Raw genomic sequence first — 55,452 nt, 5'->3', positions numbered from 1 at the left:
GCCCGTGCGGCGGGGGTTCATGCCCACCGCCTGCAGGCGCAGTTCCGAGCCCGGGACGATGCTGGCCGCCACGAGGAAGAACGCCGCCGACGAAAAATCGGCCGGCACGTTGACGTCGGTGGCACGCAGCACGCCGCAACCGGAGAGCCGGGCGAAGCCGGGCGAGAACGTGATCGGCCAGCCGAACGCCGCCAGCATCCGCTCGGTGTAGTCGCGGGTGGGATGCGGCTCGTGGACGATGGTGTCGCCGTTGGCGTACAGGCCGGCGAGCAGCAGCGCGGACTTCACCTGCGCGCTCGCCACGGGCAGCGTGTAGTCGATGCCCTGCAACGCCTGGCCGCCGTGGATGCGCAGCGGCGGCAACCCGCCCTCCTCCGCGTCGATGCGCGCGCCCATCCGCGCCAGCGGATCGATCACCCGCCGCATCGGCCGCTTCGACAGCGATGCGTCACCCACCAGCACGCTGTCGAACGCCTGCCCCGCCAGCACGCCGGCCAGCAGGCGCATGCCGGTGCCGGCATTGCCGCAGTCCAGCGGCGTGGCGCTGGCGCGCAGGCCGCGCAGGCCGACGCCGTGGACGATGCGTTCGCTCGCGCTGGGCGTTTCGATGCGCACGCCGAGTTGTTCGAACACCCGCGCCGTGGCGCGCGTGTCCTCGCCTTCCAGGAAACCGCTGACGCGCGCGACGCCTTCGGCCAGCGCGCCGAGCATGATCGCGCGGTGCGACACGGACTTGTCGCCCGGCACGCGCACGGTCCCGCGCAGCGGCTGCCCGGGGCGTGCAATCCAGTGCTGGGTCGAGCCGCTCATGCGCGCACCTCGTCGATGGCGGCGAGCAGCCGTCGGTTTTCGTCGGCATCGCCGACGGTGACGCGCAGGCATTCGGGCAGGCCGTACCCGCTCATCGGACGCAGCACGACGCCGCGCGCGGTGAGGTCGGCCTCGATCCGCACCGTCTCCGGCCCGAAGCGCACCAGCACGAAATTCGTCTGCGAGGGATACGTGCGCAGGCCGCGTTGCGCGAACGCTTCGGCCAGCGCGGCGCGTTGTGCGGCATTGCGCTCGCGCGCCGACAGCAGGTGTGGCTGGTCGCCCAGCGCCGCTTCGCAGGCGGCCAGTGCGGGGCCGTTGACGTTGAAGCTCTCGCGCAGGCGCTCCATCACCGCGACGAGTCCCGGCGCGCCGATGAGGTAACCCACGCGCAAGCCCGCCAGCCCGTACGCCTTGCTGAAAGTACGCGTCAGCGCGAGGTTGGAATGCGCAGCCAGCAGCGGCAGTGCGGTGGCGACATCGGCCTCCGCGTCGGCCATCTCCGCGTACGCCTCGTCCATCACCACGATCACGTGCGCGGGCACCTTCGCCATGAACGCCGCGAAGGCTTCGCGGCCGAACCAGGTGCCGGTCGGGTTGTTCGGATTGGCGAGGTAGACCAGCTTGGTGCGCGGCGTGATCGCAGCGGCGATCGCGTCCAGGTCGTGCCCCAGCGGCATCGCCGGATGGTCTTCCGGCAGCGCTTCGACGACCACGCGCTGCGCGCCGGCCGCCTGCGTGGCAAGTGCGAATACGGCGAAACCGTAACGCGAGAACACCACTTCATCGCCCGGTCCGGTGAACACCTGCGCCAGCTGCATCAGCAGTTCGTGCGAACCGTTGCCGAGCAGGATCCGCGCGACGTCCACGCCGTGTGTCTTCGCCAGCGCGCGCTTGAGGTCCGCGCCCAGCGGATCGGGATAACGGTGCAGCGAGCCCAACTGGTCCACGATCGCCGCGCGTGCGGCCGGCGACGGGCCGTAGGGGTTCTCGTTGGAACCCAGCTCGACGAGGTTTTCCTCGCCGGCCGCTCCCGGCATCCTGCCTCCCGCGGCACTTGCACGTCCCTGTGCGGCGAACCTGCGCCGCAACGCGACCAGGTCGTGCCCCGGATCGTAGGCCTTCAAACCCTGCACGCCGCGCGAGGCGCGCGCGGCGAACCAGGCTTCGTCGCGGACCGGTTGCCCCGCGTCGTCGTCGCGCACGGCATTCATGCGATGGCCACCGGGTAGGAACCCAGCACCTTCACTTCCTGAGCGTAATCGGCCAGTCCGTCGAGCGCGCGGCGCATGGCGTCTTCGTGCACGTGGCCGCTGATGTCGATGAAGAAACCGTACTGCCACAACCCGGTGTGGCCGGGACGGGATTCGATTCGGTTCATGCTCAGGCCGTGCTTCGCGAACGGCTCCAGGACGTGGTACAGCGCGCCGGGCTGGTCCTTGATGAACACCAGCAGCGAGGTGCGGTCGTTGCCCGACGGCGGGAACAACTCGCGGCCGATGACGAGGAAGCGCGTCGTGTTGTCCGGACGATCCTCGATAGGCCCGGCGATCGACTTCAGCCCGTACACGCTGGCCGCGCTGATGCCGGCGATGGCCGCCGCGTCGTCGGCACTGCGCGCGCGGCGCGCGGCTTCGGCGTTGCTGGCGACGGCGATCTTCTCCGCCTTGGGCAGGTACTGGCGCAGCCACGCCTTGCACTGCGCGAACGACTGCGGGTGCGAGTACACGCGCTCGATGTCTTCCAGGCGACCGGCGCGCGACAGCAGGTGCTGGTGCACGCGCAGCTCGACTTCGCCGCAGATCTTCAGCTGGGAGGTCAGGAACATGTCCAGCGTGGACTGGATCGTGCCCTGCGTGGAGTTCTCCACCGGTACGACGCCGAAGTCGGCGTGACCGGCCTCCACTTCCTGGAACACCTCTTCGATGCTCGACAGCGGCAGGCCGTGGATCGAATGGCCGAAATGCTTGTAGACCGCCTGCTGCGAGTGCGTGCCTTCCGGGCCCAGGTAACCGATCTTCAGCGGCTCCTGCTGCGCAAGGCAGGCGGACATGATCTCGCGGAACAGGCGCACCAGCACTTCGTCGTTGAGCGGACCGTCGTTGCGGTCGACCACGCGGCGCAACACCTGCGCCTCGCGTTCGGGGCGGTAATAGTCGACGGCGGCGGCGAGCTTGCCCTTGGCCTTGCCGACCTGGTTGGCGAACTGCGCGCGCTCGCCGATCAGTTCCTGGATGTGCCGGTCGATGCCGTCGATGCGCTCGCGCAGCATCGCCAGGTCGAGGGGTGCGACATCGGGTTTGGACGCCGGGGCGGCGGCCTTCTTCGACGCGGGCTTACGCGCGACCGCGGGGGCAGTCTTCTTCGGGGTCTTGTCGTTCTTCTTGCTCATGGGGCCTACCTGTCCTGTTTCGCAGCCCGGATAAGGCCGAAGGCCGAATCCGGGGATCGCGCGCATCGGCGCGCCCGTCCCGGGTGCGCTGCGCTTACCCGGGCTACGTGTGGATCATCCGTATCGCGTCTGGAAGTCGCGCATGAAATCGGCCAGCGCCTGCACGCCCGCCTCCGGCATCGCGTTGTAGATCGAGGCGCGCATGCCGCCGAGCACGCGATGCCCCTTCAGTGCGATCAGGCCCCCGGTCGCCGCCTCCTTGAGGAACGTCGCGTCCAGCGCCGGATCGTGCAGGAAGAACGGCACGTTCATGCGCGAGCGCGCGGCGGGCGCGACCTCGTTCCGATAGAACCCGCCGGAGCCGTCGATCGCGCCGTACAGCAGCGCCGACTTGCGCGCGTTGCGGCGCGCGAACTCGGCCACGCCGCCTTCGGCCAGCATCCACTTGAACACCAGGCCGGCGAGGTACCAGTTCCAGGTCGGCGGCGTGTTGAGCATCGAGTCGTTCGCCGCGTGCGACTTGTAGTTGAAGATGTCGGCGCGCGGCTGGCCGGCGCGTTCGAGCAGGTCGCGACGCACGATCACCACCGTCACGCCGACCGGGCCCAGGTTCTTCTGCGCACCGGCGTAGATCACGCCGAAACGCGAGACGTCCACGGGTTCGGCGGCGATCGAGGAGCTGAAGTCGGCGAACAGCGGCGCATCGCCGACGTCGGGAATGTCGCGGAACTCCACGCCGTGGATGGTCTCGTTGGCGGTGTAATGCACGTACGCCGCGCCGGGCGTGAGGCGCCAGTCGTGGCGCGGCGGGATGTCGCGGAAACCGCCGGCCTCGCCGTCGGCCGCGACGCGTGCATCGACATACGGCCGCGCCTGCTTGATCGCCGTCTTGCCCCAATGGCCGGTGACGACGTAATCGACCGCCTCGCCCGGCTCGGCGAAGTTGAGCGGCAGCAGCGCCTGCTGCGTGGTCGCGCCCCCGGCCAGGAAGAGCACGGCGTAGTCGTCGGGAATCGACATCAGCGTGCGCAGGTCGGCCTCGGCTTCGCGGGCGACTTGCATGAACTCCGGCCCACGGTGGCTGATCTCGACGATCGACGCGCCCACGCCGTTCCATTCGAGCATCTCCGCCTGCGCCTGGCGCAGCACCGGCTCGGGCAGGGTCGCGGGGCCGGCACTGAAGTTGTAGGCGCGTGACATGAAAGCTCCGGTCAGCAAGGCGAAGAAGGGGTGAGCGGCCAAGTATGCCGCACTGCAGCAGCCTGCGGATTCATGGTTTCCACGGCAACTTTTTGCACATTCGGCCCCTCTATAGTGCAAGCGTCGGCGCCCACCGCCCGACCGCCCTCCCCCAAGGGTCTCCAACGCGAAAACCGGAACGACCATGTCACTGCGCGATGCCCTGAAGATTCCCGCCGCCGAAATCACGGACGAATCGGTCTACCGCGAACGCCGCCGACTGCTCGCGGCCTTCGTCACCGCGCCCGCGCTCGGCCTGTCGGGCTGCGTGGACGCCGAACCGCCGCCTCCGCCGAAGGTCGCGATCACGCCGGCGCAGGCGCGCTCGGGCTTCCGCACCGACGAGACGCTCACGCGCCTGGAGGACATCACCACCTACAACAACTTCTACGAGTTCGGCACCGGCAAGGCCGATCCGTCCAAGGCGCCGCGCACGCTGCGCACGACGCCGTGGACGGTCGCCGTCGGCGGTCATTGCGCCAAACCCGGCAAGGTTTCGATGGAGGACCTGCTCAAGGGTTTCACGCCGGAGGAACGCGTCTACCGCCTGCGCTGCGTGGAAGGCTGGTCGATGGTGATCCCGTGGCTGGGCGTGCCGCTGGGCAGCGTACTCAAGCGCTTCGAACCGACTTCGCAGGCCAAGTACGTCGCCTTCACCACGCTGGCCGACCCGCGCCAGATGCCGGGCGTCGCCTGGCCTTCGCTGGACTGGCCGTACAAGGAAGGCCTGCGTATCGACGAGGCCATGCATCCGCTGACGCTGCTGGCGACGGGCCTGTACGGCAAGCCGCTGCCGCAGCAGAACGGCGCGCCGCTGCGTCTGGTGGTGCCTTGGAAATACGGCTTCAAATCCATCAAGTCGATCGTCGCCATCGATTTTGTCGAGAAGATGCCCGAGACCGCCTGGCACGAGGCGCAGCCCAGCGAGTACGGGTTCTTCTCCAACGTCAATCCGAACGTCGACCACCCGCGCTGGAGCCAGAAGACCGAACGCCGCATCGCCGGCACGGCGAGCAAGCTGTTCGCCGAGCGCATTCCCACGCGCATGTTCAACGGGTACGCAGACCAGGTCGCAGGCCTCTACAGCGGACTCGACCTGAAGAAGTGGTTCTGAGCTTGCGTCGCCGTCACGCCCTTCATTTCGTCATCCCCGCGCAGGCGGGGATCCAACTCCAAGCCCGATCACGCTATCCGCACAGCGTGATGCGTCGGATAGTTGGATTCCCGCCTTCGCGGGAATGACGGCTCACCCAAACGTCATCACCATCGCCATCGAAGAATGCCGCTCCCATCCCGCGCTCTTACTGTCGCCAAAACCCTCGTCCACGCGCTGGCACTGACGCCGGCGGCGATCCTGGCGTGGCAGATCCGCGAGGAATTCCTGACCGGCAGCGGCGGACTGGGCGCCGATCCGGTGGCGGAGATCGAACACCGCCTGGGCCTGTGGGCGCTGCGGTTCCTGATGCTCACCCTGGCGATCACCCCGCTGCGGCAGATCACGGGCCAGCCGGTGCTGCTGCGCTTCCGCCGCATGCTGGGGCTGTACGCCTTCGCCTATGCGACGCTGCATTTCGGCGCGTACCTGGTGCTGGACCTGCGCGGCTACTGGACGCAGATCTTCGAGGAGATCGTGAAGCGCCCCTACATCACCGTCGGCTTCACGGCGTGGCTGATGCTCCTGCCGCTGGCGTTGACCTCCACGCAGGCGGCGATCCGCCGGCTGGGCCGCAACTGGGCGAAGCTGCACCGGCTGGTCTATGCCATCGCCGTGCTGGCGGTGCTGCACTTCTGGTGGCTGGTGAAATCCGACGTGCGCGAACCGGCGCTGTACGCCGGCATCCTCGCGCTGTTGCTGGGCTGGCGCGTATGGAACAGGGTTCGTAGAAGCCGGCTTCAGCGCGCGCCGTAAAGCAGCAGCAGGCTGAGCGCGGCCGACAGCAGGATCGCCGCCAGCAGCAACCACGGAATGCGGCGCGCGGAAGACTTCACCGTCTGCGGCGCGCGCGTGGGCTCGACCTCCGCCTCGCGCGGCTTCGGGGCCGGCGCGGCGGCATCGGGTGCGACGGTGCGCTGCATCGGCGCTTCGACCACGAACCGGTGCTGGCTGCCGAACACGATCTGGTCGCCGGGCTGCAGCAATGCGTGCCGCACCGGCCTGCCGTTGACCAGGCTGCCTTCGACCGAGCCCATGTCGCGCAGGATCACGCCATCGGCGTGGGCCTCCAGGCGTGCATGGCGTTCAGCGAAGCTGGGATCGTTGACGCGGATGTCGCTCTCGCCGGCGCGTCCGACCAGGCGCGGCGTTTCCAGGGTGAAGCTGCGTCCGTGGTGCGGGCCGCCCACGCCGCGCAGGAGCATGCGCGTGTCGGTGCCGCCGCTGAAACCGTAGTCGGCCGGAGCCGGCAGCGGATCGCCCGCAAGCAGCAGCAGTTCCATGCCGTCGACGAAGATCGCATCGCCCACGCGCAGCATCGCCATGCGTCGCACGGGACGGCCGTTGACGTGCAGGCCCGGCGCGCCATCGCGCACCTGCAACCACACGCCGCGACGATCCACGCACACCTGCGCGACGGCATCGTCGACCGGAACTTCCGCGAGCGCACCCTGCCGGTCGTAGCCAATGGCATGCACACCCGGGCTGAGAGCCAGGTCGGCATGTTCACGGTTCTGGAAGCGCAGGCGGAGGGCAGTCACGTCCGCGCAATCTAGCATGCGATCCACACTTGGATGGAGGGGTGGCCGCGCGCACAATACCGGCCACTTCGGGAGAGCCTACATGTCGAACATCGATATCCGCCACGCGCACTCGCTGTCGCCCGACCAGGCGCGCCAGGCCGTGCAGGAAGTGGCCGCAAAGCTGGCCGACCGCTTCGGCATGACCTACGACTGGAGCGGCGACACGCTCAACTTCAATCGCAGCGGCGTGGACGGCCACATCGCCGTGGCGCCGCAGGAACTGCACGTCACCGCCAAGCTGGGTTTCCTGCTCAGCACGATGAAAGGGCCGATCGAGGCGGAGATCCGTCGCGTGCTCGACGAACGCTTCACCTGAGGCTTACCTCATCGCCCCGTCGAACGGATCGGGGTCGTCGTCGAACAGGCGGCGCGAGATCTCGCGTTCGTCCTGCTCGATCTCTTCGATGAAGCGCCGCGCGTCGCCGAGGCGATCGAACGCGGCATAGCCGCGCTCCAGGAACCCCTGCAGTTCCGAAAATCCCGCCGCACGCGCCGGCGCGCGCGACAGGCGCAGCAACATCGCCACGCCCGGCAGCCCCAGCGCATGACTCAGGCCCAGGCCGACGCGGGCGATCAGGTCGATCTGGTAGGCGCGCAGGCGCGGCAGGCCGGCGGCACGGTAGGCGCGTGCATACAACCCCGCATCCAGGCGCCGGCGCGGGCCGCCCATGGCCTGCAGCACCTGCGCCATGCGCAGGTCCAGCGCGTGCGTGAGCAGGCCCAGTTCGATCGCGTCGGCCACCGTGTCCAGCAGGTTGGCCGGCAGCAGCCGCTGCATCATCGGCAGGACGCGGGCGATGTCGGCGTCGCGCTGGGCGAAGTCGTGTTCGTTGTAGACGTCGGTCAGGAAGAACTGCGCGGCCGGGCGACGCCGGGGATCGCGCAGGAAGCGGTCGAAGCTGGCCTCCAGCCGGCGGGTCTGCCAGCGGCGCAGTTCGGGCAGCCAGGGCAGCTCGTTGCGCGGTTCCAGGGCCGGGTCGTGCAGGGCCTGGTGCTCGCGCAGCAACCGGTCCAAGCGCTCCCGCAGCGGGCGGTCCTGCGGTCGACGGCGGGCTTGGCTCGGGCGCGGCGGCATCGCGGCCGATGATCGGCGGCCGGCGACGGCCCCGCAAGCGCCCTGCGACACGGCCCTCGCGCCGGACGGCTACACTCGGGCGAATTCCGTCGAACGTGCCCGCATGCTGTCACTTCATTCCGCCCGGCAACGGGCGCGCGCCCCCTCGGAGCGCCCGGCCCGCATCGGGCTGGCGATCGCCGGCGGTGGGCCCATCGGCGGCATGTACGAGCTCGGGGCGTTGCGCGCGCTGGACGAGGCCCTGGACGGCCTGGACCTCACGCGCCTGGACAGCTACGTGGGCGTGAGCAGCGGCGCCTTCCTCGCCGCGGGCCTGGCCAACCGCATCGGCACCGACGAGATGTGCCGGATCTTCATCACCGGCGACAGCACCGACGTGCAGTTCCGGCCCGAGACCTTCCTGCGCCCGGCGATCTTCGAGTACCTGCGCCGCGCCGCCAGCCTGCCGCGCCTGGCGACGCAGTGGTGGCAGGAGCTGCTGTTCTCGCGCAACGAGTCGCGCTGGTCGGACCTGCTCATGCATTTCGGCGCGCTGGTGCCGACGGGCCTGTTCGACAACGCGCAGGTCGAGCGCTTCCTGCAGGACGTGTTCTCGCGCCGCGGCCGCAGCAACGACTTCCGCGAACTGGGCGTGGACCTGTGCGTGGTCGCGGTGGACCTGGACAGTGGCGAGGCGGTGAAGTTCGGCACGAAAGGCCTGGACGACGTGCCGATCTCGGTCGCCGTGCAGGCCAGCGCCGCCCTGCCCGGCCTGTACCCGCCGGTGCAGATCGGCGGCCGGCATTTCGTCGATGGCGCACTGCGCCGGACGATGCACGCCTCGGTGCTGCTGGATCGCGGCGTGGACCTGATGATCGGGCTCAACCCGCTGGTGCCTTTCACGCAGGACGGCACGGGCCTGCCGGTGAGCCACGAGCGCAGCCTCGCCGCCGGCGGCCTGCCGGCGGTGCTGTCGCAGACGTTCCGCACGCTGCTGCAGTCGCGCATGCAGGTGGGCCTGGCGCGTTACGCGCAGCAGTACCCCGACATCGACCAGCTGATCTTCGAGCCCAATGCCGAAGACGCGGAGCTGTTCTTCACCAACGCCTTCAGTTTCTCGGCGCGGCGGCGCATTTGCGAGATCGCCCACCGCAACACCATGGCCGACCTGCGCCGCCGCGCGGCGGAGCTCACGCCCGTGCTGGCGGCCAATGGGATCGCCCTGCGCATGGACGTGGTGAACGACGAAACACGCTCGGTGCTCGACGGCCTGGCACGGCCGCCGCTGGACAACGACGCCACCGCGCGCCTGCGCCGCGCACTCGACGACGTCGACCATCTGGTCGAGGAACGTCGGCCCAAGCCCCGCGCGAAGCCGCGCCGCACGCGACCGCGGGCCCACGTGCCGCCGCGCCACGCCCCGTAACGTCGCCTGCACGCCCGCGATGGTGCGATGCAGTCCCGTGCATCGCGACGAGGCATCATGCGCGAATTGTTCATCGGTTGCGCCGGCTGGTCACTGCCGTCGGCGTCCCGGCCGCTGTTCGGAGCGGGCGACTCGATGCTCGCTCGCTACGCGACCCGTTTCAACGCGGTGGAGATCAACACGTCCTTCTATCGGCCACACCGGCGCGAAACCTATGCGCGCTGGGCGGCGAGCGTGCCGACGGGTTTCCGCTTCTCGGCCAAGCTTCCGCGCACGATCACGCACGATGCACGCCTGCGAGGCGTGACGCGCGAGTTGGACCGCTTCGCCGGTGAAGTCGACGGCCTCGGCCGCAAGCTCGCCCTGGTGTTGGTGCAGTTGCCGCCGAGCCTCGCCTTCGAAGCGCGTCCGGCGGCGACGTTCTTCGCGATGCTGCGACGACGCTTCGATGCCGGGATCGCATGCGAGGCGCGGCACGCGTCGTGGTTCTCGCCGCGCGTGGAGGCGCTGTGGCGCCGTCACCGCGTCGCGAGGGTGGCGGCCGACCCGCCTGTTCCGAGCGAAGCCGCGCACGTGCCCGGCGGCGATCCGCGATGGCGCTACTGGCGCTGGCACGGTTCGCCGCGCGTGTACTACAGCGCCTATGACGAGGCGCGGCTGCGCGGCTTCGCCGACGCGCTGCGCAACGCGCGCGGCCGGTGCTGGGCGATCTTCGACAACACCGCCCACGGCCATGCGGTGACCGATGCGGCGAAACTCCAGGCGATGCTTGCCGCTTCGCCCATGCGATCGCGGAAGCCGGCATGAACGCCGTGCTCGACTGCATCGTCGTCGGCGGAGGCCCCGGCGGGCTGACCGCCGCGACCTATCTGGCGCGCTACCGGCGCAGCGTGCGCGTGTTCGACACCGGCTGCACGCGCGCGGCCTGGATTCCCAAGAGCCGCAACTGCCCGGGTTTCCCGCATGGCGTCGGCGGACCGGAACTGCTGGAGCGCATGCGCGAACAGGCGCGCACGTTCGGCGTGGAGACGGTCGAGTCCGAGATCACCGCGTTGCATCGCGATGCGGAAGGCTTCCTCGTCCGCCACGACGATCGCGAGCTGCGCGCGCGCTACGTCATCCTCGCCACCGGCTGCGAGGACGTGGCGCCGGACTTCGACGGCCTCGAAGCGGCGGTGGACTGCGGCGCGGTGCGCATGTGCCCGATCTGCGACGCCTTCGAAGCCATCGACGCCTCCATCGCCGTGCACGGTCCGGCCGACACGGCGGCCGCGCACGCGCGCTTCCTGCGCACGTATTCGTCGAAGGTCACGCTGGTGCCTTCGACGCCGGACATCGCCGACGAGGTGCGCGCGGAACTGGCGCGCGACGGCATCGAGCTCACCACTGTCCCCGCCACGCTCTCGTTCGACGGCAAGCGTTGTGCGTTCGAACTGGACGGGCGTGCGCGCGCGTTCGACGTGCTCTATCCGATGATGGGCATCATCTCGCGCTCGTCGCTGGCCGTCGGCGCGGGCGCGGACTGCGACGACGAGGGTGCGCTGATCGTCGATCGTCACCAGATGACGTCGGTGGACGGGCTCTACGCCATCGGCGATGTGGTGAGTGCGTTGAACCAGATTTCGGTGGCGACGGGGCATGCGGCGATCGCGGCGACGCATGTGCACAATCGGTTGGGGGCGAACTTCGCCTGAGGTCCTGAGCCCCTCTCCCGCTTGCGGGAGAGGGGCTGGGGTGAGGGCAAGCGAGCGGACTCGCACCCGGCGAAGAGCACACCCTCATCCGCTCCTCTAAACGTCCAGAATCCCCCGCTTCAGCGCGATCGTCACCGCATGCGTGCGGTCGTTCGCGTCGAGTTTGGCGAGGATCGACTTCATGTGGGTTTTCACCGTTTCCTCGGAGATGCCCATCTGCGCCGCGATCACCTTGTTGGAGCGCCCGCCGGCCACCTGCCCCAGCACTTCGACCTCGCGCGAACTCAACGCATCGTCGGCGACGTGGGTGGCGATCTCGTTGGCGATCTCCGGTGGAATGCTGCGCCGGCCCGCGTGGACCTGGCGGATCGTGTCGAGCAGGTCCTTGCGCAGCATGCTCTTGAGCAGATAGCCCATCGCGCCGGCCTTGAGCGCGCGCAGCGCCTGCACGTCGCCGCGGTAGGTGGTGAGCACGATGATGCGCGCCTGCGGGAACTCGCCGGTGATCGCGCGGATCGCTTCGACACCGCCGACGCCCGGCATCTGCAGGTCCATCAGCGTGATGTCGGGCTGCCATTGGCGGAACTGCGCGATGGCCTGCTCGCCGTCGGTCGCCTCGGCGATCAACTGCATGTCGCTTTGGCGCGCGACGACGGAGGCCACGCCTTCGCGCAACAACGGGTGGTCGTCGACGAGCATGATGCGGATGCGCGAATCAGGGGTCATGACGCGGCTCTCTCGACGCCGGGACGGACGCCGGTTCGCGGTGCGCGACGGGCATCCGCGTGGGGCGCGGGCGCATAGGCTAACCCGGCCCGCGCCGTGGACTCGATGCCCGGGCCCGAACCGGCCCGCTCCGGCAAGACATCCCCTCTCCCCTTGCGGGAGAGGGACAGGCCGCCGAAGGCGGCCAGGGAGAGGGGTGGGACGCACAAGCACGCGCTACGTGCGCGCCCTCTTCCGGCGCTTCGCGCCCCCTTCTCCCCCGAGGGGAGAAGGGAAAGGCAAACATCGCACTCCGTTTGCGGCGGCGCCCTGCCCCCCGCGACCCTCGCCTGCGCGGGTCGCGGGCGCGCACGGCGGCGCCATCCCCCGAAGGAGGGAGCCGCGATCCACCACGCTGCGGTTATCCACGGTCCGACGGCGGGGTTAGCGTGTCCGGCGTGCAACGTCTCTACTCCATGTTTCCCCAGGGATGGCCGGGCGTGGGCCTGTTGCTGCTTCGCGCCGCGGTCGCCACCGGGCTGCCGGCGCAGGGACTGGTCGCCTCCACGGCGTCCGAATCACCGCTGGCGCAGATCGCCGCGTGGACGATCGGTGCGATGCTGCTGCTGGGCGTGCTGACGCCGTGGGCCTGCGTGTCCTACATCGCCATGGTCATCCTCGCGCTGTCCCATGCCAACACCGGGACGGCCGCGCCCGTGGTCCTCAGCGGGCTCTGCGCGGCCGCACTGGCACTGCTGGGACCGGGCGCGTACTCGATCGATGCCTGGATGTTCGGACGGCGCGAACTCCGGCTTCCGGGCGAACGCGACTGACCGCACGCGGCGGCGGCACACCTTCGCCCGCGCGCCGCCGCGCCACACCCCCCGATGGAGGGATCGCCTTCACGCTCCATCCGGGGTTCCGTGGCGAAGATACCGGTAACACCATGGACGGGACACGACGCTCAGTCCCGCGCCATGCCCTCCGTGGCGCGGGGCACCCGACCCCACCGGAGTGCGCCATGGAACACCTTGCCAACGATCGTGCCGTGTCCTGCGAGACCGGACGCGGTGCCCTTGAATTCACCAGCGCCTTCCTCTCCCCGGCGCAACCGGCCGCGCAGCCACCGTTGCGGCCGCCGTTGCGCACCGGATCGGGCACGGGGCTGAGCGACAAGGCGCTGGAACGCACGATCGCCTACATCCACGCCAACCTGTTCGACAACCTCTCGCTCGGCGACCTGGCACGCATCGCCTGCGTGAGCCGGTTTCATTTCGCCCGCATGTTCCGCCTGCGCACCGGCTTCAGCCCGATGAAATACGTGCAGAGCCAGCGCATCGAACGGGCCAAGCACCTGCTGCGCCACGACGACGCGAACATCTCCACGATCGCCGCCGCACTGGGCTTCTTCGACCAGAGCCATTTCAGCCGTGTGTTCCGCAAGGTCACCGGCGTATCGCCCGGCCGCTACGCGCAGCGCGACACGCGTGCGCGCCAGGCGACGGGCTGAACCCGAGCACGAGGCGGGACCGACAGCCTCCCCTCCCCCGGCGGATCCAAGCCGCTGTCGGTCCCGCCGTCTTGCGTGCCTTCGTGGCGATTCGACGAACGTCCAAGGCGAGTCCGCACGATCCTGCAAGAGCAACACGCACCGCTTTGCGACGCTGCGACCACGATGCGCCCGGCGTGTCGTCGCGATGTCGTCCTTCCATCCGTCATCCAGGAGAACGTCATGCCGTCCTCACCGATCGATCCGTCGATCGATGCGCCGATCGAGACTGCGATCGGAAAGCCGATCGACGAGGCGCGAAGAAGGTTGCTGATTGCCGGCACCGTGATGGCCGCCGGCGCCACGCTTTCGCTGTCGGCGTGCAGTTCGTCGGAAGCACCCACCGCCACCGCGCCGCAAGCCTCCACGCCTTCCCCCACCCCCGGAGTGATTCAATCCATGAGCACCTTCACCACCAAAGACGGCGTCGAGATCTACTACAAGGACTGGGGCACCGGCCCGGTCGTCGTCTTCAGCCACGGCTGGCCGCTCGATGCCGACAGCTGGGAATCGCAGATGTTCCACCTGGCCAGCAACGGTTTCCGCTGCATCGCCCACGACCGCCGCGGCCACGGCCGCTCGAGCCAGCCGTGGGACGGCAACGACATGGATCATTACGCCGACGACCTCGCGCAGCTGCTCGACAAGCTCGACGTGAAGGACGCCACGCTGATCGGCTTCTCCACCGGCGGTGGTGAAGTCGCGCGTTACATCGGCCGCCACGGCACCGCGCGGGTGAAGAAGGCGGCGCTCGTGTCCGCCGTGCCGCCGCTGATGGTGAAGACCGATGCGAACCCGGGCGGCCTGCCGATCTCGGTGTTCGACGACATCCGCAAGGCCTTCCTCGCCAACCGCTCGCAATTGTTCCTCGACATTCCGTCGGGACCGTTCTTCGGCTACAACCGGCCGGGCGCGAAGCCATCGCAGGGCGTAATCCAGGCGTGGTGGATGCAGGGCATGCTCGGCGGCCACAAGAACACCTACGACAGCATCAAGGCGTTCTCCGAAACCGACTTCACCGAAGACCTGAAGAAGTTCAACGTGCCCACGCTGATCATCCACGGCGACGACGACCAGATCGTGCCGATCGACGCCGCGGGACGCGCTTCGGCCAAGCTGATCAAGGACAGCAAGCTGATCGTCTACGAGAAGGCCCCGCACGGCATCACCGACACGCACAAGGACCGTCTCAACGAGGATCTGCTGGCGTTCGTGAAGTCCTGACGTCCCGGGCTTCGTAATCGCAGTGCCTGGCGCCGCGCGGAAACGCGCGGCGCTTTGCGTTCCGGCCATGCCGTCGCGTGCGGCGCCGCGCTGTCCCCCAGTGGCCACCGGCGGCGTTGGACCCCAGGCAGGGGATCGCCGGCGACGTCGGCGATGCACCAACGCAGCGCCCTTGCACACCACGATCCGGCCAGCGAAGGCCGGACGCGACCGCAAGGGACCTGCGCCATGGAGGCACTCACCGCGAGGGAGCGCGAAGTCCTGCGGCTGACCGCGCACCATCTGCGCGTTCGCGACATCGCCGGGGTGATGAAGATCAGTCCGTTCACCGTGCGCAAGCATCGGATGAACCTGTGCGCCAAGCTCGGCCTGACCGGCACCGCGCAACTCGCGGCCTATGCGCTGCGACAGACGGCCGGCGTCCTGCCGGCATGGAACTTTCCGGATGCCCGTGCCGGCGCTGACCCTGCGTGAGCGCGAAGTCGCCGACGCGGTGGCGCGCGGGCTCACCAGCAAGCAGATCGCACGCGCGTTCGGCGTGAGTCCTCGCACGGTGGAAAAGCATCGCGAGAACGCGATGCGCAAGCTGGGGGCGATCAGTCTTTCGCAGCTGATACAGGCGGTGTGGGAGATGGGGTAATGCGAGCGATGGCGAAGCGTCCCCCCTCTCCCCTTGCGGGAGAGGGAGGCTCGCAAAGCGAGCCAGGGAGAGGGGTGGGGCCGCTGTAGAGAAGCACGCGCTTCGCGCGTCCCCTCTTCCGCCCTTCGGGCACCTCCTCCCGCAAGGGGAGAAGGAAAAGCAAATACACCCCTACGTAATCGGAGTAATTGCCCCCACCCGCGAACTCCAAACAATGGGATGCGATGCACCCGCATCACCCCACGCAAGAACAAGGAGATTCGCCATGGACAATTGGAATGCACAATTCACGCAGATGGTGCGCGGCACCTACCCCGCCTATTGGGGCAACTGGAGCCTGAGCCCCGACATCACGCCCGGTGCGGTCGGCATCCTCGATCCGGTCAGCGGCTCGTTCCGGCTCGTCAGCCAGCAGCTCAACGGCCTGACTTCCGCCAGCACCATCAAGACCCCGGTGAGTTCGGACTGGAACATGATGACCAGCTCCGTGTCGCGCAAGGAAACCAAGGTCTCCCTCGACGGTTCCGCCGTCGATCCCGAAACGGGCACCAAGATCACCGTCGGCACGCAGGTCGACTGGACCATGAGCAAGAGCGGCGACATGGTCTCGCAGTGCGCGCTGGACTCCACCACGCTGATCAACAACATCGACACCGTCCTAAACGCGCAGTACGCCTGGCTCAACACGCAGGCGCAGCAGTGCGGCATGGCGAGCAACCGCGGCATATCGCAGGGCTTCGGCGTGATCACCAACGTGGTCTACGCGCGCAGCGGCCTCAACGTGGCCTCGCAGGCCGACGACAACACCTTCTCGCTGGTGGGCAGCGTGTCGGGCGTGAACGAGCTGCTCGGCCAGGCCAAGGGCCAGGGCTCCTACGTCAGCGCCAATTCGACCAAGAGCACCGACAAGCACCTGTGGCCGGCCGATCCGGGCAAGGTCGCCGCGGGCACGGCGCCGATCGCCTTCAGCTTCGCGTCCTTCGACGGCAATCTGCTGTTGCCGCGCTGGATCACCAACATCGGCTCCTACCAGCTCGTGCTGCGCAACAACCACGGCGGCACCTACGTGGTGAAGGCCACCCTCGCCTACGACTGCTCCACCGGTCACCAGACGCAGAACACCAGCGTCTCCGGCGGCCTCACCGCCACCTTCGGTGCGATCCCGCTGGATGCGACCAACATCGACCTCAACCTCGAATTCGTCTGCATCGGCTCGAACGAGAAGAAGAGCTTCCACTGGCCGAACCCGCGCGGCGAATGGATCACGGGCATCCGCCACGTCGACCTGTACGGCGTGTGGCCAGGCCAGACCCGCGCCGTCGATGCCGAAGCCGGCATCAACCTCAACTGACATCCCCAACGCGATCGCGCCATTGCGATCGCGTCATCGCAAAGGAGTGTGCAATGAACACGACCCACACGCGTGCGGCGCTCGCCGTGCTGCCGTTGTTGCTGGCTGCCATGACCGTCCAGGCCAAGGTGCCCGAATGCGGGCGACTGCCCACCTTCGTGCGCGAAGCCGAGCGCAACCTCGCCTACTGCATCACCACCGATGCGGGCGCCGCCGACTGCCGGGCCGCCAACGTCGAGGCCTTCGCCAACAACGAAGGCCGGCTGCCGGCGGCCGGTCGCGGACAGGCGTACCGCGCCGGACGCGCGCAGCACCCGCAGGCCGATCCGCCGGGCCGCAACCGTGTCGTCTTCCTGGTCACTGAAGGCCAGCGCAAGCCGATCATCGAGGCGCGTTACTTCACTTCGGATCACTACGCGACGTTCTGTTCGCTGTAATGCCCTACCGAAGGATGCCCTCCTCCCGTTTTCGAGAGAAGGTGCCGGCAGGCGGATGAGGGCGATGGCACCGCTGCGTTCGCCTGCCCTCACCCCACCCCCTCTCCCGCAAGTGGGAGAGGGGCTGCATCACCTCGCGATGGCTCGACGGACTGCTGACACGCCTTGGCAGCAATGTGACCGTTGAGGACAAAGGCGGGGTTGCCGCCTCGGCTACCATGCGGCGTTTCCGAATCGAGACGCCGCACGATGACCCGCACGCTGCTTGTCGCCCCGCTCGTTGCCGCCCTGCTCGCCGCACTGCCCGCGGCCGCCGCCGCGCCGGAGGCCGCGCTGACCACCGTGTCCGAACGCAGCGGCTTCACGAAGACCGGCCGCTACGACGAGGTGATCGCGCTGTGCGAGGCCTTCGCCAGGCGCTATCCGCAGGCGGTGCGCTGCCAGGACTTCGGCACCACGCCCGAAGGCCGGCCGATGAAGGTGCTGGTGGTGTCCAAGGCCGGCGCGTTCACGCCGAAGGAGGCGAAGGCCAAGGGCCTGCCGGTGATGCTGATCCAGGGCGGCATCCATGCCGGCGAGATCGACGGCAAGGACGCCGGCTTCCTCGCGCTGCGCCAGGCCCTCGAGGGCGAGGCCGCTCCGGGCGCGCTGGACAAGCAGGTGCTGCTGTTCGTGCCGGTGTTCAACGTCGACGGCCACGAGCGCTTCGCCGCCTGGAACCGTCCCAACCAGCGCGGTCCGGAGGAAATGGGCTGGCGCACCACCGCGCAGAACTACAACCTCAACCGCGACTACGTGAAGGCCGACACGCCCGAGATGCAGGCGATGCTGCGCCTGATCAATGCGTGGGACCCGCTGGCCTACGTCGACCTGCACGTCACCGACGGCGCCAAGTTCGAACACGACGTCTCCATCCAGGTCGAACCCGTGCACAGCGGCGACGACGCGCTGCGCCAGGCCGGTACCGCACTGCGCGACGGCGTGATCGCGCGCTTGGCGGCGGAAGGCTCGCTGCCGCTGCCGTTCTATCCGTCCTTCGTGCGCAACGACGAACCCGAGTCCGGCTTCGAGGACGGCGTCGCCACGCCGCGCTTCTCGCACGGTTATTTCCAGCTGCGCAATCGCCTGGGCATGCTGGTGGAAACGCACTCGTGGCGCGACTATCCGCACCGCGTGAACGTCACGCGCAACACCATCGTGGCGCTGCTGGACCTGCTCGCCGCGAACGGCGCGCAGTGGCAGGCGCAGGCGAACGCCGCCGACGCCCGCGCCCGCCAGCTCGCCGGCAAGCCGGTCGCGCTGGACTACAAGGCCACCGACAAGGTGCGCAGGATCGACTTCCGCGGCTACGAATACACGCGCACGCCGTCGGACGTGTCCGGCGCGCCGATGACGCATTACGACGAAACCAAGCCGCAGATCTGGCACCTGCCGATGCGCGATGAGCTGGTGCCCGCGCACGTCGTCGCCGCACCGGCCGCCGGCTACATCGTGCCGGCCGCGCATGCGACCTGGGTCGGCGCCAAGCTCGACCAGCACGGCGTGCAGTACCGCCGCCTGGGCACCGCGCTGGCATCGGTGAAGGTCGAGGCCTTCCGCGCCGACAAGGCCACGCCCGCCGCGCAGTCGGTCGAAGGCCACCAGCGCATCACGCTGGAAGGCAAGTGGTCGCCGGAAACGCAGGACATCGGTGCCGGCGCGCTGTTCGTGCCGATCGACCAGCCCAAGGCGCGACTGGTGATGGCGTTGCTGGAACCGCAGGCGCCGGATGCGCTCGTGGCATGGGGCGAGTTCAACAACTACTTCGAGCGCAAGGAGTACATGGAGGACTACGTCGCCGAAGAGGTCGCGCGCGAGATGCTGAAGGATCCCAAGGTGAAGGCCGCCTTCGAGCAGCGCCTGAAGGACGACGCCGATTTCGCCGCCAGCCCGCAGCAGCGGCTGGAGTTCTTCGCACGCCGGCATTCCTCCTGGGATTCGCAGTACCGCCGTTACCCGGTGGTGCGCGTGGAGCGCGCGCCGCGCTGACACGGCCGCGACGGGCGCACCGCTAGGCTGCGCCCGTTCCGACGGAGACGTGCCATGACCGCGTTCAAGACCTCCCTGCCCTGCATCGCGGTACTCGCCGCCGCGACGGTGCTTGTCGCCTGCCAGCCGCGAACGACCGACGATGCGGCCGCGCCCGCCACACCGGCCGCCGACACGCCCACTGCGCCGGCGGCGCAAGGCGCGCACGCCGTCACCGGCACCGCGACCTATCGCGAGCGCATCATGCCGCCGCCCGGCGCAAGCCTGCGCGTGCAGCTGCTCGACAACCTGCTCGCCGACACCTCGCAGGCGGTCATCGCCGAAACGACCTTGAAGGACGTCGCCGGCCCGCCGTTCGCCTTCGCCCTGCCGTTCGATGCATCGAAGCTGCGGCCCAACGGGCAGTACGGCCTGCACGCCTCGCTGAACGACGCCGATGGCAAGCCGGTCTTCGTCAGCGACACGCGCGTGCCGTTCGACCCGGCCGCGAACACACCGGTGGAGATCCTGATGGTCTCCGCCTCGCGTTCCGGCAAACCCGCCGCGCCCGCCGACGCATCGCAGACCATCGCGACAAACTGGCAGTGCGGCGACCTGCGCGTGGGCGCGACGTTCGACAACGCCGCCAAGCGCGTGACGTTGTCCCATGGCGGGCGCAGCACCTCGTTGCCGTTGGCGATGTCCGGCTCCGGCGCGCGATACGCCGACGAAAAGGGCAACGAGTTCTGGACCAAGGGCGACAGCGGCACGCTCACGCTCGATGGGCAGAAGCACGAATGCACGCAAACCCAGGCCGCGTCGCCCTGGGATGCGGCGCGCGCACGCAACATCGCCTTCCGCGCGGTCGGCAACGAACCGGGCTGGCTGGTGGAAGTCGGCAAAGGCGCGACACCGCCGCTGCATGCCGAACTCGACTTCGGCTCGCGCACGCTCGACATCGCCCAAACGCAGCGCAACGCACAGGGCGACGCCTGGACCGGCAAGACCGCCAGCGGCACGCAGGTGGAACTCAAGGCCGAACGCACGCCCTGCCAGGACGACAGCGGCGCCCGGTTCGACGTCACCGCCCGGCTGCAGGCCGGCGGCAAGAACTACACCGGCTGCGGCGCGTTCCTGATCGAAGAACGCTGAGGCACACGGCGATTTGACGCCCCGTGAACCCCGCGCCACGCACGCTGTGGCGCGAGACCAGCACACGGGCATCGCCATGATCGATCTACTGCCATCGCCGTCGCACGTCGGCGCCTACCGTTTCAGCGGCACGCTGGACGGCGCCGACTACGACCGCTGCATCGCGGACCTGGAAAGCCGCCTGCGCCTGCACGAACGCATCGGCATCTACTGCGACATGACCGGCTTCACCGGTATCACGCCCGAAGCGATGGCCAAGGACCTTCGCTACTCGCTGAGCAAGTTCGGCGAGTACCGCCGCTTCGCGCGCGGGGCGATCGTCACCGACAAGGAGTGGCTGGCGCGGATTTCGGAGTTCGCGGGGCATTTCTTTCCGAACACCGAGATCCGCGCGTTCGAGCCCGCGGAGCACGATGCGGCGCTGGAGTGGGCGGCGCAGGTGGTCCCCTTGGGGACGCGATAGCCATGCCCCACTTCAGCGTTTCCTCCGCCTCCGGGCACGCCGCATGGACCGCCTCGCGCACCTGCGCGAGCAGCGGCCGGGCGAACTCCGCCGCCTGGGCGATGTAGGCATCCACGCGCGGATCGACGGTGGGCATGCGGCGGCTCCGGGGACGACGGTTCGCGTCCTATTCTGCGCCCGCTTTCGCGTTGGACTGGATGAGGGGCGAAAGAATGGCAGGGGGTGTGTCATGGGCGATAGACGGACGCCGTGTTCCGCAATCCGCGTTGCGCGGCGCATGGGCCTGACAGCGCCGCAGCGGGAAATGCTCGAAGCCTGCGAGCGCTACGGTTGGCACCTGGCCTTCGTGCGCACGCCGCTGGAGCATCCGCTGCCGGTGCTGTTCGCCACCGCGCGCGACTACGTGGTGGTGCGCGAGGACGGCAGCATCGACCGGCGGCCGGATATCGCGCTGCGGCACTGAGCCTCAGTCCAGCGACCAGCGACCGACGACGTCGTAAGGCGTGCCGCGTCCGGGCTGGCTGTCGATCAGCACGAACTCGCGCACCGGCCACGACAGCGCCGGCACCGGCGTGGGCGCGAGGTGGCGGCGCACGTCGCGCTGGATCGTCAGGTGTGGGACGAAACTCGCCGCGGACTTCACCGGCACACGCTGCTGCGCCAGCGCACGACCGAGCGCGTCCCACAGGCGACGCAGTCCTTCGGGCGTCTCCTGCGAGCCCAGCCACCACACATCGCTGCCGCGGAAACTGCCCAGCTGGTCCAGCGGCAATTCGAACGCCGCCGCACGCACCGAATCGGCGGCCGCGCGCGCGGACGCCAGCAGCGTTTCCGGGAGCGGGCGGAAATCGCCCAGGAACTGCAACGTGACGTGGTAGCGATCCGGCTTGAGCGCGCGACCGCCCGGCGCGTGCGCCTGCACGAGCGCGCCGGCGGTGGCGGCGATGCGCGCGCGCAACGCGTCGTCCGGCCACAGGGCGAAGAACAGCCGGTGCAGTTCGCCCGCCGGCGCCGCGTCGAATCCCAATCCCATCTGCTGCATGCATGCATCCACTGCGCGCAGGACGTTGCGCGTGTGCGCACATTGTCGCGCCTCGCGCACGCGCGCGGCAGCCCGGCGCGATGGATGGGCATAATCGCCACGTCCGTGAATCGCGAACAAGGAAGCGCATGACCCGCAAGACCTGGCTGATGCTCGCCGTCGTCCTCACCGGCGGCGCGCTCGCCGCGACGTACCTGTTCGAGCCGCGCTCGCCCGTGGCGCAGGTCGCGCTGGGCCCGGCGCCGACGCCGATCGTATGGAGCGGACGCCTCGACCTGCTCGCGGGCGACGGCGTGAGCGGCCTGCGCGATGGCGCCGCGGCGCAGGCGCGTTTCGACGATCCCTGGGGCGTGGCGCGCGCCGGCGACGGCACCGTGTACGTGGCCGATGCGGGCGACAACAACCGCATCCGCGCGATCCGTCCGGACGGCACCGTCGCGACGCTGGCCGGCTCCGGCGAAGGCTTCGCCGACGGCGCCGGCACGGCGGCGATGTTCAACACACCGTCGGGCCTCGCGCTGGATCGCGACGGCAATCTCTTCGTGGCCGACACCGGCAACCACGCGATCCGCAAGATCACGCCCGCGGGTATCGTCAGCACGGTCGCGGGCGACGGCCTGGCCGGTTTCCGCGATGGCGTCGGCACGCAGGCGCGTTTCGACGGGCCGATCGGCGTGGCCGTTGGCGGCGACGGCCGGCTCTACGTGGCCGATACCTACAACGACCGCATCCGCGTCATCGCGCGCGACGGCACGGTGAGCACGCTGGCCGGCGGCGAGCGCCCGGGCGATGCCGATGGCCCGGGCGCGATGGCGCGGTTCGACACGCCCACCGGGGTGGCGGTGGATGCGATGGACCGCGTCTGGGTGGCCGACCTGCGCAACAACGCGATCCGCCGAATCACGCCGCGCGGCGAGGTCAGCACGATCGCGCGCGCCCGGCCCGAGGACGAACGCCCGACCGTGCACCGTCCGCTGAGCCTGGCGCTGACGCACGACGGCGTGCTCTACGTCGGCGAGATGTACCGCGGCGACATCGTGCAGATCGCGCGCGACGGACGTACCAGCACCGTCACCGGCCAGACGCAGGCGCAGCACCTCGCGCGCGCGGCGGGCCTGGCGGTGGACGCGGACGGGGTGCTGTTCGTCGCCGATGCCGACAGTCATCGCATCCACCGCGTCGATCCGGCTTCCACCGCCGCGCCCGATGCGCCGCAGGTCGTCGGCCCCTCGCCCGCCGATCCGCTGCCCGCCACGCAGGGCCGCTGGCCGCTGCGGCCGCAGGACGGCTGGCACGAAGTGGTCGGCACGCTGGGCGAAGTGCGCGGCAACTACAAGAAGGAAAACCGCGACCACCTGCACAGCGGGCTCGACATCCGCGGCGACGTGGGCCAGGAGGTCGTCGCCATCGCCGACGGCAAGGTCAGTAGTCCGCACGGCGCATGGGGCTTCGGCGAGCTGGGCGAAGGCATGGCCATCGACACGCTCGGTTACATCCACATGCGCGTGGGCCGCACGCCGCGCGGCGAGGTGCTGGATCCGGCGCGCTTCGTGCGCATCGACGGCGAGGACGGCAAGCCCGAACGCATCCGCGTGCGGCGCGGCACGCGCTTCCACGCCGGCGACGTGCTGGGCACGATCAACGCGATGGCGCACGTGCACCTCAGCGTCGGCGCCAGCGGGTACGAGCGCAACGCGATCGCGCTGGGCTTCGTGAATTACGCCGACCATTGGGCGCCGCGCATCGACCGGATCGAACTGCTCGATGCGCAGCTGCAACCGCTGGCGACCAGGCGCGAGGGCCACATCGTCCTGCCGCGCGCTACACCGCAGGTGCAGATCGCGGTGGATGCCTGGGACCAGGTGGACCGCAACCTGCCGCGCCGCCGGCTGGGACTGCACGCGCTGGGCTACCAGTGGCTCGACGCGAACGGCGCGCCGCTGCCCGGCTACGAGCAGCCGCGCATGAACATCGAATTCAACCGCATGCCGGCCGAACCCGAAGCCGTCATGGTGGCTTACGGTCCGGGCAGCGGCATCACCGTGCACGGCAGCGCGATCACCCGTTTCCAATACCTGGTGACCAACACCGTGCGCGACGGGCAACTCGCCACCGGCGCATGGCAGCCGTCGGAACTGCCGGCCGGCGACTACGTGCTGCGCATCACCGCGCAGGATTTCAGCGGCAACGTCGCCGTCGCGGGCCGTGATCTGCCGGTGCGGCTGGAATAGACCTTCAGCGCGCCGCCTTCGGCGGCCGCACGCGATACGCGAGGCTGATGCGCGGGCCGACCGGTTCGCGCGTCTTCGGAATGCCGTGCTCGTGGGTGAGCTGCGAGGCATGGCTCATCACCAGCAGGCTGCCGGGCTCCAGGTCGAGGTGCACGACCTCGCGATGGGGCGCCTTCGCGCGGATCGTCATGCGCCGCGCGGCGCCCAGCGAGAGCAGCGCGATCGGATGACGCGGCACGAGCATGTGCAGCTTGTCGCCGTGCGGGGCGACGCTGTCGTGACCGTCGCGGTAGAAGTTCAGACCGACGGCGTTGAAGGGTTCGCGCAGGTGCTCGCGCAAGCGCATGCGCGCCTCGACCAGCGGCGCGGGAACGCCGTCATCGTCGAAACGGTAGGACGCCACCAGGCGCGGCACGTCGACGATGCGGTCGTACATGGGCCGGCGCTGCGCTTCCCAGGCGACGGTGTCGCGCAGTGCGTCGAACCAGTGTGCTGCGAGCGCGGGCGGGATGAAGTCGGGCCAGTAGCGCATCCCGCCTTCGCCGTCCTTGATCAGCGTGCGCGGGCCGAGGTCGGGCGGCGGCGCGAAGAGGTCGGTTTGGGGGATGGCGCGCGGCATCGCGCGAGTTTGCGCTGGGGGTGTCTCGTGGGGTGAGACGAGGATGCGGGGGCTTCGCTGGCATCGCTGCATTGCCAAAGTCGTCATTCCCGCGAAGGCAGGGTCTCCTGGGCCGCCGAACGGCGGCACTCTCCAAGGCTCAGGCGCCGCTCCGTCCTCCGGAGGGCGTGATGCGGCGCCCCCGCGCTCAGCCTTCCAGCTCGTTCCACCGCTCGTACGCGGCGTCGAGTTCAGCCTGCGTCTTCGCCATCAGGTCCGTGTGCGCGGTGATCGCCGCCGCGTCGCGCTGGTAGAACGCGGGCTCGTTCATCTGCGCGGTGAGTTCGGCGACGCGCGTTTCCAGTGCTTCGATGCGCGCCGGCAGCTGCTCCAGCTCGCGCGCGTCCTTGTAGCTCAGCTTCTTCTTAGCCGCGGGCGCGGGTGCGGGCGCGGCGACCGCGGCGGGCTTCGTCGCGGCCAGCGGCACGGATTTCACCGGACGCTGGCGCAGCCAGTCGGTGTAACCGCCGACGTATTCGCCAACGCGACCGTCGCCTTCCATCACCAGCGTGGAGGTCACCACGTTGTCGAGGAAATCGCGATCGTGGCTGACCAGGAGCAGCGTACCGGGGTAGTCGGCCAACAGTTCTTCCAGCAGTTCCAGCGTTTCGACGTCCAGGTCGTTGGTCGGTTCGTCCATTACCAGCAGGTTGGACGGTTGCGCGAACAGCTTGGCCAGCAGCAGGCGGTTGCGCTCGCCGCCGGAGAGGCGGGTGATCGGCGCGCGCGCACGTTCGGGCGTGAACAGGAAATCCTGGAGATACCCGATCACGTGCTTGGACTTGCCGCCGACCTCGACGAACTCGCGGCCCTCGGCCACGTTCTCCAGCGCGTTCCAGTCCTCGCGCAGCGTGGCGCGGTACTGGTCGAAGTACGCGACCTGCAGGTTGCTGCCCAGCTTCACTTCGCCCGAATCGGGCTTCAGCTCGCCCAGCAGCAGCTTGATGAGCGTGGTCTTGCCGCTGCCGTTGGGGCCGATCAGGCCGATGCGGTCGCCGCGGAAGATGGTGGTGGACAGGTCGCGGATGAGCGCGCGCTCCCCGTAGGCGAAGTTCAGGTCCTTGGCTTCGACGACCTTCTTGCCGGAACTCTCGCTCTGGGCGAAGTCCATCTTCACGTTGCCGGTCAGGTCGCGTCGCTGCGAGCGCTCCACGCGCATCGCCTTGAGGCGGCGCACGCGGCCTTCGTCGCGCGTGCGGCGGGCTTTGATGCCCTGCCGGATCCAGACTTCCTCCTGCGCCAGCATCTTGTCGAAGCGTGCGTTTTCCTGCGCTTCGGCGTTGAGGCGTTCCTCGCGGCGGCGCAGGTAGTTGTCCCAGTCGCCGGGCCAGCTGGTCACCTGGCCGCGGTCGATCTCGACGATGCGCGTGGCCAGCGAACGCAGGAAGCGGCGGTCGTGGGTGACGAACACCAGCGCGCCTTGCCAGCCCTTGAGGAAGCTTTCGAGCCAGTCGATGGCCTCGATGTCCAGGTGGTTGGTCGGCTCGTCCAGCAGCAGCACGTCCGGCGCGGACACCAGCGCGCGCGCCAGCAGCACGCGGCGCTTCATGCCGCCCGACAGGCGCGCGAACACGGCGTCGCCGTCCAGGTCCAGTTTCTGCAACGTCTCGGTCACGCGCTGGTCCAGCGACCAGCCCTGCGCATCCTCGATCTTCTGCTGCACTTTCGCCAGCGCATCGGTGTCGACGTGTTCGGCGTGGCTGAGATGGTGGAACTGCGCCAGCCAGGCGCCCAGTTCGCCCAGGCCGCCGGCGACCACGTCCCAGACGTCGCCGTCGGCGCCGTGCGGCACTTCCTGTTCAAGACGGGCGACGCGAACGCCGCCTTCGCGGCGGATCTCGCCGTCGTCGGGGTGGATTTCCTCGGCGATCAGGCGCATCAGCGTGGACTTGCCGGCGCCGTTGCGGCCGATCAGCGCGATGCGCTCGCCGGGTTCGATGGACAGGACGACGTCGTCCAGCAGCAAGGGGCCGCCGACGCCGTAGTCGACGTTGTTCAGGGTGATCAGGGGCATGCGGGCATTCTACCGGCTTGCCCTCACCCCAACCCCTCTCCCGCGAGCGGGAGAGGGGCTCGAGCGCATGGGATCATCGCCCCATGCCGCCCCTGCGCGCCCTCGCCGCCCAACGCATCCGCCACTGGGTGCTGTCCGCGTTCCCGCGCGGGCAGAGCGGCATCGACTACGACCGCCCGCCCGGCGATCCCGGCCTGTTCGGCCCGGACAGCGTCACCTGGCGCGTGCACGCGGATTTCCCCGGCATGCTCGCCGGCGGGCTGTGCGCGCTGATGCTGCAGACGCTGCACCCGCTCGCGCTGGCCGGCGTGTACGACCATTCCAACTTCCGCACCGACCTGGTCGGCCGCCTGCGTCGCACCACCAACTTCGTCGCGGGCACGACGTACGCGTCGCGCCCCGAAGCGCAGAAACTGATCGACCGCGTCGCCGGCATCCACGCGCAGGTGCACGGCGTCACGCCCGACGGCCGCGCATACCGCGCCGACGATCCCGCGCTGCTGACCTGGGTGCATGTCACGGAGAGCTTCGGCTTCCTGGAAGGCTTCCGCCGCTATTCGCCGCTGGCGCTGCCCGTCGGAGCCGCCGATGCGTACTACGACGAAGTCCGCCGCATCGCCGAAGCGCTGGGCGCACGCGACGTGCCCGCTTCGGAAGCTCAGGTGCGCGATTACTTCGCCCAGGTGCAGGACGGGCTGGGATTCGACGAACGCTCGCGCGAAGTGCTCGACGTGCTCGCGCACATCCGTCTGCCGGTGCCGGCGGCGGGGCTGTCGCGTGAGCTGTTCCTCGGCGCGGGCGCGGCGCTGCTGCCGCACTGGGCAGTGCAGCGACTGTCGCTGGGCACGGCGCAACGCACCCGCGCCCGCGTCGCCGCAGGCACGTTGCGCGCGATCGCGCCGCTGTTCCGCATCGCGCTCAGCGACGGCGTCGCGCCGCGCGCGTGCCGTCGCGTGGACGTGGAGCCGGCGATCCTGGATCGCTGGCCCTGAGCCCGCTCAGCCGCCAGGTGGTGGCAGCAGCACGATCCGCGTCGCCGTGCGCAGGCGGCCCTGCATGCGGAAGGCCAGGTCGACTTCGTCGCCGGCCTTGAGCTGGTCGAACCGCATCGGGCTGCCGTCCAGCGCGAAAACCTGCGTCTGCGCGTCGAAGCCGATGCGATTGCGGATGCGGCTTTGGTCCTGATCGATCAGCAGCACGCCGGTGCGCGGCACGATCTCGCCGATGGTGCCGTGCAGGTACTGGCCCCAGCCCTGCCCCGGCGTGGTGTCGGGCAGGCGCCGCACGGACGTGGCCTCGATGCGGTTGCCGGTGGTCACCGTGTTCAGCAGCAGGCGGTCGCCGGGCTGCAGCTTCGGTCGCGTCGCGCGATCGGCCGCCGCCTTCGCCTCGTCGTAGTACAGGTTGATCGGCGCGCCCTGCCCCAGTTCGCTGCCGGTGCGCGCGTCCTGGCTGAGCACGATGCGGTGCTGCTTGGGATCATGGCGCTGCAACGTGCCGACGATGCGACCCTGCACCTGGGCGAACGCCGTCGCCATGAAGCCGACCGCGACGCACGCCATCAGCGCGATCGCCACGGCACGAAGCCCGCCTGCCCTCGCCCGCCCGGCGGCGATGGTCCCAACCCTCGAATTGCCCATGGCGCACCTCCACGATGCCCCTGCGGCGGCATCATGCGCGGCCCGCGTGTAGGCGGCGTCAGGAACTGCAGGACAGCATCGAGCAGCCGGCGCGTTCGCGCGCCCAGTCAGGCCGGCGGCGGGCGTAGGCCTCGTGGCCGGGCTGGTCGTCGTAGGGGCGGCGCATGACCTCCAGCAGCTCGGTCACGCCGCCGATGTCGCCTTCGGTCGCGCGATCGATCGCTTCCTGCGCGAGGTAGTTGCGCAGCACGTAGCGCGGGTTGGCGGCGTTCATGCGCGAGCGCCGCGCATGCGGCGTCAGGTCCTGCGCATCCAGGCGCACGGCGTAGAGCCGCAGCCATTCGCGCAACGCCGGCTCCACCGCCTCGCGGCGCGCGGCGTCGTAGAAGGCGTCGTCCAGGGGCGCGAGATCCGGCGACTTCGGATCGATATCGGCCAGCCCGCGGAAGAACAGCGTCATGTCGATCTCGCCCTCGGTCAGCAGGTCCTGCAACTGCTGCATCAGCGCGGTGTCCTCTTCGCGACAGGCGTCCAGCCCGAGCTTGCGCGCGGTGTTCTCGCGGTCGCATTCCAGGTAGGTGGAGACAAAGCGGCGCAGGCCGGCCTGCAACGGCTCGGTGTCGTCGAACAGCAGCGAGAGCGACCCCGCCAGCCGCCCGAGGTTCCAGTACGCCACCTGCGGCTGCTGGCCGAATCGATAGCGGCGCTGGTGGCGATCGGTGGTGTTGGGCGTCCAGCCGGGATCGAAGTTGTCGATCCAGCCGTAGGGACCGTAGTCGATGGTCAGGCCGAGGATCGACATGTTGTCGGTGTTCATCACGCCGTGCACGAAGCCCACGCGGATCCAGTGCGCCATCAACCGCGCCGTGCGTTCGCACACCTGCGCGAACCACTCGGCATACACCGGCTGCCCACGGCCGAGGCTGCGAAGCTCCGGGAAGTCGCGGCGGATGCAGAAGTCGGCCAGCTTGCGCAGCAGTTCGGTGTCGTTGCGCGAGGCCGGCAATTCGAAATTGCCGAAGCGGATGAACGAGGGCGCGACGCGGCACACCACCGCACCGGGCTCCAGTTGCGGGTGGCCGTCGTAGAACATGTCCCGCTCGACCCACTCGCCGGTGCCGACCAGGCTCAGCGCGCGCGTGGTCGGCACGCCGAGGTGGTACATCGCCTCGCTGCACAGGAACTCGCGGATCGAGGAGCGCAGCACCGCGCGGCCGTCGGCGCTGCGCGAGTACGGGGTGGGCCCGGCGCCCTTGAGTTGCAGCTCCCAGCGTTCGCCGGCCGCATTGATCATCTCGCCCAGCGTGATCGCACGGCCGTCGCCCAGTTGCCCCGCCCACTGGCCGAACTGGTGGCCGCCGTAGTTGGCGGCGAAGGGCTGCATGCCCGGCAACAGCGCGTTGCCGCCGAAGACGCGGGCGAATTCGGGCGAGGCGACGTCGGCGTCGCTGAAGCCCAGCCGCCGCGCCATGTCCGCCGAATACGCGAGCAGGCGCGGCTGCGCCACCGGCGTGGGCTCCACGCGCGAGTACGCGGCGCCGTGCACCTGGCGCACGCCGGGTGCGAGGTCGGGATCGCCGGGGAGGTCTCGAACGAAGGTGTTGTCGAAGTGTGGATTCAGCATGATGCGACGGCGCCGTAACTGCTTCCCAGATGGTGCCGCCGCCGGACGGTACAAGCGGTGAATCCCCGGCAAGCGCGCGAACCGACCGATGCGGCACGACGGAGGTCGCGGTCCGCCTTGGCGCGGCCGCGTATGCTGCGCCTTTACCGTCGCATTGGGGATACGACCGGATGACCACGCGCGCCCGCACGCACGCCGCTACTGGCGAACACACCACACGCCATGCCGCGTCCCGCTCCAGCCTGCTGCGTCCGGCGCTTGCCGGCGCCGTGCTGCTCGCGTTGAGCGCGTCCGCCGCCGTCGCCCAGGCACCGTCCGCGGCGCCCTCGTGCAGCCTCGTCCAGGCCGGCCGCCTGCTCGACCGCCCCGGCCATGCCCCGCGCGGCGCGAGCACGCTGCTGGTGTGCGGCGGCCGGGTCGAGGCGGTGCGCGATGGCTTCGTGGACGCATCGGCGTTCCCGAACGCGGGCAACGCCTTGGTCATCGACCTGCGCGACCGCTTCGTCCTGCCGGGCCTGATCGACAGCCACGTCCACCTCACCTCCGACAAGGCCGGCGTGGAAGGCCAGTTGGAAGGCATTTCCAAGGGCGTGGCCGATCACGCGTACGAGGCCGCCGTGAACGCGCGCAAGACGCTGGCCGCCGGCTTCACCACCGTGCGCAACCTCGGCGACGAAGACGGCGTGACGCTGGCGCTGCGCGACGCGGTGGCGGCGGGCAAGCTGCCGGGACCGCGGATCGTGGATGCGGGCAATGCGATTTCCACCACCTCCGGCCACATGGACCCGACGCTGGGCTTCCGCGACGACCTGCACGCGGCGCTCGACGTGCACGGCAACACCTGCGACGGCGCCGACGACTGCCGCAAGGCGGTGCGACGCCAGGTCGCGCGCGGCGTGGACGTGATCAAGATCGCCACCACCGGCGGCGTGAACAGCCGCATCGGCGCGGGCCTGGGCCAGCAGATGTTCGACGACGAGGCGCGCGCCATCGTGGAAACCGCGCACTTGTACAAGAAGAAGGTCGCCGTGCACGCGCACGGTGCGGACGGCATCGCCCTGGCCTTGCGCGCGGGTGCGGATTCGATCGAGCACGGCACGCTGATGGACGATGCCGACCTCAAACTGCTGCGCCAGACCGGCGCGTACTACGTCCCCACGCTGTCCACCGTGAACGGCTACCGGGAGCGCCTGGCGAAGAATCCCGACGCCTACACCGGCGAGGTGCGCGAGAAGATCGAATGGCGCATCGGCATCACCGGCAAGGCGCTGGAACGCGCGGTGCCCGCCGACGTGAAGATCGCCTTCGGCACGGATGCCGGCGTGAGCCTGCACGGGCGCAACGCGGACGAATTCGAACTGATGGTTGCGCACGGCATGACGCCGGCGACCGCGATCGCGGCCGCGACCGTCAACGCCGCCGACCTGCTCGGGCTGGCCGACCAGGTGGGCTCGCTCGACGTGGGCAAGCGCGCGGACCTGATCGCGGTGAACGGCGATCCGCTCAGCGACGTGACGGTGCTCAAGCAGGTGCAGTTCGTGATGAAGGATGGGCGCGTGGAGAAGGATGTCCGGGGTGCTGCCGTGGTGTCGCGCTGATCGCGCAAGCGTCTGCACTGCTGTCATCGCGGCGAAGGCCGGGATCCAGACTTCATCCAGCGGCACTCCCACCAGGGGGAACTCCCCCCGTCATTCCCGCGAAGGCGGGAATCCAAGGACGTTCCATGCCTTCGTGATGGCATGTGGAACGCGACAGTCCTGCCGTTGTATCTGACTTGCCCAAGGTGAAGCGTGGAAAGTCCATGGATTCCCGCCTCCGCGGGAATGACGGTGAGGTGGTTTGCCGCAGCGGGAGTGCCCACCGTCCACGGGCCTGGGTCCCGGCCTTCGCCGGGATGACGTTGGACGCGGGACTGTCGATCAAGACGGGACGACAGCCCTACGAAGGCGCCACGCGAACCGCCACGGCGTCTCCAAAACCCGCCCCACACGGCCAACACACCCCGCTGCGCTAGAATGTTCGGTCTTCCGACCGGCGAACGCCGGCGCTGCCGAGTCCTCCCCCATGAGCGCCGAGTCGCCCAACTCGAACGATGCCCCGTCCCTGAAATTCACCGACCTCGCCCTGTCCGAGCCCCTTCTGCGGGCACTGAGCGACGTCGGCTACGAGTCACCCTCGCCCATCCAGGCCGCCACCATCCCGCCGCTGCTGGAAGGCCGCGACGTGCTCGGCCAGGCCCAGACCGGCACCGGCAAGACCGCCGCGTTCGCGCTGCCGATCCTGGCGCAGATCGAACCGGGCAAGCACAAGCCGCAGGCGCTGGTGCTGGCGCCGACGCGCGAGCTGGCCATCCAGGTCGCCGAAGCGTTCCAGAAGTACGCCCATCACCTGCCCGGCTTCCACGTCCTGCCGATCTACGGCGGGCAGAGCTACTACCCGCAGTTGCAGGCGCTCAAGCGTGGCGTGCAGGTCGTGGTGGGCACGCCCGGCCGCGTGATCGACCATCTGGAGCGCGGCTCGCTCGACCTGTCCGAACTGCGCTGCCTGGTGCTCGACGAAGCCGACGAAATGCTGCGCATGGGCTTCATCGACGACGTCGAGGCCGTGCTGAAGAAGACGCCGGAGACGCGCCAGGTCGCGCTGTTCTCGGCGACCATGCCGCCGCCGATCCGGCGCATCGCCCAGACCTACCTGAAAGACCCGGTCGAGATCGCCATCAAGGCCAAGACCACCACGGCCGCGAACATCCGCCAGCGCTACTGGGGCGTGAGCGGCGTGCACAAGCTCGATGCGATCACCCGCATCCTGGAGGCCGAACCTTTCGACGCGATGATCGTCTTCGCGCGCACCAAGCAGGCCACCGAAGAGCTGGCCGACAAGCTGGCCGCGCGCGGCATCGCCGCGGCCGCGATCAACGGCGACGTGCAGCAGGCGCAGCGCGAGAAGACCATCCAGAACCTCAAGGACGGCAAGATCGACGTGCTGGTCGCCACCGACGTGGCCGCGCGCGGACTGGACGTGGAACGCATCAGCCACGTGCTGAACTTCGACATCCCTTACGACACCGAAAGCTACGTCCACCGCATCGGCCGCACCGGCCGCGCCGGGCGCAAGGGCGAGGCGATCCTGTTCGTGACGCCGCGCGAGCGCGGCATGCTGCGCGCGATCGAGCGCGCCACGCGCCAGCCGATCGAGCCGATGGCGCTGCCCACCGTCGAAACGGTCAACGAGCAGCGCGTGAACCGCTTCCTCGGCCGCATCACCTCCGCGCTGGAAGGCAATGACCTGGCGCAGTTCCGCGACCTGGTCGAACGCTACGAGCGCGAGCAGAACGTGCCCGCGGTCGAAATCGCCGCCGCACTGGCCAAGCTGGTGCAGGGCGACATGCCGCTGCTGCTGGACGTCACCGCCGAGAAGCTGCGGCCGCATGCGCAGGTGGGTTTCGATCGCGCTCCGCGCGAGGGTCAACGCGACGGCCACCGCGAGCGCCGCGAACCGCGTTTCGAACGCGACGACCGCCGCCCGGCGCGCGAGCCGCGCCCCGAGCGCGACGATCGCCCGCGCCACGCCGACCGCCAGTTCACGCCGCCGGCTTACGAGCGTCCGGTGATCGAACGTCCGTCCAGCGAACGGCCTGTCGAGCGTCACCACGAACGTCCGGTCAATGCCGCCGAGTCGATGTTCGATGACGAGGCGCCGTCGCGCTCGTTCGAGCAGCGTGCGCCGCGCGAGCCGCGCGACCGCGCGGCCCCGGAAGCGGGCATGGAAACCTTCCGCATCGAGGTCGGCCACGTGCACGGCGTGAAGCCGGGCAACATCGTCGGCGCGATCGCCAACGAGGCCGAGCTGGAAAGCCGCTACATCGGCCGCATCGACATCCGCGACGACCACAGCCTGATCGACCTGCCCGAGGGCATGCCGCGCGAGGTCATGGACCACCTCAAGCGCGTGCGCGTGGCGGGCCAGCAGCTGCGCATCAGCCGGCCGGGCGAAGGCAGCCACGGCGGGCAGCGTCCGCTCGGTCGCCACGAGCGCGGCGGTTTCGACGACGATCGCCGGCCGCCGCCGCGCGGGCCGCGCCCGCACGGTGCCGGGCCGCGCAAGCCGGGCGGATTCCGGCCGAAGCCGCGCTGAGTCGTCGCGGCGAATGACCGTCGCCTCCGCTCGCCTCATCAGGGCATAGAGCGGGGGCTACGGTCCGTAACGCGGGGATGCGAAAGGGCATTCCTCCGACCGCAGAGCTGTTTCACCGTCATTCCCGCGAAGGCGGGAATCCAGGGACGCTTCATGCTTTGCCGGTTTCGTATGAAGAGCAACAGCCAGGCTTCTGCCTCTCAAACGTTCGAGGAAGAGCGTGAAAAGTCCCTGGATTCCCGCTTTCGCGGGAATGACGTTGAGGTGATTCACCGGAGCGGGAAGCCCTGCGCACGATGAGATGTCCTGCATGACAGACGCCCTGCGCGCCGCCACGGCCAATGGCATCATCCCTCGCCCGCCGTCGATCACGGACCAAACGAAGCATCGATGCACCTGATCCTCCTCAGCGCCCTGTGCAGTGTCCTGGTCGGGGTGCTAATCAAGCTCGCGCCGCGCGCACGGCTCGACATTGGCCAGCTCGTCACCTGGAATTACCTCGCCGCCGGCGCGCTGTGCGCCTGGCTGCTGCGCCCGCCGATGGAAAGTCTCACGCATCCCGACACGCCCTGGGTGGCGTTGCTCGGGCTTGCCGTCGTGCTGCCTTCGCTGTTCCTCGTGCTGGGCGCCAGCGTGCGCGCCACCGGCATCGTGCGCACCGACGTCGCCCAGCGCCTGTCGCTCCTGCTCTCGCTGCTGGCGGCGTTCACGCTGTTCGGCGAACGCGTCGACGGGCAGCGGATGGCCGGCCTCGCGCTGGGATTGCTGGCGGTCGCCGGTATCGTCGCGCGCCCGGAACGTGCTGCGCCGGCAGCCGGCGGCGAACGACGCGGCTGGCTCCTGCTGCTGGTGGTCTGGGTCGGCTTCGCACTCGTGGACGTGATGCTCAAGCGCATCGCGCAGGCCGGAACGCCGTCGATGGCGGCGTTGCAGGTGGCGTTCGTCCTTGCCTTCGTGCTGATGCTCGTGGCGCAACTGGTGCGCCACCTGCGCGGACACACGCGGCTGGACGCGCGCAACCTCGGCGCGGGACTGCTGCTGGGCCTGCTCAATTTCGGCAACATCGTCTTCTACGTGCGCGCGCATCAGGCCCTGGCCGAGAGCCCGTCGGTCGTGTTCGCGACGATGAACATCGGCGTGGTGGTGCTGGGCACGCTGGTGGGCGTGTTCGCCTTCGGCGAGAAGACCAGCGGCTGGAATCGCGCGGCGATCGTGCTGGCCATCCTCGCCATCGTGCTGATCGCCTTCGCGCCGCGCGCGTAGCCCGGGCGGATTTGGCATAGTCGCGGTTCGTTCCCCGCGCCCCGCTCCACCATGCCCCGCCTGCTCGTCTTCCAGCACGTCGCCGCCGAACCGCTGGGCACGCTCGATCGGCTCATCCGCAGGCGCGGCCACCGCATCCGCTTCGCCAATTTCGAGCGGCAGCCGGATTTCGAACCCAACGTCGACCGCTACCGCGGGCTGGTGGTGCTGGGCGGGCCGATGAATGTCGAAGACCAGGCCCGCCGACCGCATCTGAAGACCGAACTGCGCGCCATCGAACGCATGCTCGAACAGGGCAAGCCGGTGCTCGGCATCTGCCTGGGTGCGCAGTTGCTGGCGCATGTGCTGGGCGCGCCGGTGCGGCGTCACCATGAGCCGGAGATCGGCTGGTACCCGCTGCGCACCACCGACGCCGGCCGCAGCGATCCGGTGCTGGCGCCGCTGGGCGAGACCTCGCCGGTGTTCCAGTGGCACCGCTACAGCTTCCAGGTGCCGCACGACGCGACGCATCTGGCGCGCACCGAGGGCTGCGAGCACCAGGCGTTCCGTTACGGCGACAACGCCTACGGATTCCAGTTCCACCTGGAGATGGACGAGGCGCTGATCGAGCGCTGGCTGCGCAATCCGGCCTACCGCGAGGAACTCGCCGAGCTGGGCGGTCTGGATCCGTCGCGCTCGGATGTGGACACCATCCGTCACCACACCCGCGCCCACATCGCCGGCATGCAGGCCCGGGCGGACGCGGTGTTCAACCAGTTCCTCGACCTGGTGGGCCGGCCGCAGCGGCGGATCACGCTGCCTTCGCGCGAGTGGGTCTGAACTGCGCCGCGAGCTTGGTGTGAAAGCTCTAGAGCCCGGCGCGAAGGTGACGGGACATCAGCCACTCCCACCGGGGAAATCCGCATGGCGAAGTTCAAGAAGGCGACCAAGAAGACCACCGCGTCGGGCACCCGTGGTCGCGCCAAGGCCAAGGACGACGCGCAACAGCAGGCCGAGCAGCTCTCGAGCAAGCTGAGCGAGTCGGCACAGCAGATCTGGCTGGCCGGCGTGGGCGCGTTCTCGCGCGCGCAGGCCGAAGGCACCAAGCTGTTCGATGCGCTGATCAAGGAAGGCATGTCGCTGGAGCAGACCGCACGCCGGTTCGCCGGCGGCCAGGCCGATGCCGTACGCGATGTCGTCGGCTCCCGGGTCGGCCAGGCGCGCGAGCGCGCGTCGGACACCTGGGACCGTCTGGAGAAGGTGTTCGAAGATCGCGTGCAGCGGGCGCTGGTGAAGCTCGGCGTGCCGGGCCGCGACGACCTCAACGACCTCAGCCGCCGCGTCGACGCGCTCACCGCCGAACTGCGCCGCCAGGGCGGCGCCGCGCCGCGCAAGTCGCCGGCACGCAAGTCCGCCAGCAAGCAGGCGACGCAGTCGCCGGCCGCGCGCAAGTCGCCGCGCAAGGCCACCAAGGCCAAGCCCGCTTCCTGATCCACCCGCTTCACCGCCCGGTCGCGACCGGGCGCACGACAAGCCCGCCAGTCCGCGCTTTCCGTATGCTCCCCTCCCCTTACGGTTTCGGACTGGCGGGCTTTCTTATGCCCGTCGCCCTGCGCGCGTGATCCGCGCCACACGGGAAGCCGCGTGGCTGTCGTATAGTCGCCAGCCTCCGACTCTCCCGGTTTGTGCATGCTCGACGGCTTCTCCCTGACGATCGCGATCCTGGTCACCCTGCTGCTGGGCGCCGCGGCGACGGCATGGCTCTGGCGGGTGAGACGGCGACAGGAAGAAGCGGCGGCCGGCATCGACGCACTGGCCGCCATGCGCTGGCGCGAGTTCGCGCGGCTGGTGGTCGAGGCCCTGCATTCGCGCGGCTTCGAAGCCGAGTCGGTCGAACAGACGCTCGAGCATGGTCCGCAGGCGGAAGTGCACCTGCGCCTGGACGGCCGTCCGTGGTTGCTCTCCTGCAAGCTGGCCGGTGCACGTTCGCGCCTGGGCGTGGCCAGCGTGCGCGAGCTGGCCGATGCGGTGCGTTTCAACGCCGCCGCCGGCGGCATCCTCGCCACTCCGGCGCGTATCGATGCCGACGCCCGCCGCAGCGCCGCCGGCCTGGAGTTCTACGACGGCAACGCGCTGTGGGCGCTGGTCGGCCCGATGCTTCCGGCTTCGCTGCGCGATGACATCACCGCCAATGCGCGCCGCAGCAGCGTGCGCGAAACCGCATTGGCGTGGGCGGGTGCAGTCGTGATCGGCGTGCTCGTGGGCTTCGTGCCGGCGATGATCGGCAACGACACGGTGACGGCCCAGGCCCCTTCACAGTCGGTGGCTCCGGCCGCGTCGACCGCTTCGCCCAAGCCGGTCGCAGCGGCGGCGACCGATCCCGCGCTCGCTCCGCCGGCCGATCCGAACCGCGACCAGTTCGAACGCGGCGAGGTCATCCAGGCCATCACTAACCTGCCGTGGGTCGAACGCGTGCTGTGGTCGACCAGCTCCACGCTGCTGATCCAGCAGAGCGAGGACGTGGACCAGCTCCAGGTGGAGGAAGTCTGCAGCGTGCTCGCACGCTACGACGCGCTGCGGGCCTCGCGCCTGCAGTTGCAGCCACCGGCGGGGAGCGAGCGGAAGGTGCGGTTCCTGCAGTGCAGGTCGTACTGAGTCATTGATGCAGCGCGGCTGCACGGCGCGCGCCCGCCTCCGCCCTTTGGCACGTCCTCAGCTCTGCACTCCCTTCGGTTGCCGCAGGGAAGATGAAGAGCGGGAAGCAGCGCCGTCACCCACCTCCCTCTCCCCTTGTGGGAGAGGGACAGGCCGCCGAAGGCGGCCAGGGAGAGGGGCGAGTCGCCGGCACTACCAGTGCACGCCCCGCATCAACGCCGCGAACGCGATCTGCTCGCTGCTCGGTTTCACCTCGCCCTTCAACGCCGCCTTGTCGCCACGCGCCGCCGCCGAGTCGGGGAACAGTTCGAACGCGGTGCTCATGATCACTTCGTAGGCTTTCGGCGCCAGCGCGTTGATGACCGAGGCGAAGATGCCCAGACGCGTGGCGATGCGGCTGGGCCGCTCGATGATGCCCTTCACCACCAGGTCGGCGGCCTCGTCGGGCGTCAGCGTGGGCACGCTGTCGTACATCTTGGTCGGCGCGATCATCGGGGTTTTCACCAACGGCATGTTGATCGTGGTGAAGCTGATGCCCTTGCCCGACAGCTCGCCCTGCGCGCAGCGGCTCCATGCATCCAGCGCCGCCTTCGAGGCCACGTAGGCCGAGAAGCGCGGTGAGTTAGCCAGCACGCCGATCGAGCTGATGTTGATGATGTGGCCCTTGCGGCGCTGGGTCATGCCCGGCATGAAGCCCATGATCAGGCGCAGGCTGCCGAAGTAGTTCAGCTGCATGGTGCGCTCGAAATCGTGGAAGCGGTCGTAGCTCAGTTCGATCGAGCGGCGGATCGAACGGCCGGCGTTGTTGACCAGCACGTCGCAGCGGCCGTGTTCCTCCAGCACCGTCTTCACCAGGCGGTCGCAGTCGTCCATGTCGGCCAGGTCGGCGGTGTAGGCGAAGACCTTGCCGCCGGCGGCGTTCATCGCGTCGCGCGCCTTGAACAGTTCGTCCTCGCCGCGCGCGACGATGACCGTGATGGCCCCGGCCTCAGCCACACGCTGCGCGGTGGCCAGGCCGATGCCGGACGAACCGCCCGTGATCACCACGACCTTGTTGCGCACCTTGCCCTTGAGGCTGCGGTCGACGAACAGGTCCGGGTCGAGGTGGCGCTCCCAGTAATCCCACAATCGCCAGGCGTAGCTCTCCAGCGCCGGCACCTGGACGCCGCTGCCTTTGAGCGCGCGCTCGGCCTCGCGGTTGTCGAAGCGCGTGGGATAGGTGATGAACTTCATCACCTGCTTGGGAATCTTGAAATCGCGCAGCAGCATGCCGATGAAGCGCCGCACCGGCGGCAGGTTCGCCACCGCGCCGCGCACGCTGCCGGGGATGAAGGCGAACATGCGCGCGTCGATGCGCATGGTCATCTCCGGCGAGTGACCGGCACGGGCGAAGGTGTTGAGGACTTCGCCCACGCGCATGGGCTCGGGATCGGTCAGGTGGAAGCAATGCCCGTCCAGGCGCGGCTTGTGGGCGATGTGGTCCATCGCGTCCACCACGTAGTCCACCGGCACGATGTTGATGCGGCCGCCTTCCAGGCCGAGCATCGGCATCCACGGCGGCAGCATCTCGCGCAGCTTCTTGAGGAAGGTGAAGAAGTAGTACGGGCCGTCGATCTTGTCCATTTCGCCCGTCTGCGAATGGCCGACGACCATGCCGGGGCGATAGATGCGCCACTTCAGGCGCGTCTCCTTTCGCACCAGGCCCTCGGACTCGTGCTTGGTGCGAAGGTACGGATCATCCAGGCCTTCGGCCTCGTCGAACATGTCCTCGCGGAAGACGCCCGGGTACAGGCCCGCGGCGGCGATCGAGCTGGTGTGATGGAACACCTCGGCCTTCAGCGCCACTGCCAGATCGAGCGCGTGCCGGGTGCCGTCGATGTTGGTGGCGTGCTGCGCTTCGGGCTTGGCGGTGAGGTCGTAGATCGCGGCCAGATGGAAGAAGTGCTTCACCTTCCCATTGAGCGATTTGAGCTGCGCGGCACTGACGCCACACCTTTCCTGCGTCATGTCGCCTTCGACGGGGATCACGCGCTTCATGTCCCATGCCATCTTCTTCGCGATGGCGTCGAGCTTCTTGCGCGAGTCCTTGCGCAGCAGCACGTACACCGAGCCCTTGCGCTGCTTGAGCAATCGCGTGACGAGGAAGCGGCCGATGAAACCCGTGGCGCCGGTGACGAAGTAACTCATGCCTCTCTCCCTGACCGTGAGCCGCTGCCGTGCGGCAAGCCCCTAAATTGCCAGAGGGCCGCTCGCGCCACAATTCCCGGGCGTATTGACCACCCCGACGGTGCGTGCGGTAATGCCGCCACCATCCTGGCCGCCGGGAGGGCGCCGCCATGACCGATCTGCAGACTGCCTTCGAACAAGCCGCCAAGGATGTCCAGTCGCTGCCGGAACGTCCCGACAACGACACGCTGTTGCGCCTGTACGCGCTCTACAAACAGGGCTCGGAGGGCGACATCAGCGGGCCCAAGCCGGGCTTCTTCGATTTCGTCGGCACCGCGAAGTACGAGGCCTGGGCCAAGCTCAAGGGCACGTGCAGCGACGAGGCCAAGCAGAAGTACGTCGACCTCGTGAAGAAGCTGCACGCCTGACCGCGCGCCGCCCTTCCCTTCCCGCCCCACGACCCGACCCGATGGCGAAGCAGACCCGCCAGCGCATCCTCGACAGCGCATTGACGATGTTCAATGCGCTCGGCGAGCCCAACGTCACCACCAACCATATCGCCGACGAGCTGGAGATCAGCCCGGGCAACCTGTACTACCACTTCCGCAACAAGGACGACATCATCGAGCAGCTGTTCGCGCGCTTCGAGGAGCGCATGGACGCCGCGCTCGCCGCGCCGCAGGGTCGCCTGCCCGGGCTGGAGGACATCTGGCTGCAGTTGCACCTGGTGTTCGAATGCATCTGGGATTACCGCTTCCTGCATCGCGACCTGGTGGAGATCCTCAGCCGCAACCGGCGTTTGCGCCTGCGTTTCGCACGCATCCTGCGCCGGGCCGACGAGCAGGCGCACACGGTGATGCAGGGCTTGGTGCACGCCGGGATCATGCGCGCTTCCAAGGACGAACTGGCCGCCACGGCGACCAACGTGCTGGTCATCGCCACGTTCTGGCTGAACTACGCGGCCGCACGCGGCGACAAGGACGAGCACGCCGCGATACGCGACGGCATCGTGCAGGTGATGATGCTGCTGGCGCCGTTCCTGCGCGATGCGGAACGCGTGCACCTCAATACGCTGACGCGGGCCTATATCGACTAGCCGCGGCACGGCCCGGGAGAAGCCCCCGGGCCCGCTTCAGCCCTTCACTTCCGGCGCGTGGCGCGCTTGGCGGTCTTGCGGGTGGTACGCCGCCCCTGGGGCCGATGCGCCGGACGGGTCGCCTTGCGCGCCGTGCGGCGGGCCTTCTTCAGTCCAAATTTCTCAAGCACCGGCGCCAGGCGGGCCTCCAGGTCCGCACCGAGACGCACGACTTGCGGCTGTACCTCGCGAACGCGGCTGCGCGCGTCCTCGGCCAGCCGCAGGGCCGCCCCTTGCCACGCGCCGGCGCGTGCGGCGAGGCGCGAGGGTGCCGCCAGGATCTCGCGACGCGAGATCGCGACGACGCCGAGCCCCGCCAGCCATACATGGCGCAGGGTGGTCTGGCTGGACGCGCGGGATGAGGTTCGACGGGCTGCCATGGGATTCCTCCGTGGCCGGACGGCCCGGCCTCGGGCTCACTGTCCCGGCGCGGGATCGAGCAAACACACTAGCGCCGCGTCTTACGCGGCTCTTGCCAGCCTCGGCCCGCAAGCGGGATGCTGCGCCCTCGACCCTCACGAGGACTGCCGATGGCCGCCAAATCCAGCTGGGCCGCGTTTCCCCACGATTCTTCGGGCTTCGCCTACACCGGCGAAACGCTGAAGAAGGCCTGGCCGAAGTTGCACGCCGGCGATGCAGAGCCCTACCCCGACGCCAAGCGCGCCGCCGCGCTGCTGAACGACGCCGGCAAGGCCGCGCCCAAGGGGCTGGACGCCGAGGCCCTGGCCCTGCAATTGCAGGAGGCCTGGCGCGCTTTCCACCGGGGCGATTTCAAAGTGGCCCACGACGCCGGCCAGGCGCTGGGCGTTGTCGGCGCCTCGGTGGCGGTCAAGGCGCTGGGCATCCACGCGACCTATCTGGTGGATGACGACGCCGAGCGACTCAAGCGTTTCGAGCAGGCAGCGAAGCTGGCCGAGGCGGCGATCAAGGCACTGCCTGACGAGGCCAACAGCCATTACCGCTACGCCTTCGCCCTGGGCCGCTATAGCCAGGGTTTGAGCATCGCAAAGGCCCTCAAGGCGGGCATCGCCGGAAAGGTCCGCAACGCCCTCGACGCGGCGCTCGAACTCGCCCCCAAGCACGCCGAAGCGCACACGGCCATGGCGCTGTATCACGCCGAGATCATCGGCAAAGTCGGCGCCATGATCGGCGGACTGACCTATGGGGCTAAGGCGGCCGAGGCTGAAAAACACATCGCGTCGGCGCTGAAGCTGACGCCGGACTCGCCCATCGCCCACATCGAGCACGGCAACGTGCTGATGCTTCTGCACGGCGACAAGAAGGAAGACGCCGCAGCCAGCGAGTACGAGAAGGCATCGAAACTGAAGCCCATCGACGCCATGGAGGCGCTGGACGCCGCTTACGCGGCATCGCAACTGGAGTAAGCCGGGTGACCGCCGGAGGCTACAGCTCCGGGTGCAGCATCCCCAGGTAACCCCGCTCCCGCGCCGCGCGCGCGAGGGCCGGCAGCGTGCGTGCGCCCAGCTTCTCCATGAGGCTGGTGCGGTGGCGATAGAGCGTCTTCACGCTGATGCCCAGGTCCGCAGCAATCGCCTTCGGAGGAAGCTCCGAAAGCAGGCCGCGCAGCGTTTCCAGTTCGCGCTGCGTGAGCCCGAAGTCGCGCGGTCGCTCGATCGCCTGGCTGACGTCGCTGCTGAGTGCGACCTCGCCTCGCATGACGCGGTCCAGGATGCTCACCAGTTCCGAAATCGCCACGCTCTTGGTCACGTAGCCCTGCGCGCCCTCGTCAAGGGAGCGCAGCACCACACCGGGGTCGTCGTGCATGCTCACCACCACCCGCTTGATATGCGGCATGTGCTTGGAGAGCGCGCGCAACAGAACTAGGCCGCCGTCGGCCGTCGACAAGCTCAGGTCGATGACGGCCACGTCGATGGGGCGCGAACGCAGGATTTCGAGCGCCCGCGCCGCATCGCCGGCTTCGGCCACGACTTCGTAGCGTGCGGAGTTGTGGAAGAGGCGTTTGAAGCCTTCCCGGACAATCGCGTGGTCGTCCACAAGGAGAGTTCGTATCATGGACTGAAGTTTCGCTGAGCCCGGCAGCCTCACGGAACAGGAATTTTCTGATTGTTGGGGCCGGCACGACGATCGGCTGCGTTCCCCGGTGCCCTGGCCCCGGTAAACGCGGGGTGTTGCCAAGCATGGGGCCCTTTGCGCTATACTGCGCAGCCCTTACGGGCGGTTAGCTCAGCGGTAGAGCACTGCTTTCACACGGCAGGGGTCACAAGTTCGAAACTTGTACCGCCCACCAGTTTCAGGCAAAGGCCGGCGAAAGCCGGCCTTTTGCTTTTCCGCCTCGGGAGACACTCCATGAACGGAACACGCCTGTACCACAACCCCCGTTGCTCCAAGTCCCGTGGCGCCCTGGAACTGCTGCGCGAACGCGGCATCACGCCCGAGGTCGTCGCCTACCTCGACACGCCGCCGTCAGCTTCGGAACTGCGCGAACTGCTCGCCGCGCTCGGCCTGCCGGCACGCGCCCTGCTGCGCACGGGAGAAGAGGAGTACGCCACGTTGGGCCTGGCGGAAGAATCCTTGTCGGAAGCCGCCCTGATCGACGCCATGAGCACCCACCCGCGGCTCATCGAACGCCCCATCTTCGTGCACGGCGGACGCGCTGTTATCGGGCGCCCGCCGGAACAGGTCCTCACCCTGCTCGACTGAACCGGCTTAAAGCCGCGCGTCCACGCCGTCGCGCGGGTACAGGCTCTTGATGTCGTAAAGCAGCGCATGCGGCCGGCCGAACGCGCGAGCCCCCTGCACCCCCAGCGTACGGAATTCGTCATGTGCCACGGCGAGGATCACCGCGTCGTAGGCACCCTGTTCGGGCGACGCAACTAGCTCGATGCCATAGGCCGCACGCGCCTCCTCGGCATCCGCCCACGGATCGTGGATATCGACAGCGGCGCGGTACTCCTTAAACTTCTGCGCCAGCTCGACCACGCGCGTGTTGCGCAGATCCGCGCAGTTTTCCTTGAAAGTGAGCCCCAGGATCAGAATGCGCGCCCCGGCAACGGCGATGTCGCGCTGGATCATCAGCTTCACGACGTCGGTCGCGACGTGTTCTCCCATCGCATCGTTGATGCGCCGGCAGGCCAGGAGAATGTCCGGGTAATAGCCGGCAGCCTGCGCCTTCTGGATCAGGTAGTAGGGATCGACCCCGATGCAGTGCCCGCCCACCAGGCCCGGACGAAACGGCAGGAAGTTCCACTTGGTCCCCGCAGCCTCAAGCACCTCGGTCGTGTCGATGCCCAGTCGCTGGAAGATCAGCGCGAACTCGTTCACAAGCGCGATGTTCGCGTCGCGCTGGGTGTTCTCGATCACCTTCGAGGCCTCGGCCACCCGGATGCTCGAAGCCTTGTGGGTCCCGGCCTTGATGATGCTTCGGTAGAGCGCGTCGACGAACTCCGCGGTCTCGGGCGTCGAGCCGGACGTCACCTTCGGAATGTCGACCAACCTGCGCTGCTTGTCGCCCGGATTAATGCGCTCGGGGCTGTAGCCGACGAAGAAGTCCCGGTTGAACACGAGGCCCGACACTCTCTCCAGTTCGGGCACGCAGATTTCTTCGGTCGCGCCCGGATAGACGGTCGACTCGTAGATCACCGTGTCGCCTAGCTTGAGCGCAGAGCCGATGAGGCAACTGGCTTCAATGAGATTGCGGAAATCGGGGCGCTTGTACTCGTCCACCGGCGTCGGGACAGTGACGACGAACACGTTGCAATCGGCAAGCGATGAGGCATCAGCACTCAGGTGAAGCTGCGTAGCTGAACAGATTTCATCCGGCGACGCCTCGCCATTAGCATCCATCCGCGATATGAGTGCCTCGACCCGACTGGCATCAATATCAAATCCCAAAGTTTGGTGAAGTCGCCCGAACTCCAAGGCTAAGGGCAGCCCCACATATCCGAGCCCCACAACGCCGATGTAGATTGCGCTGAAACGCGACATACCAGTCCTATGGCTCTGAAACCGACTTCGCCATTGTAAGCGAGCACGTCTGGAAACGAGGGGCTCAGCGCCATCTTGTGGATTCGCTTGACCTGCGCTCATCAAGGATCACGATTAGGAGCAGGTCCAATGCGCCTCAGAGCATGCCCACGAAGAAGTCGGGGCCCACATCGCGCCCGTCGTACATGCGCCGGAGGGCACACACCGCCAGCAAAGCTGCTCTCAACGCTATTGGAAGCGCGAAGTATGCAAGCTTGTCCTGGTATGCGATGAACTGCGGCAATGCGAGCGACCACAGCCCACATCCCAACAGAAGGATGTCATCCCCTACGGAAACGATTTGTTCCCGGGTGGAGAATGCGACGAGCTGTTTCTCCGAATCCTCGAGCTTTCCTTTCAACTGCGCGAGGCGCTCCTCAAGGTACTTCTTGGCATAGGATGACGCCTGGAAGCGCCGTTCCAGGTTGGTCGCGATGAACGCGTCCGCGTAGGCATTGGTGATGCGCGCCGCGAGATCCGGGTCGGTAGAGTCAAAGTTCACGCGAACCAGACGCGAGTTTCGGACCGGTTCGATCGTCAGCGATTCCAGCACCGGCTCGATCAGTGCCAGTTCCAGCGCCTGCTTGCGAAGCCCCGGCGAAAGGGGCTTTCCTCCGTTTCGATCGGATGATTCTTCATCCGCCACTTCAACATCTTTCGCGTAGGCAGGATTATCCTCAAGTCGCAGGTCCTGGATGACGCGATGCGCCAGCGAGCGGCTCTTCAGCAGTTCGTACTGGGTCTGGTAGAAGTCACGATCGAGAGGCGATTCCGTAGGCTCCAGCCCCTCGAATGCGACGACCTTGATCGTGTCGCGTTCGATCTGCAGCGTCGACGAGGCACGGTAGGACGGTGTCGCGAGCAGGCTGAACAGAATTGAGATCAGGAGAGTCGCACTAGCAGCGCCCACCAGCCATTTCCAGCGTTGGCGCAGGATCTGCGCGTACTGGAGCAAGTTGATCTCGTCCCCATCCACCGACTCGGGCAGAGCATTTTCGACTAGCGCGTTCATTGGTATGCCCTCCAGACCGCGACGAAGGGCGCCAACTGGACCAGCGTCTTCAAGGTAAGGCGCCCAGCCGATGTATCGACGACGATGACGTCGTCACCGTAGATCTCCGGGTCCGGCTGCTCGCCGCGATTTATGGCCTTTACATCGAAGCGCGCGTACTTGCGTTCTCCGCCCACGGTTCGGAAGACAAGAACGTTGCGTTCGCTCCCAATTTCACTGAGCCCTTCCGCAAGCGAAATCGACTGCACCAGCGTCAGACGCGAAGCCATTGGATAGATCCCCGGCTTCTTGACCGCGCCGCTGACGGTTACGCGCTGACTGGAGAACTCTTTGACAAAGACGCTGACCTGCGGTGTACGGAGATAACGCTCGCTGTAGCGCTCCGCAAGCAATTCCTCGATCTCGCCCACCGTGCGACCCGCCACGTCCACCGCACCAACGAGCGGAAGCGAGATCAGTCCCGCGTTATTGACTCGCACTTCGCGGTTCAGATCATCGACCTGGAAAACCGTCACGGTCAGCAAGTCACTGGGACCTATTCGGTACTCACTGCGTCCGAGCGCATCGACCACCGAGTCCGCTGCCGGCAGGGAATCCAGCTCCTCCCGCCCGGCGTGACTGACACAGGCAGATGACAACAAAATGCAGGCGAAGAGACCTGCGCGGAGAATCCAGCGGAACACCCAGCACCCATACTGCAGAAGAGCAACGCCGGATTATGCGCGACCATCGCGCACTTCCGATGCAAGTTAGACATTTGCTTACACCCCAGTCTTGCGCCCTAACAGCCGCCCAAACACACTGGCGCGGATCGGGCCGTTTGCATTGCGCTGGTCGCGCGGGCAAGTACGCAGGGCAGCCGCAGGCAAATCACTCGGCGGGACGTCGTTGACGATGCCACGTGGGCGGATCACCACCTGATTCGTTGCCTCTTCGCCACCAACAAGTGCGCCAGCGGCTTCGCGAGCCTCCATCAGGCAAGGGGGGCGGCGGCGCGGGTGATGTGCATCGGTGGCGATGATCATGCACATGCCATCGCCGACGAAGCGTTCACTCCAGTATTTCACGCGCTTTCCGAAGCGACCTGTCAGCGCGCCGGCGGTGATCTGCATCCACGCGCCGCGCATGGCCAATCGCTCGAACAGATCAAAATGCGTTTCGATCCAGCTGAGACGCTCCGGGTGCGTGATGACGGGCACCAGCCCTGCCACCATCAGATCGAACACTGTCTCTTCGAAGCGCGGCGGCGCGACGTGATGCGGCGGCTCCAGCAGCAGATAGCGCGAACCGGCGATCGTAGGGATGCGTCCAGCCTGGATTCCTTCGATCAGGTCGGGGGCGAGATGGACATCAGCACCTTCGACCAGCCTCAACGCGATTCCGCGTTGATCCAACTCGCACTGGAAAGCGCGTATCGCCGCACGGATGCCGTACGCCGTATTCTCGTACACCCCCGGATAGATGTGCGGCGTGCACGCGACCGTGGTGATGCCATCGGCAACCGCCATGCGGGCCATTTCCAGGCTTGTTTCAAGATCGGCCGGGCCGTCATCGATGGCCGGAAGCAGATGGCAGTGCAAGTCGTACATTGCGATATCCCGTGAAACTCAACCCAGTCTAGTGACCGGATGCCGCACAGGAGGCGTTAGGCGAAAAAGTACGAAGGCGTGTCAGTCGCGGCAGTAGATCGCAAGATCATCGCCGACAGCGATTACAAGACTGCGTCCCGAGAACGAGAACCCGCAGGCATGCAGTTCCGGATGGCTCTCGATACGACTGAAGCTGGCTTCCGCATCTTCGTGGCATGCGAACAGCGAAGCGCGTGGCGGCACGAGCAGTATTTCCGCCCTCGGCCAATCCAGCGTGACGATCTCCAACGCCCAGCCATCGGGCGTAACCCGCATCAATCCCCCGCCTTGCCGCCCCGCGGTAGCGATCAGCTGTCCGTCGAGCGGGCCGATGCCCACGGCTTGCAGCGGTCCCGCGGACGGCTCACCTTCAAGCGTTCCGTGTTTGCGCGCGATCTTCTCGCCGGTGCTGCAATCGATTACTCCACGACCTTCGCCCGAGACGACGAGCAACAATTCGCTGTTCCGATCGAACCCAACCGCTTCGAGCGCAGGCACAGCGAAGACGCCGGCAGCACGCCAGGGCCGCGGCGGCGCCACCAGCGCCGCCGTGCGGACCATCCGGCGGATGGGGCCAAGGTAGCGGGCAGCGGATTCCAGTTCAGCGCGTTGGCGCCTGGTTCGAAGGAGCGTGAGCATCGGGAGAGCTTGGCGGAGGCGGCCGCCGTCGAGGCGCGCGTGATCATTCCTTGGAACTTGGCCGCCGCGCACTGGAGCCCGCACGGCGTGGCGCAGACGTCATGGCCCGCGATGCAGGAATGGTAGGGAGTCGCGCTTTGCGGGCCAATGAGAATTGTCTGATTCGCCGGCTTCGCAGGCACCCAACACGCATGCGCAGCGTGCGTCACGGAGGATCGCTACCGCCATGGTGCCCGGACCCGGCAACACATTCATGACATATCTGATTGATTAATATGAGCTACTACCGCAGCACCTTTGCTTAATGCCCCCAAATCTGCCCCCACGTCCCGATGGCTAGCGACGTCCGTCGCCTTGGCCAGGTATGCGAAGGAGTCAGAGTGCTAACGTCCGCTTTCGACCCATAGCGGTCGGTTCGCCATGGGGAATTAAGCCAGAGCGCTGGGCCGGTCACACACACGGGCGCGCTGATAGCATTACCCGACGTTAACCGCCAACCCGAGCCGCTGTTTCCAACATGTCCCCGCAGGCACCGCTGTCACCGGGTAGCGCGAGCGAAGTGTTTCGCGTCTTCCTCCGCTTGGGACTGACATCGTTCGGTGGTCCCATCGCCCATCTGGCCTATTTTCGCGAGGAGTTTGTCAGGCGGCGCGGTTGGCTGGACGAAGCGCACTTCGCGCAGTTGTTGTCTGTGTGCCAGTTTCTGCCAGGACCGGCCAGCAGTCAGATGGGCTTTGCGATCGGTCTGTTTCGTGGCGGCTGGGCTGGAGCGCTGGCGGCCTTTGTGGCATTCACACTGCCGTCGTCACTGCTGATGTTCGGCTTCGCTGCTTTAGCGCCATACCTCGGGCAAGGCATTGGCGCAGCCGCCGTGCATGGCCTGAAACTGGTTGCTGTTGTCGTGGTTGCGCACGGCCTGCTTGGCATGGTGCGACAACTGGCGCCGGATGCACCGCGTGCCCTCATTGCTGCGATCGCGGTTGCCCTGATCGTGTTGACCGCCAACGCCTGGGTGCAACTCATCGCGATTGCACTTGGCGGGATGCTTGGGACGTGGCTGTGCCGGCATGTGACCGCACCGGAAACCGCGACTTTCCCCGTGCGCTACGGCCATCGCGGTGGAGCCGCGTTTCTGACCGTTTTCCTGATCGGCTTGGCTGGCTCGTTGATCTGGCCGTCCACGAATGTACCCACGGCCGGCGGTCTGTCGGCCGCGTTCTACAAAGCCGGGGCACTGGTGTTTGGTGGTGGCCATGTCGTGCTTCCACTGCTGCAGCAAGCGGTAGTCGACACCGGCTGGGTAGGCCCGGATCGATTCCTTGCCGGCTACGGTGCGGCACAGGCGATGCCCGGGCCGATGTTCTCCTTGGCAGCTTTCCTGGGCGCTGAAGTGCCCTTGGGCTTGCCGGCTGCGGCGGGAGCGACGATCGGTTTGCTAGCCTTGTTTTTGCCGGGCTTCCTGTTGCTGTTGGCGGCGCTGCCGATTTGGGCGCGCTTGGTCCGGCGACCTTGGGCTGCCAGCACGATGGCCGGCGTCAATGCCGCCGTCCTAGGACTGCTAATTGCGGCTTTCTACGACCCGGTTTGGGCTGAGGGTGTGCACGGCTCGGCTGACTTCGCCACTGCCGTGATCGGGTTTGCGCTGTTGGCATCCATGCGGGTTTCCGCGCTGTGGATCGTGCTCTGGTGCCTAACCGCGTCCATCGTGGTGAGTCTGGTCAGATAGGCGAGCCAAAGGTCCGCCGTCCATTGTTGGTCAATGGCTGCTTTTGGCCGATAGCGGACATGGGGTCGGACTTAGAGAAGGCGATCACGTCACCCCAGTCTGTGTCTCACGGTGTTCCCGCCGTGGGCGGAAGGGAACATTGGCCCTAGGCCCAATAGACAGCATCAGCTCGGAACGCGCGCAATAGCTGCGTCTGCTAGACATCCGGTCACCCGGAGACCCCCACGATGCATACCGCGAGCATGGAAGTTCCGGCTGTCTACCTTCTGCAAGGCAACTTGGGCATCCGAGAAGCATTGGGACGCGAACTGAGCGCGGCCGGATACCGCGTCTTCTCAAGTGCAAGTCCGAGCGAGTTCCTGGCGAGCTATGTCTATGACGCCCCGGGCTGCCTGGTTCTGGACCTCGGCATGCCTAGGTGCAATCAGGAGGTACGCGCGGCGCTAGACGATCGGGGACTCGCTCCTCAGATCGTCTATGTGGCAGAACATGTGGATGGTGAGCAGGCGTTAGCGCTGGCAAAAGGCGATACGACAGATCTGATCCTCAAGCCCCTGTGCGTGGAGACGATTACGGCGGCCATTACGGATGCGATCGCGCGCGATGCGAAGGCACGGGAAATCCAACTCGCAAGAAGCAGACTGGCACAGCTGAAAGCCCGTGAGCGCGAAGTGCTCACCTTTCTGCTTGAAGGCCACCGCAACAAGAACATTGCAGATGCACTTGGGATCGCGGTAAAGACGGTGAAGGTTCACCGCCAACGCCTGATGCGCAATCTGGAGATGCGTTCTGTTGCGGAGCTGGTCCAGTTCGCTATAGCGGCCGGGGTCAATTCAGTCCCCGTACCGCCGCACAGCGGGCATTGCGGAAGGCGAACTGGGCGCCGGAAGGGCGCCGTGACCCAAGGTGCTTCGTCGTTCAGCATGCATCGTTCCGCTGCAGATCAGATCGACGTCGAGAAGAGGCTCATGGCTGCTGCTATTCACGAGCTGCATGCATTGCTTTCAAGAGCAGCCGGCAGCCATTCGGTCGCTCAAGATTGCGCCGCAGAGCAGCTTGCAGGTGCTCTCGCCCCTTCGGCGCAGTCAATTCTCGAAGAAGGCCGGATTGACGTCGGAGCCGCCCTAGAAGCGCTCGATGGGCTTGAGCAGGTGTTGGGCGCGGATTTCCTGCGGAACTTTCGTCAGACGGTGCTTCAGCTGGAACCTGGGCAGTCAGCGGAGAGCGGAGCCATTCCAGAGAAGTTCAGTCATTGATACGTGCCATTGCGACGTGTGTTCGAGCTGGAATCGCGAATGTCTGCTTATGGCCGGTAGCGGACGTGCATGTCCGCGTCTGTTAGCGGTTCCTGAGCACCTAGCAGCGAGCGCAGCGTGACGGCTTTTGCCAAATCGTGTGCGCTTCGTAGTAGCGATACCCGCAATTACCGGAGATGCAACGAGGCGAACACGAGGCCCGGCATCCAGATGATCGCCCATCCCACAAGAAGTGCCTGTTGGAGTTTTGGATCGAGCGCGAGCGTCGCTATCACCGGGAACATGGCAACGCCGCCAACCGCTATTGCCGCTGAGATCCACCAGCGGTGATCAAGGTCAGCCCAAGCTTGAGCGATCTTCGCATTTCGAGACATGGGCCAATTTGCCACGTGATGACCAACTACGACGGTCGCAACGCATGCCCTGAAGTCGCTGAATCGGACATCCGAGAGGCGTCGCAAGACGCGGCGATAGTCGCTCTTCAAGCCGTCGATGGCCGCCGCAGTTGCAATTGCGGTTACCTTGCCGACGGACGGTAGCGGGTAAGACACTTCATCTACGCGTTAGAGCGTACGGTGCAATGATGATGCATCGCTTCCTAATCGCTAATCGGGATGAACTAGCCGCTCGATGCAGGGTGAAGGTCGAGGCGAGATCAGTACGTGGCGTGTCAGGTGCGGAGCTGGAACACGGCATCTCCGTATTTCTCGAACAGGTGATCCGGACGCTTGAACTTGAGCGGACCGCAGATCCGCTGCAAAGTCGACGCATTTCGGGCCGTGCCGGCGGCGGCAAGCCGGCCCTGTCAGAGATTGGCGACACCGCGGCCCAGCATGGCAAGGAATTGATGCAGCACGGCTTCACTGTCGAGGAGGTGGTCCACGACTACGGCGACCTGTGCCAAGCCATCACCGATCTTGCCTTCGACCTGGATGTGCAGATCGAAGTGGACGAGTTCCGGATTCTCAATCGCTGCCTGGACAATGCGATCGCCAATGCAGTCACCGAGTTCGGGTATCAACGCGATATCGTGGTCGCGGACCAGCACGCTCATGATCTGAATGCGCGGCTCGGCTTTCTCGCCCACGAACTGCGTAACCAGCTGTCGACGGCGACGCTGGCACTTTCTGTGATCAGGAATGGGAGCGTGGGCATCTCCGGTGCGACCGGTGGCGTACTTGAGCGATCCCTGGTCAATTTGGGCAACCTGATCGATCGCTCCCTGGCCGAGGTCAGGATGACCGCTGGCCTGCCACTTCAGAGCCGACTGTTCTCTGTCCACGACTTCCTGGCGGAGCTCAAGCTTTCCGCCTCCCTGGAGGCCAATGTGCGCGGGTTCACTCTGAAGGTATCTGACGTGGATCCCTTGCTAGCCGTCGATGTGGATCGCGACCTGCTGCTCTCGGCAGCCGGGAACCTGCTGCAGAATGCCTTCAAATTCTCGCACCCACACGGCGAGATCAGCGTCAATGCCTATGCTGTGGCTGATCGAATCCTCATCGATGTAGAAGACCAATGTGGCGGTCTGCCTTCGGGTGATGCGGAGAAGATGTTCCTGCCCTTCACCCAGGCAGGCCAGGACAGAACTGGCTTGGGCCTGGGACTGTCCATCTCACGCAGCAGCATCGAGGCCAACTCGGGTGTGCTGAGCGTACGTAACGTGCCTGGCACCGGATGCGTGTTCACCATCGACCTTCCCCGGCATGCGCTGGGCGATGAGCCCGCGAACGCGGAGCAGTAATCGGAATCGCATCGCAATGTGCGGTTCGAGACGGCTTCCGGACCGGCCCATAGCGGCAATTGCTGCCATTGAGTCGGTACTGCGCTGAATCCAGGAGCACGACGCGGACGAGCTGGCTCTTCAATCTGCCGCCGCGCCCGGGCGCGTTCGCGACGTTCGTCCATCGCTACGGGCGGCGGACCAACGTCCGCTCTTGGCCGATAGCGGACATTGGGCGGGACGCCGACCACGACTCGCGGGGCAGTCTCGGCCCATTCCCTCCGTGCCGTCCGCCCATCCCTTCACGCCTTGGCTCCTATGATGGAATCCCCGCCCGAGGCGTACGGCGATGAGCGACGACAGCCAGAAAAGCGGCGAGCCCGACCGCTCCCGCATCAACGTCAACCAAGAGCATGAGCTCCGGTACTGGACCCAGAAGCTAGGGATCACTGAGGAGCGTCTGCGCGCCGTTGTCCGAGAGGTCGGGACAATGGCCGACAAAGTGCGCGAGTACCTCCGCAGCCGATAACGGCGGCCCAAACAGGGTCCGACACGAGGGGTTACCGGCGTCGCTGCCCCTAGCGGGGGATTGCGTCCACCGCAAAACGGAGCAAAACTCGGCCGACATCACCGTTGGGGAATGGTGGATGCAACTGCCCCGCGAAGAACTGGACCGACGCCTAGCCGCGTTGGTCGGCAGTGTGCCTTCGGGGAATCGCAAATGATCTCTGCTTGCGTGGGCGGCGCATAGTCGCGCGCGAGCGGTTCGTGGCCGGCAGAGTCATCCAAGGAAATCGGAGGTGAAGCGACGCTCGCTTGGAATCACCAAGGAAGTTTTGGCCGCAACGTCAAACCAATAGGGACATTACATGCGCTACAGACTCATAGTGCTGCTGTTCGCAGTGTTCTTCTGCCTGCCTGCATCGGCGATACCCAAGTACTTTGGCTACTTCGCCAACAACTCACCGCCGGGCACGTACCAGCCCGAAAACCAGGACCACACCAACGTCACGGTGGTCTATACCGGGCCAGACGGCTTCGACTGGGATCCGACCATCCTCTCGGAAGTGGCTTTGGCCAAATCCTATGGGAACAAGGCGATCGTCATGGTGACCTCGCACTTGTTCGTGGCGGCCACCGCGAACGGGCCACACAGCACGGACCCTGAAGCGACAAGACAGTTCGGCGAACTGGTGGACAAGCTGATCGCGGGGGGCTACCTGGTTCCAAACAATCCGGAAGCCAGCACCGTGGTGGCGTTTTATCCGGTGGACGAGCCGGAGTACAAGAAGGGCCTCGTCGACATCAACGGCGCGCCGCATCCGGCCCTGGCCAATGCGGTCAACGTGATCAAGTCCAATCCGGCCACCTCCAACTTTCCCGTAGTCGGAATCGTGAGCCAGGACTACGGTCCCGTCGTCCAGGGTATGCGGCTGTTCGACTGGGTCGGCATGGACGACTACAAGAGCTGCATGCCCGTGGTGGCGCTTTGCTCAAGCAGCTACGCCACTTCGCACGCGAACTTCACCGCGGCGCTCCGCCCGGAGCAGCGCACGATCGTCGTTCCGCAAGCCGCTACCGGAGGCGACCTTGACGAAAACCCGCATGATCCGTTCCTGACATACCAGATGGCGATGTCAGACCCTCGCGTCATCATGCTGATGCCGTTCCTGTGGGCCAATACCGCGATGACCGGCGTGCGTGACCTGCCGGGGCTCCGCAACGCATACCTGCCCATCGGTTACCAGATCAAGTACGGATTGTATTCGCAGTACCTCGGTGGGCAGGTGTACGGCCAGATGGTGGCCGGGCAGTGGTACAACCTGGTGCTATGGTTCCGAAACGTCAGCGAACATACGTGGCGCACCGGAACCAACATGAATCTGGGGTCGCAAAGCCCGGGCGACAACTACACGTGGGGCACTGTAGCGTCCTCGCTTTTTCGAGTCAGTCGAAAGTAGAGGTGTTCGGCGAGTGTGCCATTGCGTAGTGGACGGGTGAAAGCCCGCCCAGTGAACGATGCGGGCGGTGATGGTTGTAGCGGTG

54 protein-coding genes and 1 tRNA gene (1 of these 55 only partly in view) are annotated in these 55,452 nt (G+C 67.6%); 35 read left to right on the top strand and 20 right to left on the bottom strand.

The genetic code is table 11. The features are described 5' to 3' along the window. The 4 genes from aroA to serC all read right to left on the bottom strand — a co-directional run. On the bottom strand, window positions 1-810 hold the 5' portion of the coding sequence (gene aroA / locus JI752_RS19030; RefSeq protein WP_216967277.1) for a 3-phosphoshikimate 1-carboxyvinyltransferase. Its footprint begins 507 nt before the window's first position; the window shows 810 of its 1,317 coding nt (coding positions 1-810); the start codon lies at window positions 808-810; its stop codon lies beyond the left edge, outside the window. Next, window positions 807-2,024: a histidinol-phosphate transaminase gene (hisC, locus tag JI752_RS19025; RefSeq protein ID WP_216967275.1), complete on the bottom strand. Its 1,218-nt coding sequence runs from the start codon at window positions 2,022-2,024 to the stop codon at window positions 807-809. The genes aroA and hisC overlap by 4 nt, the downstream gene beginning before the upstream one ends. Then, window positions 2,021-3,202, bottom strand: a complete 1,182-nt coding sequence (gene pheA, locus JI752_RS19020; protein WP_216967273.1) for a prephenate dehydratase — start codon at window positions 3,200-3,202, stop codon at window positions 2,021-2,023. Before pheA ends, hisC begins: the two co-directional genes overlap by 4 nt. A gap of 114 nt (window positions 3,203-3,316) precedes the next feature. After that, window positions 3,317-4,402 carry a 3-phosphoserine/phosphohydroxythreonine transaminase gene (serC, locus tag JI752_RS19015; protein WP_216967271.1) on the bottom strand — a complete coding sequence of 362 codons (1,086 nt, stop codon included), beginning with the start codon at window positions 4,400-4,402 and terminating at the stop codon, window positions 3,317-3,319. Between the two features lie 184 nt (window positions 4,403-4,586). Here serC and msrP point away from each other — a divergent pair, with 184 nt between their 5' ends. Beyond that, window positions 4,587-5,555 carry a protein-methionine-sulfoxide reductase catalytic subunit MsrP gene (gene msrP, locus JI752_RS19010; RefSeq protein ID WP_216967269.1) on the top strand — a complete coding sequence of 323 codons (969 nt, stop codon included), beginning with the start codon at window positions 4,587-4,589 and terminating at the stop codon, window positions 5,553-5,555. A 165-nt stretch (window positions 5,556-5,720) separates the two neighbouring features. Continuing rightward, window positions 5,721-6,350: a protein-methionine-sulfoxide reductase heme-binding subunit MsrQ gene (gene msrQ / locus JI752_RS19005; protein ID WP_216967267.1), complete on the top strand. Its 630-nt coding sequence runs from the start codon at window positions 5,721-5,723 to the stop codon at window positions 6,348-6,350. Here msrQ and JI752_RS19000 read toward each other — a convergent pair. Then, window positions 6,335-7,135: an FHA domain-containing protein gene (locus tag JI752_RS19000; RefSeq protein ID WP_216967265.1), complete on the bottom strand. Its 801-nt coding sequence runs from the start codon at window positions 7,133-7,135 to the stop codon at window positions 6,335-6,337. The two genes, msrQ and JI752_RS19000, sit on opposite strands and share 16 nt — an antisense overlap. Before the next feature lie 82 nt (window positions 7,136-7,217). Here JI752_RS19000 and JI752_RS18995 point away from each other — a divergent pair, with 82 nt between their 5' ends. After that, the gene (locus tag JI752_RS18995) at window positions 7,218-7,493 is read left to right on the top strand and encodes a polyhydroxyalkanoic acid system family protein (RefSeq protein WP_216967263.1); all 276 of its coding nucleotides are present in this window, start codon (window positions 7,218-7,220) and stop codon (window positions 7,491-7,493) included. Window positions 7,494-7,496: 3 nt separating this feature from the next. Here the strand turns inward: JI752_RS18995 and JI752_RS18990 are convergent, their stop codons facing one another. Next, window positions 7,497-8,192: a hypothetical protein gene (locus JI752_RS18990; RefSeq protein WP_254201255.1), complete on the bottom strand. Its 696-nt coding sequence runs from the start codon at window positions 8,190-8,192 to the stop codon at window positions 7,497-7,499. Window positions 8,193-8,355: 163 nt separating this feature from the next. Here JI752_RS18990 and JI752_RS18985 point away from each other — a divergent pair, with 163 nt between their 5' ends. Genes JI752_RS18985 through JI752_RS18975 form a run of 3 tightly spaced genes read left to right on the top strand, consistent with a single transcriptional unit; the run spans window position 8,356 to window position 11,351 of the window. Then, entirely contained in the window at window positions 8,356-9,657 is a 1,302-nt protein-coding gene (locus tag JI752_RS18985) for a patatin-like phospholipase family protein (RefSeq protein ID WP_216967259.1), read from the top strand. Window positions 9,658-9,714: 57 nt separating this feature from the next. Next, the gene (locus JI752_RS18980; protein WP_254201253.1) at window positions 9,715-10,464 is read left to right on the top strand and encodes a DUF72 domain-containing protein; all 750 of its coding nucleotides are present in this window, start codon (window positions 9,715-9,717) and stop codon (window positions 10,462-10,464) included. Next, window positions 10,461-11,351, top strand: a complete 891-nt coding sequence (locus JI752_RS18975) for an NAD(P)/FAD-dependent oxidoreductase (RefSeq protein ID WP_216967254.1) — start codon at window positions 10,461-10,463, stop codon at window positions 11,349-11,351. The genes JI752_RS18980 and JI752_RS18975 overlap by 4 nt, the downstream gene beginning before the upstream one ends. A gap of 96 nt (window positions 11,352-11,447) precedes the next feature. On the opposite strand, the gene JI752_RS18970 is transcribed toward JI752_RS18975, so the two are convergent. Next, complete coding sequence (locus JI752_RS18970; RefSeq protein ID WP_254201251.1) at window positions 11,448-12,077, bottom strand: response regulator transcription factor; 630 nt, start codon at window positions 12,075-12,077, stop codon at window positions 11,448-11,450. A gap of 455 nt (window positions 12,078-12,532) precedes the next feature. Between JI752_RS18970 and JI752_RS18965 the strand changes: the two genes are divergently transcribed. The 11 genes from JI752_RS18965 (at window position 12,533) to JI752_RS18915 (ending at window position 21,342) form a co-directional block, all read left to right on the top strand. After that, window positions 12,533-12,889, top strand: a complete 357-nt coding sequence (locus JI752_RS18965; protein ID WP_254201249.1) for a hypothetical protein — start codon at window positions 12,533-12,535, stop codon at window positions 12,887-12,889. Between the two features lie 188 nt (window positions 12,890-13,077). Further along, entirely contained in the window at window positions 13,078-13,566 is a 489-nt protein-coding gene (locus tag JI752_RS18960) for an AraC family transcriptional regulator (RefSeq protein WP_216967251.1), read from the top strand. A gap of 438 nt (window positions 13,567-14,004) precedes the next feature. Then, complete coding sequence (locus JI752_RS18955) at window positions 14,005-14,829, top strand: alpha/beta hydrolase (protein ID WP_254201266.1); 825 nt, start codon at window positions 14,005-14,007, stop codon at window positions 14,827-14,829. A gap of 228 nt (window positions 14,830-15,057) precedes the next feature. Further along, complete coding sequence (locus tag JI752_RS18950; RefSeq protein WP_216967249.1) at window positions 15,058-15,303, top strand: helix-turn-helix transcriptional regulator; 246 nt, start codon at window positions 15,058-15,060, stop codon at window positions 15,301-15,303. Further along, window positions 15,275-15,469, top strand: a complete 195-nt coding sequence (locus JI752_RS18945; protein WP_216967247.1) for a LuxR C-terminal-related transcriptional regulator — start codon at window positions 15,275-15,277, stop codon at window positions 15,467-15,469. The genes JI752_RS18950 and JI752_RS18945 overlap by 29 nt, the downstream gene beginning before the upstream one ends. A gap of 265 nt (window positions 15,470-15,734) precedes the next feature. Next, a complete protein-coding gene (locus tag JI752_RS18940; RefSeq protein ID WP_216967245.1) occupies window positions 15,735-16,820 on the top strand; it encodes a hypothetical protein in 1,086 nt (361 codons plus the stop codon). A gap of 53 nt (window positions 16,821-16,873) precedes the next feature. Then, window positions 16,874-17,257, top strand: coding sequence for a ribonuclease domain-containing protein (locus JI752_RS18935; RefSeq protein ID WP_216967243.1), 384 nt, complete (start codon window positions 16,874-16,876; stop codon window positions 17,255-17,257). A gap of 249 nt (window positions 17,258-17,506) precedes the next feature. Continuing rightward, on the top strand, window positions 17,507-19,285 hold the full coding sequence (locus JI752_RS18930) for a M14 family metallopeptidase (protein WP_216967242.1): 1,779 nt from the start codon (window positions 17,507-17,509) through the stop codon (window positions 19,283-19,285). Between the two features lie 54 nt (window positions 19,286-19,339). Beyond that, window positions 19,340-20,416: a YbaY family lipoprotein gene (locus tag JI752_RS18925; protein WP_216967240.1), complete on the top strand. Its 1,077-nt coding sequence runs from the start codon at window positions 19,340-19,342 to the stop codon at window positions 20,414-20,416. 76 nt (window positions 20,417-20,492) lie between these two features. Continuing rightward, window positions 20,493-20,879 (top strand): STAS/SEC14 domain-containing protein, encoded by a 387-nt coding sequence (locus tag JI752_RS18920; protein ID WP_216967238.1) that lies wholly within the window; start codon window positions 20,493-20,495, stop codon window positions 20,877-20,879. 277 nt (window positions 20,880-21,156) lie between these two features. Then, on the top strand, window positions 21,157-21,342 hold the full coding sequence (locus JI752_RS18915) for a hypothetical protein (RefSeq protein ID WP_254201247.1): 186 nt from the start codon (window positions 21,157-21,159) through the stop codon (window positions 21,340-21,342). A 3-nt stretch (window positions 21,343-21,345) separates the two neighbouring features. On the opposite strand, the gene thpR is transcribed toward JI752_RS18915, so the two are convergent. Then, window positions 21,346-21,921, bottom strand: a complete 576-nt coding sequence (thpR, locus tag JI752_RS18910; RefSeq protein ID WP_216967236.1) for an RNA 2',3'-cyclic phosphodiesterase — start codon at window positions 21,919-21,921, stop codon at window positions 21,346-21,348. A 128-nt stretch (window positions 21,922-22,049) separates the two neighbouring features. Between thpR and JI752_RS18905 the strand changes: the two genes are divergently transcribed. Then, window positions 22,050-24,152 carry a gluconolaconase gene (locus tag JI752_RS18905; protein ID WP_216967234.1) on the top strand — a complete coding sequence of 701 codons (2,103 nt, stop codon included), beginning with the start codon at window positions 22,050-22,052 and terminating at the stop codon, window positions 24,150-24,152. A 4-nt stretch (window positions 24,153-24,156) separates the two neighbouring features. On the opposite strand, the gene JI752_RS18900 is transcribed toward JI752_RS18905, so the two are convergent. Continuing rightward, window positions 24,157-24,684: an alpha-ketoglutarate-dependent dioxygenase AlkB gene (locus JI752_RS18900; protein WP_254201264.1), complete on the bottom strand. Its 528-nt coding sequence runs from the start codon at window positions 24,682-24,684 to the stop codon at window positions 24,157-24,159. A 274-nt stretch (window positions 24,685-24,958) separates the two neighbouring features. Next, entirely contained in the window at window positions 24,959-26,824 is a 1,866-nt protein-coding gene (locus tag JI752_RS18895) for an ATP-binding cassette domain-containing protein (protein WP_216967230.1), read from the bottom strand. Between the two features lie 83 nt (window positions 26,825-26,907). Here JI752_RS18895 and JI752_RS18890 point away from each other — a divergent pair, with 83 nt between their 5' ends. Beyond that, window positions 26,908-27,816 (top strand): oxygenase MpaB family protein, encoded by a 909-nt coding sequence (locus JI752_RS18890; RefSeq protein WP_216967228.1) that lies wholly within the window; start codon window positions 26,908-26,910, stop codon window positions 27,814-27,816. Window positions 27,817-27,822: 6 nt separating this feature from the next. On the opposite strand, the gene JI752_RS18885 is transcribed toward JI752_RS18890, so the two are convergent. Together JI752_RS18885 and JI752_RS18880 are read right to left on the bottom strand one after the other, a co-directional pair. Next, window positions 27,823-28,464, bottom strand: a complete 642-nt coding sequence (locus JI752_RS18885) for a hypothetical protein (RefSeq protein ID WP_216967227.1) — start codon at window positions 28,462-28,464, stop codon at window positions 27,823-27,825. Window positions 28,465-28,522: 58 nt separating this feature from the next. After that, window positions 28,523-30,088: a YdiU family protein gene (locus JI752_RS18880; protein WP_216967225.1), complete on the bottom strand. Its 1,566-nt coding sequence runs from the start codon at window positions 30,086-30,088 to the stop codon at window positions 28,523-28,525. 170 nt (window positions 30,089-30,258) lie between these two features. On the opposite strand from JI752_RS18880, the gene JI752_RS18875 reads away from it, so the two are divergent. The 6 genes from JI752_RS18875 to JI752_RS18850 all read left to right on the top strand — a co-directional run bounded on the left by JI752_RS18875 (window position 30,259) and on the right by JI752_RS18850 (window position 38,119). Then, window positions 30,259-31,686, top strand: a complete 1,428-nt coding sequence (locus JI752_RS18875) for an amidohydrolase family protein (RefSeq protein WP_216967223.1) — start codon at window positions 30,259-30,261, stop codon at window positions 31,684-31,686. A 466-nt stretch (window positions 31,687-32,152) separates the two neighbouring features. Beyond that, the gene (locus JI752_RS18870) at window positions 32,153-34,222 is read left to right on the top strand and encodes a DEAD/DEAH box helicase (protein WP_216967220.1); all 2,070 of its coding nucleotides are present in this window, start codon (window positions 32,153-32,155) and stop codon (window positions 34,220-34,222) included. 390 nt (window positions 34,223-34,612) lie between these two features. Continuing rightward, the gene (locus JI752_RS18865; RefSeq protein WP_216967218.1) at window positions 34,613-35,485 is read left to right on the top strand and encodes an EamA family transporter; all 873 of its coding nucleotides are present in this window, start codon (window positions 34,613-34,615) and stop codon (window positions 35,483-35,485) included. Window positions 35,486-35,536: 51 nt separating this feature from the next. Then, complete coding sequence (locus tag JI752_RS18860; protein ID WP_216967215.1) at window positions 35,537-36,304, top strand: gamma-glutamyl-gamma-aminobutyrate hydrolase family protein; 768 nt, start codon at window positions 35,537-35,539, stop codon at window positions 36,302-36,304. Between the two features lie 84 nt (window positions 36,305-36,388). Then, the gene (locus JI752_RS18855; protein WP_216967211.1) at window positions 36,389-36,955 is read left to right on the top strand and encodes a phasin family protein; all 567 of its coding nucleotides are present in this window, start codon (window positions 36,389-36,391) and stop codon (window positions 36,953-36,955) included. A 198-nt stretch (window positions 36,956-37,153) separates the two neighbouring features. Continuing rightward, window positions 37,154-38,119, top strand: coding sequence for a restriction endonuclease (locus JI752_RS18850; protein ID WP_216967208.1), 966 nt, complete (start codon window positions 37,154-37,156; stop codon window positions 38,117-38,119). A 192-nt stretch (window positions 38,120-38,311) separates the two neighbouring features. On the opposite strand, the gene JI752_RS18845 is transcribed toward JI752_RS18850, so the two are convergent. Then, window positions 38,312-40,306, bottom strand: a complete 1,995-nt coding sequence (locus JI752_RS18845) for an SDR family oxidoreductase (RefSeq protein ID WP_216967205.1) — start codon at window positions 40,304-40,306, stop codon at window positions 38,312-38,314. A gap of 149 nt (window positions 40,307-40,455) precedes the next feature. On the opposite strand from JI752_RS18845, the gene JI752_RS18840 reads away from it, so the two are divergent. Then, window positions 40,456-40,713 (top strand): acyl-CoA-binding protein, encoded by a 258-nt coding sequence (locus JI752_RS18840; protein ID WP_216967203.1) that lies wholly within the window; start codon window positions 40,456-40,458, stop codon window positions 40,711-40,713. Between the two features lie 41 nt (window positions 40,714-40,754). After that, window positions 40,755-41,381, top strand: coding sequence for a TetR/AcrR family transcriptional regulator (locus JI752_RS18835; protein ID WP_216967200.1), 627 nt, complete (start codon window positions 40,755-40,757; stop codon window positions 41,379-41,381). 44 nt (window positions 41,382-41,425) lie between these two features. Here the strand turns inward: JI752_RS18835 and JI752_RS18830 are convergent, their stop codons facing one another. Next, window positions 41,426-41,800 carry a hypothetical protein gene (locus JI752_RS18830; protein WP_216967197.1) on the bottom strand — a complete coding sequence of 125 codons (375 nt, stop codon included), beginning with the start codon at window positions 41,798-41,800 and terminating at the stop codon, window positions 41,426-41,428. A 150-nt stretch (window positions 41,801-41,950) separates the two neighbouring features. Here JI752_RS18830 and JI752_RS18825 point away from each other — a divergent pair, with 150 nt between their 5' ends. Further along, on the top strand, window positions 41,951-42,805 hold the full coding sequence (locus JI752_RS18825) for a hypothetical protein (protein WP_216967194.1): 855 nt from the start codon (window positions 41,951-41,953) through the stop codon (window positions 42,803-42,805). Window positions 42,806-42,824: 19 nt separating this feature from the next. On the opposite strand, the gene JI752_RS18820 is transcribed toward JI752_RS18825, so the two are convergent. Next, window positions 42,825-43,436 (bottom strand): response regulator transcription factor, encoded by a 612-nt coding sequence (locus tag JI752_RS18820; protein ID WP_342315587.1) that lies wholly within the window; start codon window positions 43,434-43,436, stop codon window positions 42,825-42,827. A 178-nt stretch (window positions 43,437-43,614) separates the two neighbouring features. On the opposite strand from JI752_RS18820, the gene JI752_RS18815 reads away from it, so the two are divergent. Beyond that, a tRNA-Val gene (locus JI752_RS18815) sits at window positions 43,615-43,689 on the top strand. A 59-nt stretch (window positions 43,690-43,748) separates the two neighbouring features. Then, window positions 43,749-44,102, top strand: coding sequence for an arsenate reductase (glutaredoxin) (gene arsC / locus JI752_RS18810; RefSeq protein WP_216967189.1), 354 nt, complete (start codon window positions 43,749-43,751; stop codon window positions 44,100-44,102). A gap of 6 nt (window positions 44,103-44,108) precedes the next feature. Here arsC and JI752_RS18805 read toward each other — a convergent pair whose 3' ends face one another. The 5 genes from JI752_RS18805 to JI752_RS18785 form a co-directional block, all read right to left on the bottom strand. Further along, window positions 44,109-45,386 carry a nucleotide sugar dehydrogenase gene (locus JI752_RS18805; RefSeq protein WP_216967185.1) on the bottom strand — a complete coding sequence of 426 codons (1,278 nt, stop codon included), beginning with the start codon at window positions 45,384-45,386 and terminating at the stop codon, window positions 44,109-44,111. 136 nt (window positions 45,387-45,522) lie between these two features. Beyond that, window positions 45,523-46,437: a Wzz/FepE/Etk N-terminal domain-containing protein gene (locus JI752_RS18800; RefSeq protein ID WP_216967182.1), complete on the bottom strand. Its 915-nt coding sequence runs from the start codon at window positions 46,435-46,437 to the stop codon at window positions 45,523-45,525. Further along, on the bottom strand, window positions 46,434-47,120 hold the full coding sequence (locus JI752_RS18795; protein ID WP_342315592.1) for a polysaccharide biosynthesis/export family protein: 687 nt from the start codon (window positions 47,118-47,120) through the stop codon (window positions 46,434-46,436). Before JI752_RS18795 ends, JI752_RS18800 begins: the two co-directional genes overlap by 4 nt. 78 nt (window positions 47,121-47,198) lie before the next feature. Further along, window positions 47,199-48,026, bottom strand: coding sequence for a CpsB/CapC family capsule biosynthesis tyrosine phosphatase (locus tag JI752_RS18790; RefSeq protein ID WP_216967179.1), 828 nt, complete (start codon window positions 48,024-48,026; stop codon window positions 47,199-47,201). Window positions 48,027-48,107: 81 nt separating this feature from the next. Next, window positions 48,108-48,704 carry a hypothetical protein gene (locus JI752_RS18785; protein ID WP_216967176.1) on the bottom strand — a complete coding sequence of 199 codons (597 nt, stop codon included), beginning with the start codon at window positions 48,702-48,704 and terminating at the stop codon, window positions 48,108-48,110. Between the two features lie 517 nt (window positions 48,705-49,221). Here JI752_RS18785 and chrA point away from each other — a divergent pair. The 5 genes from chrA (at window position 49,222) to JI752_RS18760 (ending at window position 55,367) form a co-directional block, all read left to right on the top strand. After that, on the top strand, window positions 49,222-50,430 hold the full coding sequence (gene chrA / locus JI752_RS18780; RefSeq protein ID WP_216967173.1) for a chromate efflux transporter: 1,209 nt from the start codon (window positions 49,222-49,224) through the stop codon (window positions 50,428-50,430). A 227-nt stretch (window positions 50,431-50,657) separates the two neighbouring features. Then, window positions 50,658-51,686, top strand: coding sequence for a LuxR C-terminal-related transcriptional regulator (locus JI752_RS18775; protein ID WP_216967170.1), 1,029 nt, complete (start codon window positions 50,658-50,660; stop codon window positions 51,684-51,686). A gap of 637 nt (window positions 51,687-52,323) precedes the next feature. Further along, window positions 52,324-53,427: a HAMP domain-containing sensor histidine kinase gene (locus JI752_RS19565; RefSeq protein WP_216967167.1), complete on the top strand. Its 1,104-nt coding sequence runs from the start codon at window positions 52,324-52,326 to the stop codon at window positions 53,425-53,427. A 328-nt stretch (window positions 53,428-53,755) separates the two neighbouring features. After that, window positions 53,756-53,935: a DUF3606 domain-containing protein gene (locus JI752_RS18765; protein WP_216967164.1), complete on the top strand. Its 180-nt coding sequence runs from the start codon at window positions 53,756-53,758 to the stop codon at window positions 53,933-53,935. A 358-nt stretch (window positions 53,936-54,293) separates the two neighbouring features. After that, window positions 54,294-55,367 carry a hypothetical protein gene (locus tag JI752_RS18760; RefSeq protein ID WP_216967161.1) on the top strand — a complete coding sequence of 358 codons (1,074 nt, stop codon included), beginning with the start codon at window positions 54,294-54,296 and terminating at the stop codon, window positions 55,365-55,367. The last annotated feature ends 85 nt before the right edge of the window (window positions 55,368-55,452 follow it).

Origin of the sequence: Lysobacter sp. MMG2 (assembly GCF_016735495.2) — a bacterium.
In the GTDB taxonomy this organism is placed as follows: domain Bacteria; phylum Pseudomonadota; class Gammaproteobacteria; order Xanthomonadales; family Xanthomonadaceae; genus Lysobacter_J.
Note: the sequence above shows the minus strand (reverse complement) of the source record. Positions and strands in the feature narration are given on the sequence as shown.

Excerpts from the sequence above, each read along its gene's own strand:
- hisC (WP_216967275.1), bottom strand. The coding sequence starts at position 2,024 with ATGAATGCCGTGCGCGACGACGACGCGGGGCAACCGGTCCGCGACGAA.
- JI752_RS18880 (WP_216967225.1), bottom strand. The coding sequence starts at position 30,088 with ATGCTGAATCCACACTTCGACAACACCTTCGTTCGAGACCTCCCCGGC.
- JI752_RS18805 (WP_216967185.1), bottom strand. The coding sequence starts at position 45,386 with ATGTCGCGTTTCAGCGCAATCTACATCGGCGTTGTGGGGCTCGGATAT.
- JI752_RS18790 (WP_216967179.1), bottom strand. The coding sequence starts at position 48,026 with ATGTACGACTTGCACTGCCATCTGCTTCCGGCCATCGATGACGGCCCG.
- JI752_RS18855 (WP_216967211.1), top strand. The coding sequence starts at position 36,389 with ATGGCGAAGTTCAAGAAGGCGACCAAGAAGACCACCGCGTCGGGCACC.
- JI752_RS18950 (WP_216967249.1), top strand. The coding sequence starts at position 15,058 with ATGGAGGCACTCACCGCGAGGGAGCGCGAAGTCCTGCGGCTGACCGCG.
- pheA (WP_216967273.1), bottom strand. The coding sequence starts at position 3,202 with ATGAGCAAGAAGAACGACAAGACCCCGAAGAAGACTGCCCCCGCGGTC.
- JI752_RS18930 (WP_216967242.1), top strand. The coding sequence starts at position 17,507 with ATGACCCGCACGCTGCTTGTCGCCCCGCTCGTTGCCGCCCTGCTCGCC.
- JI752_RS18940 (WP_216967245.1), top strand. The coding sequence starts at position 15,735 with ATGGACAATTGGAATGCACAATTCACGCAGATGGTGCGCGGCACCTAC.
- JI752_RS18785 (WP_216967176.1), bottom strand. The coding sequence starts at position 48,704 with ATGCTCACGCTCCTTCGAACCAGGCGCCAACGCGCTGAACTGGAATCC.
- JI752_RS18985 (WP_216967259.1), top strand. The coding sequence starts at position 8,356 with ATGCTGTCACTTCATTCCGCCCGGCAACGGGCGCGCGCCCCCTCGGAG.
- JI752_RS18920 (WP_216967238.1), top strand. The coding sequence starts at position 20,493 with ATGATCGATCTACTGCCATCGCCGTCGCACGTCGGCGCCTACCGTTTC.
- chrA (WP_216967173.1), top strand. The coding sequence starts at position 49,222 with ATGTCCCCGCAGGCACCGCTGTCACCGGGTAGCGCGAGCGAAGTGTTT.
- JI752_RS18945 (WP_216967247.1), top strand. The coding sequence starts at position 15,275 with ATGCCCGTGCCGGCGCTGACCCTGCGTGAGCGCGAAGTCGCCGACGCG.
- JI752_RS18935 (WP_216967243.1), top strand. The coding sequence starts at position 16,874 with ATGAACACGACCCACACGCGTGCGGCGCTCGCCGTGCTGCCGTTGTTG.
- JI752_RS18765 (WP_216967164.1), top strand. The coding sequence starts at position 53,756 with ATGAGCGACGACAGCCAGAAAAGCGGCGAGCCCGACCGCTCCCGCATC.
- JI752_RS18925 (WP_216967240.1), top strand. The coding sequence starts at position 19,340 with ATGACCGCGTTCAAGACCTCCCTGCCCTGCATCGCGGTACTCGCCGCC.
- JI752_RS18900 (WP_254201264.1), bottom strand. The coding sequence starts at position 24,684 with ATGCGCTACTGGCCCGACTTCATCCCGCCCGCGCTCGCAGCACACTGG.
- JI752_RS18830 (WP_216967197.1), bottom strand. The coding sequence starts at position 41,800 with ATGGCAGCCCGTCGAACCTCATCCCGCGCGTCCAGCCAGACCACCCTG.
- JI752_RS18845 (WP_216967205.1), bottom strand. The coding sequence starts at position 40,306 with ATGAGTTACTTCGTCACCGGCGCCACGGGTTTCATCGGCCGCTTCCTC.
- thpR (WP_216967236.1), bottom strand. The coding sequence starts at position 21,921 with ATGCAGCAGATGGGATTGGGATTCGACGCGGCGCCGGCGGGCGAACTG.
- JI752_RS18895 (WP_216967230.1), bottom strand. The coding sequence starts at position 26,824 with ATGCCCCTGATCACCCTGAACAACGTCGACTACGGCGTCGGCGGCCCC.
- JI752_RS18960 (WP_216967251.1), top strand. The coding sequence starts at position 13,078 with ATGGAACACCTTGCCAACGATCGTGCCGTGTCCTGCGAGACCGGACGC.
- msrQ (WP_216967267.1), top strand. The coding sequence starts at position 5,721 with ATGCCGCTCCCATCCCGCGCTCTTACTGTCGCCAAAACCCTCGTCCAC.
- JI752_RS18970 (WP_254201251.1), bottom strand. The coding sequence starts at position 12,077 with ATGACCCCTGATTCGCGCATCCGCATCATGCTCGTCGACGACCACCCG.
- JI752_RS18885 (WP_216967227.1), bottom strand. The coding sequence starts at position 28,464 with ATGGGCAATTCGAGGGTTGGGACCATCGCCGCCGGGCGGGCGAGGGCA.
- JI752_RS18955 (WP_254201266.1), top strand. The coding sequence starts at position 14,005 with ATGAGCACCTTCACCACCAAAGACGGCGTCGAGATCTACTACAAGGAC.
- JI752_RS18995 (WP_216967263.1), top strand. The coding sequence starts at position 7,218 with ATGTCGAACATCGATATCCGCCACGCGCACTCGCTGTCGCCCGACCAG.
- JI752_RS18840 (WP_216967203.1), top strand. The coding sequence starts at position 40,456 with ATGACCGATCTGCAGACTGCCTTCGAACAAGCCGCCAAGGATGTCCAG.
- JI752_RS18965 (WP_254201249.1), top strand. The coding sequence starts at position 12,533 with ATGTTTCCCCAGGGATGGCCGGGCGTGGGCCTGTTGCTGCTTCGCGCC.
- JI752_RS18800 (WP_216967182.1), bottom strand. The coding sequence starts at position 46,437 with ATGAACGCGCTAGTCGAAAATGCTCTGCCCGAGTCGGTGGATGGGGAC.
- JI752_RS18835 (WP_216967200.1), top strand. The coding sequence starts at position 40,755 with ATGGCGAAGCAGACCCGCCAGCGCATCCTCGACAGCGCATTGACGATG.
- JI752_RS18875 (WP_216967223.1), top strand. The coding sequence starts at position 30,259 with ATGACCACGCGCGCCCGCACGCACGCCGCTACTGGCGAACACACCACA.
- JI752_RS18905 (WP_216967234.1), top strand. The coding sequence starts at position 22,050 with ATGACCCGCAAGACCTGGCTGATGCTCGCCGTCGTCCTCACCGGCGGC.
- JI752_RS18865 (WP_216967218.1), top strand. The coding sequence starts at position 34,613 with ATGCACCTGATCCTCCTCAGCGCCCTGTGCAGTGTCCTGGTCGGGGTG.
- JI752_RS18980 (WP_254201253.1), top strand. The coding sequence starts at position 9,715 with ATGCGCGAATTGTTCATCGGTTGCGCCGGCTGGTCACTGCCGTCGGCG.
- serC (WP_216967271.1), bottom strand. The coding sequence starts at position 4,402 with ATGTCACGCGCCTACAACTTCAGTGCCGGCCCCGCGACCCTGCCCGAG.
- JI752_RS18975 (WP_216967254.1), top strand. The coding sequence starts at position 10,461 with ATGAACGCCGTGCTCGACTGCATCGTCGTCGGCGGAGGCCCCGGCGGG.
- JI752_RS18915 (WP_254201247.1), top strand. The coding sequence starts at position 21,157 with ATGGGCCTGACAGCGCCGCAGCGGGAAATGCTCGAAGCCTGCGAGCGC.
- JI752_RS18775 (WP_216967170.1), top strand. The coding sequence starts at position 50,658 with ATGCATACCGCGAGCATGGAAGTTCCGGCTGTCTACCTTCTGCAAGGC.
- arsC (WP_216967189.1), top strand. The coding sequence starts at position 43,749 with ATGAACGGAACACGCCTGTACCACAACCCCCGTTGCTCCAAGTCCCGT.
- JI752_RS18850 (WP_216967208.1), top strand. The coding sequence starts at position 37,154 with ATGCTCGACGGCTTCTCCCTGACGATCGCGATCCTGGTCACCCTGCTG.
- msrP (WP_216967269.1), top strand. The coding sequence starts at position 4,587 with ATGTCACTGCGCGATGCCCTGAAGATTCCCGCCGCCGAAATCACGGAC.
- JI752_RS18860 (WP_216967215.1), top strand. The coding sequence starts at position 35,537 with ATGCCCCGCCTGCTCGTCTTCCAGCACGTCGCCGCCGAACCGCTGGGC.
- JI752_RS18825 (WP_216967194.1), top strand. The coding sequence starts at position 41,951 with ATGGCCGCCAAATCCAGCTGGGCCGCGTTTCCCCACGATTCTTCGGGC.
- JI752_RS18870 (WP_216967220.1), top strand. The coding sequence starts at position 32,153 with ATGAGCGCCGAGTCGCCCAACTCGAACGATGCCCCGTCCCTGAAATTC.
- JI752_RS18890 (WP_216967228.1), top strand. The coding sequence starts at position 26,908 with ATGCCGCCCCTGCGCGCCCTCGCCGCCCAACGCATCCGCCACTGGGTG.